Origin of the sequence: Cupriavidus pinatubonensis (genome assembly GCF_019602855.1) — a bacterium.
GTDB classification, from domain to species: Bacteria; Pseudomonadota; Gammaproteobacteria; order Burkholderiales; family Burkholderiaceae; genus Cupriavidus; species Cupriavidus pinatubonensis.
On record NZ_CP080766.1, the window covers coordinates 277,395 to 333,781 of the forward strand.

The following is a 56,387-nucleotide window of genomic DNA, read 5'->3' on the forward strand; positions in this document are numbered from 1 at the left end:
GCGATGCCGCGCTCGCGCGTCTGCTGGTGCCGCCGCCCACCCCGACAGGTCTGCACCATCACCATCTGCCACCGCTGATGGTGGAGCGCGTGCGCGAGCGGCTGCGCCGCGCGCGCACGGAAGTCGATGCGCTGGCCACGCGGCCGCGCGAAGACAGGCAGATGGATGAACTCCAGCACGCGATCGAAGGCATGTTCGAAGCAGTCGACGCGCTGCAACCGCTGATCGGCTGGCAGGTCAGGCAGCTGTCCGCTTGCGATCCGGGCCTGGCAGCCCCCGCGCTCACCGGCAAGATGCTGGGCGACCTGCGTGAATACGGCGGCCGCGTGGCCTCGCAGATCATGGCACCCATTGCCGCGCATCAGCCGATCCCGATACGCAGCCTGGCCGATGCGTCGCGCTCGCGCGGGCGGCTGCTGGAACTATGGGCGCTCGCGGGGCCGGCCTACAACATGTATGGCGACGCGCCGCGGCTCGAACATGCCTATGCCGATGCCAGCCATCAGTTCTTCGGCCACGGCCTGTCGATGGTCGACAGCATGGTGGCGCAAGGCCGCCTGTCCGGGCATTACTCGATGAGTCCGACAGAATTCACTAATCGCTATGTGCCAACGCTGGAGCCGCTGGAACGCCTGCGCAGCGAGTTCCTCAACGAGGTGATCGCGCATTTCGAGGCGGACCGCCAGCATGCGCTGCGCGTGCTGGTGACGGCTGGCAGCGCGACGGCGCTGATCCTGCTGGTGCTTGGCTACGTGCTGGTGTTTGCGCAGCGTTCCGTGTTCCTGCCGTTGCTGGATGCGCGCGATGCGGTCATCGCGCTGGCCGAGGGCCGCAGCCGCCCTAGCTTCACCCTCCCGGCCTCCGGTCGCGAGATGCGGCGCCTGTTCGATGCGCTGGATATCCTGCGCCGCAAGCTCCGCGAGCGTGCATCGCTCACCGAGCAGCTGGAACACCAGGCCCGCACCGACAGCCTGACCGGGCTGCTCAACCGGCGCGCACTGGAACGCATTGCCGCGCAGCCTGCCGATCCCGCCGGACCGTCGACGACGAGCCTGATCCTCATGGATGTGGATCGATTCAAGCAGATCAACGACCGGCACGGGCACCCCGCCGGCGATCAGGTACTGCGCGCAGTGGCTGATCTGATGCGCGATATGGTGGACCCGGACCATGCGCTGGCCCGCTTCGGCGGCGAGGAGTTTGCCGTACTGGTACCAGGCGCAAGCGCTGACGAAGCCGCGTCCCTTGCGCAGGCATTGTGCGCGGCGATCTGTGCCGAGCCGATCCGCCTGGCCGATGGCACCCGGCTACCCGTGACCGCCAGTTTCGGCGTGGCCACCGGACTCAGCGGCGCCCCGCACTGGCCGCGCCTGTTCGCTGCGGCCGATGCGGCGATGTATCGCGCCAAGGCCGAGGGCCGCAACTGCGTACGCCGCGCGGACGCACCCGCCGAAGCCGTGGACCACTGAGCCGGCATGCCGTCCGTGGCGGACGGCACCGCTGACGGACTCACAAACCGGACGCACAAACGGAAAAAGGCCCGCATTGCTGCGGGCCTTTTCTGAATTTGGTGCCCAGAAGAGGACTCGAACCTCCACAGTGTTGCCACCGCTAGGACCTGAACCTAGTGCGTCTACCAATTCCGCCATCTGGGCTTCGTTTCGCTGCATTTCTGCTGCGATGCGAAGAACAAGATTATGCTGGGCGACCAATGTATTGTCAACACCCTTTCAACGAAAAATTGCACGGTTCAGTCGCCGCGCTGCGTACCGTCTCGCGAAACCATGAAATCCACCTGCGTCGGACGGCCCGGCAATTGCAGCGTTGCCGTAGCGGCCGGCGTGCTGGCGATGGTTTTGCCAGCACGCAATACCTTCAGGCGCGTGGCGCGCAAGCGGATCGCCTCGACCGGATCGCGGGCCTGCAGCAGGATCAGGTCCGCCCGGCAGCCCGGCGAGATGCCATAGCCTTCGAGCCCGAGGATCTGCGCAGGCGTGGTGGTCACGGCGGCGAAGCAGTTGCGCATCGCATCCTGCCCCGTCATCTGCCCGACGTGCAGGCCCATGTGCGCCACTTCCAGCATGTCGCCGCTGCCCAAGCTGTACCACGGGTCCATCACGCAGTCATGCCCGAATGCCACTGGCACGCCGGCCGCCAGCAACTCGGGGACACGTGTCATGCCGCGCCGCTTCGGGTAGGTGTCATGGCGGCCCTGCAAGGTGATGTTGATCAGCGGGTTGGCGATCGCGGCCACGCGGGCTTCGCGCATCAGCGGCAGCAGCTTGGACACGTAGTAGTTATCCATCGAATGCATCGACGTCAGATGCGAGCCAGCGACACGTCCGTACAGGCCCAGCCGTACCGTTTCGCTGGCGAGCGTTTCGATATGGCGCGACATCGGGTCGTCGCTCTCGTCGCAATGCATGTCGACGCGCAATCCGCGTTCCGCAGCCAGTTCGCAGAGCAGGCGCACCGACGCCGCGCCATCCGCCATGGTCCGTTCGAAATGAGGGATGCCGCCAACCACCTCCACGCCCATGTCGAGCGCGCGGCGAAGGTTCTCCAGCGCGCCCGGCGCGCGCAGCACGCCGTCCTGCGGAAACGCCACGAGTTGCAGGTCGAGGTAGGGACGCACGCGCTCGCGCACGTGCAGCAGTGCTTCCACAGCAAGCAAGCGGGGATCGCAGACATCGACATGGGAACGGATCGCCAGCAATCCTCTCGCCACGGCCCAGTCGCAGTAGGCAAGCGCGCGTTCGACCAGCGCCTCCTGCGTCAGCAGCGGCTTCAGTTCGCCCCACAGCGCGATGCCTTCGAGCAGCGTGCCCGACTGGTTTACGCGGGGCAGCCCGTATGACAGCGTCGAATCCATATGGAAGTGCGCGTCGACGAATGGCGGCGTCACCAGTTGCCCGGCGGCATCGATCTCGTTCGCAGCCTGCGCGGCAAGCGCTGGCTCCACGGCGACGATGCGGCCGTTTTCGATGCCGATATCGATGCCAGTGCGGCCGTCCGGCAGCGTACAGTGGCGCAAAATCAGTTCCAGCATGGTCGCTCCACAATCTGATGATTCAGGTCAGCGCTCGCCCCGGCGGTACGGTTTCATCAGCGCCTGCGGGTACGTGGCCCGGCGCGCCACCAGAATCAGCGCAAGGATCGATAGCACGTACGGCAGCATCAGGTAAAGCTGGTAAGGCAGCGGCGGCAACCCGGGCAGGCTGGCACCGCCCTGCTGCAGGCGCAGCTGCAGCGCGTCGAATGCCGCAAACAGCACCGCGCCCAGCAGTGCCCGCCCCGGCCGCCACGATGCAAACACCACCAGCGCCACGCAGATCCAGCCGCGCCCGTTGATCATGTTAAAGAAGAACGCATTGAACGCCGACAGCGTCAGGAACGCACCGCCCACCGCCATCAACGCCGAACCGACCATGACCGCACCGATGCGCACCGCGCCAACGCGAATGCCCTGGCCCTCTGCCGCCGCCGGGTTCTCGCCCACCATGCGCACCGCGAGCCCCAGCGGCGTGCGGTACAGCAGCCACGCAATCACCGGCGCCAGCAGCAAGGCCAGCAGCGTCAGCGATGTCTGCGCGCCGAGCACCGGCCCGAGTATCGGCCCCAGGACCGGCACACCATCCAGCCAGCGCATCGGCGCGAACGGCGTGATGGTAGGCGGCGACGACACGGAGGCAAAGCCGATCCGGTAGGCATAGTACGACAAGCTCGTCGCCAGCATCGTGACGCCCAGCCCTGCCACGTGTTGCGACAACGCGAGCGTTACGGTCAGCCAGCCGTGCAGCAGTCCGAACACCAGTCCAACGCCCGCGGCCACGGCAACGCCGCCCCACAGCGGTGCGCCATGGTAGACGGCCAGCCAGCCGGAGAACGCACCCGCCACCATGATGCCTTCGATGCCAAGGTTCAGCACGCCAGCCCGTTCGCACAGCAGCACGCCAAGCGTCCCGAAGATCAGCGGCGTGGCTACGCGCAGCACGGCGACCCAGAACGGCGCGGCGGCGATGATATCGAGCAGTTCCATCAGGCTACCCCGCGCACCCGGTCCAGCCGGATACGGTAGCGCGTCAGCATGGTGGCGACCAGCATGGTCAGCAGCGCCACCGCGACGATCACGTCCGCAATGGCGTTGGGCACGCCGACCGCGCGGCTCATGCCATCGGCACCGACCAGCACACCGGCTACGAAGACCGATGCCGCTACGACGCCAAGCGGATTCAACCCGGCCAGCATGGCGATGACGACGCCCGCATAGCCGTAGCCCGGCGACATGTCGAGCGTGAGGTAGCTCGTCCGCCCCGCCACTTCCACCACGCCGGCAAGCCCCGCGAGCGCACCTGACAGCAACGCGGCCAACAGCGTCACGCGGCCCACTGGCATGCCAGCAAACGCAGCGGCGCGCGCATTGGCACCGACTGCGCGCATCTGCAGGCCGAACACGGTGTAGCGGTTCATCGCCCATACGGCCACCGCCAGCGCACACGCTGCCAGCAGGCCGCTGTGCACGCGCGAACGCTCCATGAGCCGGGACAGCTCCATTTCAGGCTGCAAGGCCACGGACTGCGGCCATCCCATCGCCAATGGGTCCTTCATCGGTCCGTCGAGCATCCACGACACCAGCAGCAGCACGATGAAATTCAGCAGCAGCGTGGTCACGACCTCATCGACACCAAGCCGCAACTTGAGCCATGCAGGCCCCAGCAGCAGCAGCGCCCCCGCGAGCATGCCGGCCGCCACCATCAGCACGAATAGCAAGCCGGCCGGCAACTGCGCGGCCCATGGCGCGGCGCCGCCGTCGACTTGGCCACCCACGGCAACAGCGGCAAGCGCTCCGAGATAGAGCTGCCCCTCGGCACCGATATTGAACAGCCGCGCGCGGAACGCCACCGCCACCGCCAGTCCGGTCAGCATCAGCGGCGTGGCGCGCGTCAGCGTTTCCGACCACGCAAAGCGCGAGCCGAAACCGCCCTGGAGCAGAGACAGGTAAGCCCGCCCGACCGGCGCACCGGCCCACGTGACCAGCAGCGCGCAGATCAGCAAGGTGGCTGCCACGGCCCCTACCGGTGCGGCCACCAGCGCCACGCGCGAAACCGTTGGCCGGGCCTCAAGCCGCATCGCACACCTCCGTGCCGCCAGGTGCGGCTGCGCCCGCTGTCGCCGCATCCGACCCTGCCATCGCAAGACCAAGTGTCGCCAGCGTCCATGCCTGGGCGGGACGCGCCTCGGTCAGGCGCCCGCGATGCATCACCGCGATGCGATCGGCAAGCGTCATCAGCTCGTCCAGGTCTTCAGAGATCAACAGCACCGCGGCGCCAGCCTCTGCAGCGTCCAGCAACTGCCGGTGGACATAGGCGACCGCGCCGATATCGAGTCCCCACGTCGGCTGGCTCGCCACGACGACGCGCGGCACGCGGCCATCGCCAGCCACCGACAGCGCCCGCCCGAGGATCAGCTTCTGCATATTGCCCCCGGACAGCGTGCGTGTCGGTGCGTCGATGCCGCCACCACGCACGTCGAAGCGCGACACCAGTTCGCGTGCGAATCGCCGCGAAGCGCCGCGGCGAATCACACCAGCGCGCGTGAAGCCGGGCTGCCCCAGTTGTTCCGCGATGGCGTTCTCCCACACTGCGAGTTCGCCAACCGCGCCCTGTGCGTGGCGATCTTCGGGAACGCGTGCCACGCCGGCCGCAATCCAGCGCTGCGGATCGGCGGGCATGGCGTGGCCTGCGATTGTCACCGTGCCCGACGCCGGCGCAAGCATGCCGCTCATCACCTCTGCCAGCGTAACCTGACCGTTGCCCGCCACCCCGGCGATACCGACGATTTCACCGCTGCGCAGCGTCAACGATACGTCATGCAGCGCGACGTGCCCCGCCAAAGCCGGCACGCTGACTTGTACCAGTTCGGCAAGCAACTCCGCCGCATCGCGCGCATCGGACCGTGTACGGGCAGGCATCTGCACCGCGCGGCCGACCATCAGCTCGGCCAGTTCGGCGCGCGATGTGGCACTTGCATTCCGCGTCGCCACGAGCCGTCCGCCGCGCAGCACAGCCACGCGGTGCGAGACGCGCAGCACCTCGTCGAGCTTATGGCTGATGAAGATGACCGACATGCCGTCCGCAATCAGCTGGGCCAGCGTGGCAAACAGGCTGTCAGCCTCCTGCGGCGTCAGCACGGCGGTCGGCTCATCGAGAATCAGCACACGCGCGCCGCGATAGAGCGCCTTGATGATTTCCACGCGCTGGCGCTCGCCCACCGACAGCGCGCCCACGCGCGCATTTGGCTGTACGGCAAGCCCGAAACGGCGCGACAGTTCCTCCACTCCCGCACGCGCGGCGCGCCGGCCTTGCCGCCAGCGCCACAGCGGCTCCGTGCCGATCAGGATATTGTCGAGCACCGACAGGTTGTCGGCGAGCGTGAAGTGCTGGTGCACCATGCCGATGCCGGCCGCAAGCGCGGCGCGCGGATTGCCCGGCGGCAAGGCCACGCCGTCGATCTCGACACTGCCCGCATCGGCCACATAGTGGCCGAACAGGATATTCACCAGCGTGCTCTTGCCGGCGCCGTTCTCGCCGAGCAGCGCGAGCACCTCGCCGCGCGCAAGTTCGAGCGTGATGTCGTCGTTGGCAAGCAAGGCGCCAAAGCGCTTGCGGATGCCGGCCATGCGGAGCACCGGCGGCGATGTGGGCAGGGACATGGAAAGGAAAGGAAGAAGGCGATCCGCATGGAATCGCCGCAGCACGCTTACGGTGTGGACTTCGGCTCCGTCTCGACCACTTTCACGGTGTCCTTGCCATCGAGGATGGCCTTTTCCTTCGCGCGCACCTTGACCATCAGGTCGGCAGGCACCTTGCCCTCAAACGTCCCGAGCGGCGCGAGTTCGGCGCCCTTGTACTTCATCAGCGAATACTGGCCGTAGTCCTCGTTCTTGAACTGTCCCGCCTTGACCTTGGACAGCGCCGCGCCGATGGTGGGCTCCATGTTCCACAGCGCCGACGCCACCACCGTGGCCGGATACTGCGGCTGCGTGTTGATGACATTGCCGATCGCGAGCTTCCCGCGCTCCTTCGCGGCATCGGACACGCCGAAGCGCTCCGCGTACAGTACGTCGGCGCCCTTGTCGATCATCGCGAACGCTGCTTCCTTCGCCTTGGGCGGATCGAACCAGGAGCCGATGAAGCTGACCGTGAACTTCACCTTCGGGTTGACCGAGCGGGCGCCTTCCATAAACGCATGCATCAGTCGGTTGACTTCCGGAATCGCGTAGCCGCCCACCATGCCGATATGGTTGGTCTTGGTCATGCCGCCGGCGATCATGCCGGTGAGGTATGACGGCTCCTGGATGTAGTTGTCGAACACCGAAAAGTTGGGTGCCTGCGGCTTGCCCGAAGACCCCATCAGGAACGCCGTCTTCGGATAGTCCTTGGCCACCTTGCGCGCGGCCGATTCCACCGCGAACGATTCGCCGACGATCAGCGCCGCGCCCTGCTCCGCATACTGGCGCAGCACACGTTCATAGTCGGCATTGGAGACGCTTTCGGAGAACACATAATCCACTTCGCCGCGGCCCTTGGCCTCGTTGAGCGCCTTGTGGATGCGCGACACCCACTGCTGCTCGACCGGCACGGTGTAGACCGCTGCCACCTTCAGCTTCGCCTGCGCGTGGGCCATCGGCATCGCGCCGATGGCGGCCACGGCGGCGCCTGCGGCGGCCAGCTTCAGCCAGGTCCTGCGATTGCGTCCAGCATTCATAGTTCTCCCTCCCTGGTTTGAGTACTACTGTGATGAGTACTGCGGTGTTGTTATGTCCTGCGCCAACTGTGCGCTCACGGGCAGCAGTCCGCAGCCTCGCAGCAGCAGCGCCACCAGGTGTTCGGTGGCCAGCTCGAAATCGCGCCGGCCCAGTCGGCTCACACCGAGCACGGCGCAGATCTGCGATTCGAAATCGGCGTAGGTCTGGGTCGCCGCCCAGATCGTGAAGAACAGGTGTTGCGGATCCACGCTCGCCATCTGGCCCGTGGCGATCCAGTGGCGGATCACATCCGACTTGTGCTCGACCAGTTCGCGCAGCGCATGGCGCAGGACTTCGCCGATCTCCGGTGCGCCGTGCAGGAGTTCGTTGGCGAATACGCGCGAGGCATCAGGATGGCTCGCCGACAGGCGCATCTTGGCCCGGATGTACTGTTCGAGCGCGACCTCCGGAGGCAGCTCGGCGCGGATTGCCTCGGTCTCTGACAGCCAGAGCTGCAGCGTATGCGCGAGCACCGCACGGTACAGCGCCTGCTTCGTTCTGAAGTAGTAGTGGAGGTTGGATTTGGGCACCCCGGCGCGCACCGCGATCTCGGCCATGGTGGCACCTGCGAAGCCGGCGCGTGCAAAGACGTGCTCGGCCGCGCGCAGGATCATGGCCTCGTTCTCCTGCCGGATGCGCCCGACGCTGGCGTCGCGCGCCAGCGGCAGGCGGCGCGCCGCGGCAACCGCGGGGCCGTCCATCACCGTGTGCCGTAGAGGCGGTCCCCGGCATCGCCGAGCCCGGGCACGATGTAGCCGTGCTCGTTCAGCTCCTCGTCGATGGCCGCCGTGACGATCGCAACGTCCGGATGCGCGGCCTGCAGCGCCTTCAGGCCCGGGCGCGACGCAATCAGGCAGACGTATTTCAGCATGCTCACACCGCTTTCCTTGAGGCGGTTGAGCGCGGCAATGGCGGAGTTGCCGGTGGCCAGCATGGGGTCCACCACGATCACGATCCGTTCCTGGATGTCCTCGGGCATCTTGAAGTAGTACTCGACCGGTTCCAGCGTTTCCGGATCCCGGTACAGGCCGATATGGCCCACGCGCGCGGCCGGCAAAAGCTCCAGCATCCCGTCGAGGAAGCCGTTGCCCGCCCGCAGGATCGACACCAGGCAGAGCTTCTTGCCCGCCAGCACCGGCGATTGCGTCGGCGCGATCGGCGTCTTGATGGCAATGGTTTCCATCGGCAAATCGCGCGTCGCTTCGTAAGTCAGCAGTTGGCTGATCTCGCGCACGAGCCGGCGAAAATTGTCGGTCGTGGTCTCTTCGCTGCGCGCCAGCGTGACCTTGTGCTGGACCAGCGGGTGATCGACCACCAGCACGGAGGCGGCCGGTGCGTTGGCGGCTTCGGCCGGAGCCACGGGGACGGCAGACATGTCGTTCATGGTGACGCTCCTATGCAATCGGACTGGCGAGGGAATCAGGGATTGCACCGCCGGATGGATCCGGCGGGCAAGCGTTGCTGCGCGGCTGTGGCGCTCAAAACACCGTGCCGTCGCTGTTGATCGCGAACGGTGGCGGGCCGCCGGGCCTGCGCTTGGCGGCAATACGCCGCCCCGCCGCCCAGGTGCCGCCTTCCAGCACACGCGCCAGCGGGAAGTCCGCTTCCGACAGGCCAAGCGCCTGGCGCACGCCGTCCGCCACGAGATCCAGGCCAGTCACGGTCAAGGCACGCCATTCGACAATGACGGGCTCCTGCACCTCGTGCGCGACCTCGGCGAATGCCGGGTCGCGCGGCACCATCAACTCGAAGTCGAACAGCAGGCCGCCGTTGCGATATTCGGGCAGCCCCGTCAACGCCTCCAGGCCGGTGACCACAAGTCCGGCGTCTTCGAGCGGCTCCAGCAGCGAATAGGTCAGCCACTGGGTCAGCTTGTGGAACGGCACCAGACCGCCCGGCGCGGCAGCGTGGCGCCAGGTATCGCCGAGCGACACGCCGTCGAGCACGATCCGTCCCGGCCACACCGGCCCGAGCGCCACCAGCAGCGTCTTCAGGATGAAGCTCGCTTCGATGCGCTCGTTGACTGCGTTCGCCTTCAGGTAATCGAACAGGTTGCCGAGCCGCGCCGGCGTGCCAAACACTGCCGGCGTGGCCTGCATGACTTCACCGAGGCGGCGCAGCAACCCCGCGCGCCCTTCCAGGCCTACCAGCGGATTGTGCTGCGCGACCTGGAACGCAGTGGCGATGCTGGACGCATCGATGCGCATCAGCCGTTCGGCATCGGCACGCAGCGGATCGCCGGGCTCGGCGGAGAAGCCGCCGCGCGCGAACAGATCGAAGCTCGCCACGCCCAGCCCTTCCGAACGCGTCAGGATCAGGTCACTGGCCGGATCGCGGTAGCGCCAGTCAGGACCAGCCCCCGCGTCGAGCAGCACGCTGGGGATGACCAGGTCGATGCCGATCCGTGCGCGGTCCTCGCGATGCTCGGGACCGCTCAGCGCCGCGCGCTCGCACAGGATGTGCCAGCGATCCAGCCGCTCGCCGGAGCCACCGCTTTCAAAATGGCGCCAGCGGCTGTGGTATGGCACCCGCAGGTCCGGATAACGCTGCCGAATGGTGCTGGCCACGTAGTCGGCAATCGCATGCACGCGATCGGGATGCCAGGTGAACAGTTCGGACTGGCCGGCGGCCACGTGCTCCGTGACCGCAGCACAGTGCGTGCGTACCGCTTCGGCGCACAGCAGCGCCGCAGCCGGATGCCCCGCCGGTACCGGACTGTACCAGCCACTGCCGAGACCGTCGGCCGGCCCTTCGGGCCGGTCCGCTTCGGGATACGTGTTCATTCGTTCAACCCCCTGCCCTTTGCCAGGGCGAGTTCGTTGGCGTCAGGCGGCGTGTAGTGCGTGAAATAACCGGCCGCCACCTTGGCGTCGATTTCCACGCGTGCATCCGCCGGGATCAATTCTTCCGGTATGGCAACCTGCTCGACGACCTCGATGCCCTGTGCCACCAGCGCACCGTGTTTCATATTGCTCATCGACGCCCAGCGGTCGATGCGGCGGATGCCCAGCCAGTGGAAGACATCCGGCATCAACTCCTGGAAGCGCATGTCCTGCACGCCGGCGACGCATTCGGTACGAGCGAAGTAGGTTTCGGCGCGGTCCCCGCCGACCTGGCGCTTGCGGGCGTTATAGACCAGAAACTTCGTCACTTCACCGAGCGCGCGCCCTTCCTTCCGGTTATAGACCACCAGGCCTACGCCGCCTTGCTGGGCCATCTCGATGCACACCTCAATGCCGTGTGCAAGGTAGGGCCGGCAGGTGCAGATATCCGAGCCGAACACGTCCGAACCGTTGCATTCGTCATGCACGCGGCATGCCACGTGGGTCTCGGGCTTGCCGAGCTTGGCGATATCGCCGAAGAAGTACAGCGTCATGCCGCCGATCGGCGGAAGGAAAACCTTGAGGTCCGGACGGGTCACCAGTTCCGGGAACATGCCGCTGGTCTGCTCGAACAAGCTGCGGCGCAGCACCGTTTCCTTGATCTCGAAACGGCGCGCCAGCCCCGGCAGGTACCAGACCGGGTCCACGGCGGCCTTGGTCACCCGCACGTCGCCGTTGGCATGGAGGATATCGCCGTCGGGCTTGAGCCGTCCTGCCGCAATCGCCGACGCCAGTTCCGGCATGTTGATGTGCGCGCGCGTCACCGCGATGGTCGGACGGATGTCCACGCCTGCCGCGATGCGATCGGCAAAGGCGCTCGACACCAGGTGGCCCCACGGATCGAGCGAGACGATCTTGTCCGGGTCGCCCCATTGCGCGTGCGGGCCGATTGCTTCGGCGGGCGCGGTATCGGTGAGGTCGGGGCGATGGTCGCGCTGGAGGCGGCCCGACGCCACGGCCAGTGCCCGGTAGATAGCGTATGCACCGGAATGCGTGCCGATCACATTGCGTCGCGCCGGGTCGGTCAGGCTCGCGATCACCGGTCCGCGCTCCGCCGCAGTCGGCGCCCCCCAATTGATAGGCTCGGCCGGCTTGTCGCGGCGTGCGTGCGAGGTCAGGACGATATGATCGGACATGACACCTCTCGATTCCTTGATGGAATCCTGACCAAATGGTCAGGTTTACGATTCCATACTAGGCAATCTCCGTGCCATCACCCAAAGGCCGTTTCAACCCGTCCGTGGGTCGTCGCACGCTGGCAACGCCGGGCTTGTGCACAGGTGGTGTGCGGATGGCGCCGACACTCATGGTGCTCGCGCACCACGAAAAAGCGGCACGCGCCGTAGTCCGCACGTGCCGCTTTTGCTGCACTGACCATCCGCGCCATGCGACACGGACGAGACATCGGGCTGTTACGTCGTCGATTCTCCGGCCGTCCTGCGACGGCCGCCCGCCAGCATCCCGCGCAGCGCCGCGAACGGGCTGGTGCTTTCTACGTAACGGTGGAACAAGGATCCGGCAACATTGCTCGCCACCCAGGCCAGCAACATACCGAGCGCGTTGATCACCGGACGCCCCGGGGCGAGGTGCGAAACCACTGCGTTCACCACCAGGCAGATCGGGAAGTGAACCAGGAACACGGAATACGAGATGCGGCCAAAGAACCCCACGACCGCCGCACGCGGCCAGCCCTCTAGCCACCCTTCGCGCCTCGCCACAGCGAGCAGCACGGCAGTCGCCAGCGCCACGGCGATGCGCAGGCGGAAATCGATGATAAGCGCAGCCAGCCCCATCGCGCCAAGCAGCAGCAGCGGAATCGCCGAGCGCTCCGGATTGGATGCCCAGTACGCAAGCGTGCCCATGCCATAGGCGCCGAAGAAGTACACCGCCCAGATGTCCCACGACGCATCGCGGTTGAACCAGAACAGCGAGGCGATCGCCAGCGCGGACACCAGCACGATACCCGCGCGCGCACCCTGCCCCGACACGCTGCGCGCGAGCCACAGTGCCGTCACCAACAGTGCGAACAGCTGCAAGTCGATCGCGACGTACCAGACGCCCGCCGACAACGCATCGACGTCGAGCACGTTATGCAGCAGCAGCACATGGGCAAGGAACTGCATCAGGTGCGGTGGCGCCGGAATCGACTCGTGGACCATCCACGTACGCGCGATGGCAGCCCCGGCGATGCTGATGAGAATCGCCGCGGCATAGGGTGTAACCAGCTTCTGATAGCGGCGCCAGACAGCGACCAATGGATGCTGGCGAATCGTCAGGCGCCCTTGGGGCGCGAGGCTGCGCGCTGCCAGAAAGCCGCTGACGACCAGGAACACCTGCACCGCGATGCGGGCGTATTGCGACAGCCAGTCCAGCATGTCGGGCGCCAGCGAATAGGCGGCGTCGGACATCGGGCCGTAGAACGCAAGGTGATGAAGCACGATCAGCTGTGAACTGACGGCTTTCAGGGCGTCAATGCACGCTAGGCGCGAAGGACGGGGGCTCATTGTTATAAGAACGTTGCAAATAAGCGGGACGGGCCGGATTTTACCGCCTTCGCCGACACAATATGCGGCTTATTTGTCACAAAATGAGTAATGGTTACACAAATCAGCAGGATGTGCGGCTTGCGTGAGGATGCCCCCCAGCGCGCATCACTTGCTCATGTCTTCTCGACGAAGCATTTGCTTATGAAAAAGTTGTCGTTCCGCATTCAGGCGTGCGGGTATACCCTTGCGACTTTGCTGCAACCGGCGTCATGACGCCTCGCCCGTTTCCTATGCCGTCCTTCCGCCTTACCGCCTCCAACCTGTTCCGCCCGTTGACCGCGCTACTGCTAGCCGTGGCCACGCTGTCTCCGCTTGGCGCCCGCGCGCAAAGCCCGGTGCTGGACAAGATCCGCGACAGCGGCACCATCGTGCTCGGTTATCGTGAATCCGCGCTGCCGTTCTCGTTTGCCGATGACAAGGGCCAGCCGGCCGGCTATGCCGTCGACCTGTGCCTGCGCGTGGCCGAGGCCGCCCGCCAGAAGCTTGGCCTGAAGGACATCAAGGTTCGCTGGCTGCCGCTCACGCCGCAGAACCGCTTCCCGGCCGTGGTCAACGGCCTGGTCGACCTCGACTGCGCGCCGAACACGAACTCGCTGGAACGGCAAAAGCAGGTGGCGTTCAGCGTGTCGCACTATGTTTCCACCGTACGCATGCTGGTGCGCGCAGATTCCGGCATCCAGTCGTTCGAAGACCTGCGCGGCAAGACCGTCGTCACCAGCGCCGGCTCAACAGGCGACCGCCATGTGCGCCGCTTGAAGCAGCAATACGGCTATCGGGACGTCTACGCCAAGGACCACGGCGAATCGTTCCTGCTGCTCGAATCGGGCCGCGCACAGGCCTTCGTCATGGACGACGTGCTGCTCGCCGGCCTGCGCGCCCGCGCCAAGGATCCGTCGCAGTTCGTGATCGTCGGCCCTGCACTTTCGACGGAACAAAACGCACTGATGATGTCGAAGGCGGACCCGGAGTGGAAACGGTTCGTCGACCAGACACTGGCCGGCACATTTGCGGGCACGGGCATCACGACCCTGCAGAAGCACTGGTTCCAGCAGCCTATTGGCAGCCGCAAGATCAATCTCGCGCTGCTGCCGTCGAACCAGGTCCGGGACGCCTGGAAGCATCCGTCCGACGTCGCCTCGGAGTGATTTGAACGCAACAATCGCAATCAGATTGATGCGGCAATCCATGATTTCCATGAGGCCTACTGCCGGGTAGGCCCCCAGTTGACAGCCTGGCGAGTGCTTGGCGACACTGAAACTGGTTGCTCCGCGAACGGGGCGGCCGCGAACAATCAACCGCCCGATGGGGCGGTATAACCAGGCAGGACTCAGGAGAAATCATGAACAAGTTCGTTGCGATCGCAATCGCGCTCGCACTGGGCACGGCTGCTGTGGCCGCCCAGGCGCAGACCGGCGGCAAGAAGTTCGACCCGTACACCCAGGGTGCCAAGTCGGGTCAGAAGTTCGACCCGTACTCCGAAGGTGCCAAGAGCGGCGACAAGTTCGATCCGTACAGCCAGGGCGCAAACAAGAGCACCCGCAGCGACCTGACCGACGCCTCCGCTCCGGAAGCCAAGAAGTCGACCAAGTCGAAGTCCAAGAAGAGCAAGAAAAAGGCAGCTTCGGCGCCGGCCGCCAGCTGATACTGGTAAGCCCAATGACAAAGCCCGCGCCATGGCGCGGGCTTTGTCATTGTTGGTGAGGCGGCATCGCGAATACGCTTACGGCGCCTTCGTGTCCAACTCCATCGCCGTCACATCAATGCGCTGCACCTTGCCGTCCTGCTTGACTTCCGTGCGCAACACGAAAGCCTCCGCGGGACAGTACCAGTCGGTAATCTGCATCACGGAAGGCTCGACCTGCACGACCTCTTCGCCGACCAGCAGCGGTCCCAGCGACGTGCGCTTTTCATAAGTGATCGGCAGGCATTCCCTGCGGCCGAGCACGGTATCGATCATCTGACGGCGGCCCACCTGGCGCGAACTGATGTTGATCGACGCATGCAACGCGCGCATGGTGCCCACCACCTGATCCGAACCCAGCGGATAGATCTTCAGCGACAGGCTGGATTCGAACGTTTCACCATCCAGCGTGCTGCCTTCGCGCAGGTTCAGGCCGGCATAGTTGAAGACGCCTTTGCCCTTGAAGGCGGCCTCGCCGTACATGCGGGCGTAGCGCGCGCGGGCATTGATGATGGCGTGCTGGCTTTCGATGCTGGTTTCTTCGGCGGGGGTGCGCCGGTCAATGTTGACCATGTGCACCTGGTCCATGACCACCGGTGGTCCCATCAATGCCGACATGGCGGACTTTGACATGACCTCGAGTTGCGCGCGGCAACCCGACGGGCTGCGTCCGACGTTGCGCAGCGTCATGGTGATCGACATCGGCAACGCGCCGTCGCCCTCCATCTGCACTTGCGAGCCAGAGCGGAACCACGGCGCGTCGCAGATGACGGCGCCAGCCGGCATGGCCCGGGACGCAGCTGGCGCTGCGGTACCCTGGCGAGACTCGGCTGGCTCCTCACCCCAGGCGACTCCACTCGCGAGCAATGCCAGGGCGGCGACCGGGGCGTTTCGCAGGTAGTGCTGCGCCTTTGTCTTCACATGAATCCCTGTCTAGAATGGTCTTGCGTCCCCCACTGGCACCCGCCCGGGCCGGTCCGCAACCGCTGCGCTCTTTAAATTAGCGTGTTTCCCGCGTGCTGTCTCGTCGGGTTTTTCGGATGCCGCCACCGGCTGGCATTCCGGTACCTTGCAGGAGATCCCATGCTTCAGTACTACGCGAAATTATGGTGGGTGATCGCACTGCGCGGCATGCTCGCGCTGGTTTTCGGCATCTGCGCGTTTTTCGCGCCGATCGCCACGCTGGCGGCGCTGATCCTTATCTTCGGCGCATTCGCCGCCGCCGACGGGCTGATGGCGCTGCTGATGGCGATCTCCGGCAAGGAACGCGAGACCAGCGACCGCTGGGTCCTGGCATTGCAAGGCCTGCTCGGCCTCGGCGTGGGCGCGCTTACCCTGCTGAGCCCGACGATCACTGCGCTGTCACTGCTGATCTATATTGCCGCCTGGTCCCTGGCCACCGGTGTGCTGCAGATCGTCGCGGCGGTGCGGCTACGCAAGGAAATCCCTAATGAATGGTGGCTGATCCTTGCCGGACTGGTAAGCATCGCTTTCGCGTTCCTCGTTTTGTGGAAGCCGCTGGCCGGTGCGCTGGCCGTGCTGTGGATGATCGGCTCCTGGGCGATCGTGTGCGGCATCCTGCTCCTCGGCGTCGCGCTGCGCCTGCGCAGTGCCAAACCAGTGACCGTCACCCAACCTGCCTGACGTCGCGTCTGTCCGGGCGCAAGGGTTCGTTCCGGGCATTCCGGGGGTCCACATACCCCGGAAAGGCAGGATGAGCCCCAGCCCGTGCTACCATTGCCCGCCCGTGAGAGGGACGGGGTCCGCGCAGCGGGAAAAGATACGTTTGAATCACAAATTTTTCCTGCCACAGGCCTTCAGCGGTGGCTTGTCCACCGGGAAGCGTTCGCAAACGTTGTGACGGCTTCCCGCCATGTCCGGCCGCATGCAGTCAGGCCGGAATGCCGGAACGGCCCTCGCCCGGGACATGTTGGATGGAGCCGATTCCAGGCCAGCCCCGCGCATGACCGGCACAGCCCGTGATGCGCCGGGGCGGCGCTGGCCGGCTCCCTGTCGCGCCAAGCGGCGCAAGCCATTCATCCGTCGACATTTCCAGGGAGTTCTATGCGTAGTTCCTCGACCTCGCGCTATGCCGGGCTGTCAGTTGGCGTTATCGCCCTGATCAGTCTGGGCATCCTGCTGGTCTGGTTCGGCACGCTCGACATGCGGCACCTGCTGCGCTCGGACGAAGGCCGCTACGCGGAAATTGCCCGCGAGATGTTTGTCACCGGCGACTGGGTCACGATCCGCTACCAGGCGCTCAAGTACTTCGAGAAGCCGCCTTTCCACCTGTGGGCGACCGCGCTGTCCTATACGCTGTTTGGCATTGGCGACTGGCAGGCGCGGCTCTGCGTGGCGCTGTCCGGGGCAATCGGCCTGCTGGTTTCCGTGCTCGCCGCGCACCGCTGGTTCGGCGCACGCGCTGCCGTGCTCACCGGATTCGTGATGGTCGCTGCACCGATGTGGAACGTGGCCGCGCATTTCAATTCGCTGGATATGACGCTGTCCGGCGCCATGGCCTGCGTGCTTGCCTTCATGCTGCTCGCGCAGCATCCCCACGCCACACCGGCGGCGCGCCGCAACTGGATGCTGGCGTGCTGGGTGGCCATGGGCGTCGCCGTCCTGACCAAAGGCCTGGTCGGTATCGCGCTGCCCGGCCTTGTGCTCGTCGTCTACACGCTCGTCACGCGGGATTTCGGCCTGTGGCTTCGCCTGCATCTGGTGTCCGGCATCGTGCTGATGCTCGTGGTCACGGTGCCATGGTTCTGGCTGGTGTCGGAACGCAATCCCGAATTCCTGAACTTCTTCTTCATCCACGAACACTGGCAGCGTTACACCTCGACGGTGCATTCGCGCAAGGGTCCGCTGTGGTTCTTCGTGCCGTTGCTGGTGGCGGGCTTCCTGCCGTGGCTGGGCGCATTCCCGGGCATGTGGCAAGCGGTGCGCGAACGCGCAGGCGTGGAGCGCGGCAGCGTCGCGCGGCCATTCCAGCCGGCGCTGCTTGCTGCGATCTGGGCCATTGCGATCTTCGTGTTCTTCAGCCTGTCGGGCTCGAAGCTGCCAGGCTATATCGTGCCGATCTTCCCGGCGCTGGGCATCCTGGCCGGCGTGGCACTCGACACCGCGACGGAACGCTCATGGCGGCGCCAGGTGAACTTCATGCTGGTCCTGGGCGTGCTCGGCCTGCTCGCCACGCCTTATGTGGCAACCCTCGACAAGCCCAGCACGCCAAACGTGGTCTATCGCGAGTTCGCGCTGTGGGTAGGCCTGGCCTTCGCCTGCATGCTGGCTGGCGCGTTGCTTGCACGGCACCTGCTGCGCACGCGTGGGGTATTTGCAAGCGTCGTCGCCTATGCTGTGGCCATGTTCCTGTGCGCGACACTTGCCTTCCGCGGGCATGAAGCCATGGGGCGTCCCGCTTCCGGCGCTGACCTGGTTCCTGCGATCAACGCGGTGCTGACGCCCGATATGCCGATTTACAGCGTGCGGCTGCTCGATCACACCCTGCCGTTCTACCTTCGCCGCACCGTCATCCTCGTCGAGCACCCCGACGAACTGGAGTTCGGTGTGGGCCAGGAGCCGCAGAAATGGATTCCCACCGTCGATGCCTTTGCCGAACGCTGGAGACAAGGCCCGCACGCCATTGCCATGATGTCGGCCGAGACGTTCGCCGACCTGACGGCGCGCGGCGTCCCGATGTTCACCATCGGCCAGGACAAGCGTCGCATCGTCGTGGCAAATTTCCCGCTGCCGGCAACCGCCCGGCCTCAATCTTCGAAGGACTGAACCCGGCGCCATGACGCTATCGACTTTCGCTTTCATCTTCACCGGCGTGCTGCTCAATGCCGCCGCGCAACTGCTGCTCAAGGCCGGCGTCAACGCCGTCGGCGCCATCACGATCGAACGGAGCACACTACTGCTCACGGCACTGCGCGTGCTGACGCAGTGGCCCGTGCTCGCCGGGCTGACCTTGTACGTGGTCAGCGTTGGCGTGTGGATCGTCGGCCTCTCGCGCGTCGATGTATCGATCGCCTATCCGATGCTGTCGCTCGGCTATGTCGTCAATGCGCTCGCCGCGTGGTGGCTGTTCGGCGAGATGATCGGGCCGCTGCGCGTGTTCGGCATCCTGCTGATCCTGGCCGGCGTGTTCCTGATCGCGCGCTCGTGATCCGGCGCCCCTTTATGCTGCATACCTACTGGCAAGCTACCCGATGACCGCTACCGCCGCTTCCGAATTCCTTCCCTTCGTCCGGCCCGAGATCGACGCGGACACCATTGCCGAAGTCGGCAAGGTGCTGGCATCCGGCTGGATCACCTCCGGCCCGAAGATGCAGGCGTTCGAGGACGCCCTGTCCCAGCTCTTTGGCGGACGCCCCGTGCGCACCTTCGCCAATGGCTCGGCCACGATGGAAATCGCGCTGCGGATCGCGGACATCGGCCCCGGCGATGAAGTCATCACCACGCCGATCACGTGGGTCGCCACCGCGAACGTGGTGCTCGCCGTGGGCGCGAAGCCCGTGTTCGTCGACATCGACCCGCGCACGCGCAATATCGACCTCGACGCCGTGGAAGCGGCCATCACGCCGCGTACGCGCGCCATCATGCCGGTGTACCTGTCTGGCCTGCCGGTCGACATGGACCGCCTCTATGCGATCGCCACCAAATACAATCTGCGCGTGATCGAAGATGCCGCGCAGGCCATCGATTCGCGCTGGCAAGGCAAGCGCATCGGCGCCTTTGGCGACCTGGTCAGCTTCAGCTTCCAGGCCAACAAGAACATCACCAGCGTCGAGGGCGGCTGCCTGGTGATGAACACGCCGGAAGAAGCCGTGCGCGCCGAACGCCTGCGCCTGCAGGGCGTGATCCGCTCGGGCATGGACGGCATGGACGTCGAAGAGCCCGGTGGCAAGTTCAACCTGACCGACGTGAATGCCGCGATCGGCCTCGCGCAGCTCGCAAAGCTCGACGCCATCACCGCGCGCCGCGCCGCACTGGCCGAGACCTATTTCCGATGCGCCGCCGACGCGGGGCTGGCCGAACTCGGCATTGAACTGCCCCAGCCGCTGGACCCGCAGCAAGCCACGACCAACTGGCACATGTTCCAGGTCGTGCTGCCCACGGAGCGCCTCGAAGGCGGCCCGCAGCAGGCTCGCCAGAACGTGATGCAGGCCATGCGCGAGCGCGGCATCGGCACCGGCGTGCACTATCCCCCGATTCACCTTTTCACCTACTACCGTTCCCTTGGCTGGCGCGCTGGCATGCTGCCGCACGCCGAACGCATCGGTCGCGGCATCGTCACGCTGCCGCTGTTCCCCGCCATGCAAGCCGCCGATGTGGAACGGGTCTGCGCAACTCTCAGCGAAACATGCAAACGTCTCTCCAAATGAGCCCGGTCGAGGTTTCGGTCGTCATTCCGGTCTACAACGAAGAAGACGGGCTGCAAGCCCTGTTCGATCGTCTGTATCCGGCGCTCGATGGCCTTGGTGACTCGTACGAGGTCATTTTCATCAATGACGGCAGCGTCGACCGCTCGGCGGCCATGCTCGCCGCGCAGTTCCACAAGCGCCCGGACGTGACCCGGGTGGTGCTGTTCAACGGCAATTTCGGCCAGCACATGGCCATCCTGGCCGGCTTCGAGCACACGCGCGGCAAGATCGTGATCACGCTGGACGCAGACCTGCAGAACCCACCCGAGGAAATCCCGCGTCTCGTGCAGACCATGCGCGAAGGCCATGACTACGTCGGCACGATCCGCCGCCAGCGCAACGACACGGCGTTTCGCCGCTATGCGTCGCGCGCCATGAATGGCCTGCGCGAGCGGATCACGAAGATCCGCATGACGGACCAGGGCTGCATGCTGCGCGCGTATGACCGCAATGTGGTCGACACGATCAACGCCTGCCGCGAGGTCAACACGTTCATTCCCGCGCTGGCCTACACGTTTGCGTCGAGCCCGGTGGAAATCGAAGTCGGCCACGAGCAGCGTCATGCCGGCGAGTCGAAGTACTCGCTGTACCAGCTCATCCGCCTGAACTTCGACCTGGTGACCGGTTTCTCGATCGTTCCGCTGCAATGGTTCTCGGCCATCGGTACGGTACTGTCGCTGTTGTCCGGCGTGCTGTTCGTGGTGCTGCTGATGCGCCGGTTCCTGTTCGGCTCGGAAGTGCAGGGTGTGTTCACCCTGTTCGCCATGAACTTCTTCCTGATCGGCATCCTGCTGTTCGGCCTGGGCCTGCTCGGCGAATACGTGGGCCGCATCTACCAGGAAGTGCGCGACCGGCCGCGCTACCGTATCAAGGCCGTCCTTGAGGCGGAGCCTTCCCGCCACCGGACGGAGGCATGATGCGCGCAGTCGTCTTTGGCTACCACAACGTCGGCGACCGCTGCCTGCGCGTGCTGCACGCGCGCGGCGTCGATGTGGCGCTGGTCGTCACGCACCGTGACCGCGCTGACGAGAACATCTGGTTCCGCCGCGTGGCGGATACGGCTACGGAACTCGGCATCCCGTTTATCTACGGCGAAGACCCGGCCGATCCGGCGATTGCCCAGGCCGTGCGCGACGCGAGCCCCGACGTGATCTTCTCGTTCTACTACCGCTCGATGATCCCGGCGAGCGTGCTGGCGCTGGCCCCACAAGGCGCCTTCAACATGCACGGCTCGCTGTTGCCTAAGTACCGCGGCCGCGTGCCGGTGAACTGGGCCGTGCTGCATGGCGAAACGGAAACCGGCGCCACGCTGCATGCGATGGAAGCCAAACCGGACGCCGGCTACATCGTGGACCAGACCGCGGTGCCCATTCTGCCGGACGACACGGCCGGCGAAGTCTTCGAGAAAGTCACCGTGGCCGCCGAGCAGACGCTGTGGCGCGCGCTGCCGGCCATGATGGCAGGCAACACGCCGCAACATCCGAACGTGCTGGCACAAGGCAGCTACTTCTCGGGTCGCCGTCCCGAGGATGGCCGCGTCGACTGGAGCCGCCCCGCGGCCGAGGTCTACAACCTGATCCGCGCGGTGGCGCCGCCCTACCCCGGCGCGTTCACCGACATCGCCGGCCAGCGCTTCGTCGTTGCGCAGGCGCGCCGCCCGCTGTCCGCCCCGGCGCTGCCGACCGGCTGGCGCCCCGGCCTGCACGTGAGCCAGGGCCAGATCATCGGCCTGTGCGGCGACGGCGGCCAGGTGCGCATCGACACTCTGCTTAATGCCGCGACATCCGCGCCGGTCACCGCGCAAGCGCTGGCACCCATTCTTACCGAACAGTCCAACGAGGAAAACCGATGAAAAAGGTCCTGATTCTTGGCGTCAACGGCTTCATCGGCCACCACTTGACGCGCCGCATCCTGGAAACGACGTCGTGGGAGGTCTACGGCATGGACATGTCGTCCGACCGCCTCGGTGACCTCGTCGACCATCCGCGCATGCACTTCTTTGAAGGTGACATCACCATCAACAAGGAGTGGATCGAGTACAACATCCGCAAGTGCGACGTGGTGCTGCCGCTGGTGGCCATCGCCACGCCCGCGACCTACGTGCGCCAGCCGCTGCGCGTGTTCGAGCTCGACTTCGAGGCGAACCTGCCGATCGTGCGCGCCGCCGTGAAGTACGGCAAGCACCTGGTGTTCCCGTCGACCTCCGAGGTCTACGGCATGTGCGCCGACGACGAATTCGATCCCGAGTCGTCGCCGCTGATCTACGGTCCGATCAACAAGCCGCGCTGGATCTACGCCTGCTCCAAGCAGCTCATGGATCGCGTGATCCACGCTTACGGCATGGAGCAAGGCCTGAACTACACGCTGTTCCGCCCGTTCAACTGGATCGGTGCGGGACTCGACTCGATCTTCGAATCGAAGGAAGGTTCGTCGCGCGTGGTCACGCAGTTCCTCGGCCACATCGTGCGCGGCGAGCCGATCAAGCTCGTCGACGGCGGCGAGCAGAAGCGTGCGTTTGCCGATATCTCGGACGGCATCTCGGCGCTGATGCGCATCATCGAGAACCCGAACGGCATCGCCACGGGCAAGATCTTCAATATCGGCAACCCGTCGAACATCCACTCGGTGCGCGAGCTCGCCGAGATGATGCTGAAGATGGCCGCCGACTATCCCGAATACGCCGAGGAAGCGCGCAAGACGCAAATCGTCGAGACCTCGTCGGGCGACTTCTACGGCAAGGGCTACCAGGACGTGCAGCACCGCGTGCCGAAGATCGACAACACCATGCAGGAACTCGGCTGGAAGCCCGAGGTGACGATGGAACAGGCGCTGCGCCGGATCTTCGAGGCGTATCGCGAGAAGGTCGTCGAGGCCCGCACGCTGGTCGACGGCGACAACTGAGTACGGACCCATGGCCAGAATCGCCCTCAAGGTCGACGTCGACACGCTGCGCGGTACGCGCGAAGGCGTGCCGACGCTGTTGTCCATGCTGGACGCGGTGCAGGCGCAGGCTACCTTCCTGTACAGCCTGGGACCGGACCACACCGGCTGGGCGCTGCGCCGGGTGTTCCGGCCGGGTTTCCTCAAGAAGGTGTCGCGCACGTCGGTGGTCTCCAACTATGGCCTGCGCACGCTGATGTACGGCGTGCTACTGCCGGGGCCGGACATCGGCCGCAAGGCCGCTGCCGAGATGCGCGCGGCGCGTACGGCCGGACATGAATGCGGCATCCACACGTGGGACCATGTCTACTGGCAGGACAACGTGCGCCAGCGCGACCCGGCGTGGACGCGCCGGCAGATGCAGAACGCATTCGACCGCTACGTCGATATCTTCGGGGAGGCACCGCCCACGCATGGCGCGGCGGGCTGGCAGATGAACGACGAGGCGTTCCGCCAGATCGACGACTGGGGCATGGCCTATGCGTCCGACGGACGCGGCACGGCGCCGTATATCCCGGCCGTCGGTGGCGTGGCGTGCCGTCACGTGCAGATGCCCACGACGCTGCCTACGCTAGATGAAATGATCGGCGTGGACGGCCTCACCGAGGACAACGTCCATGAGGCCGTGCTGCGGCTCACGGAAGCCAACGTTGGCGACCACGTCTTCACGCTGCATACGGAGCTGGAAGGCGGCAAGCTCGCGCCCGTGTTCCGCCGCCTGCTGCAGGGCTGGCGCGCGCAGGGGCATGAGCTGGTGTCGATGGCCACGTACTACCGGCATATCGACCGCGACACGCTGCCGACGTTGCCGGTGACGTGGGGGTCGATCGAGGGACGCAGCGGCGAGCTGATCATCCAGCCCTGAGCATCACCGCCCGGCCGGGCGCGCCTGGCGCCCGGCTTGTTCCCATTGGCCGCTACCGCCGCGCCAGCCGCAGCCCGTTGAACACCACCAGCAGGCTCGCGCCCATATCGGCGAATACCGCCATCCACATCGTCCCCATCCCGGCCAGGGTCAGCGCGAGAAACACGGCCTTGATGCCGAGCGCCAGCGTGATGTTCTGCCACAGGATGCGCGACGTGCTCCGCGACAGCCGCACGAATGCGGGAATCTTGCGCAGGTCGTCGTCCATCAGCGCCACGTCGGCGGTTTCAATCGCGGTATCGGTGCCCGCGGCGCCCATCGCAAAGCCGATGTCCGCACGCGCGAGCGCCGGGGCGTCGTTGATGCCGTCGCCCACCATGCCGACCTTGCCACGCGCGGCATGCGTGTCGGCGGCCAGCGTGCCGATGGCGTCCGCCTTGTCCTGCGGCAACTGGTTGCCCCGCGCCTCGTCAATGCCGACCTGTGCGCCGATTGCCTGCGCCGTATGCGGGTTGTCTCCGGACAGCATGATGGTCTTCACGCCAAGCGCGTGCAGTTCGGCAATGGCCTGCCGGCTGGTGTCGCGCACGGTATCGGCCACGGCGAACATGGCCAGCGCTGCTGCCGCGCCGTCCTTGCCGAGGCGGGCCAGCAGCACCGCGGTCTTGCCCTGACGCTCAAGCGCCTCCAGACGATCTTCCAGCGCGGGCGAGCATGCGCCCATGTCGTGGATCAGGCGGTGGTTGCCCAGGCAGTAGTCGTCGCCATCAATACGGCCGCGCGTGCCGCGACCGGCCAGCGCCTCGAACTCCGTGACGTCAAGCAACGCGATGCCGTCGGCCTGCGCCGCCGTGGCCACGGCCTTCGACACCGGATGATCGGAACGTGCGGCAAGGCTCGCGGCAATCGCGCGTGCGCGGGGCGCATCCTCCACGAGCATCGCGTAATCGGTCTGCGCAGGCTTGCCGTGCGTGATGGTGCCGGTCTTATCGAGTGCGACCCATGACAGGTCCTTGCCCTGCTCCAGGTACACCCCGCCCTTGATCAGGATGCCTCGCCGCGCGGCCGCCGCAAGGCCGCTGACGATGGTCACCGGCGTGGAAATCACGAGCGCGCACGGGCACGCGATCACCAGCAGCACCAGCGCCTTGTAGATCCAGTCGACCCACGATGCGCCCGTCACCAGCGGCGGCACCACCGCCACTGCCAGCGCGATGGCGAACACCGTTGGTGTATAGATGCGCGCGAACTGGTCGACAAAGCGCTGCGTCGGCGCGCGGCTGGCCTGCGCGGCCTCGACCGCGTGGATGATGCGGGCCAGCGTGGAATCGTTGGCCGGCGCCGTGACCTCGTATTCAATCTCGCCCGACTGGTTGATCGAGCCTGCGAACAGCGCGTCGCCAACGCCCTTGTCGACCGGCACGCTTTCGCCGGTGATGGGCGCCTGGTCCAGCGCCGACTGCCCGCGCACCACGCGCCCGTCCAGGGCCACGCGCTCGCCGGGGCGCAATCGGACCACTGCGCCCACCGCCACGCCGGCGGCGGGCACGCCAGCCCAGGTGCCATCCAACTGACGGACGGTCGCCTGCTCAGGCGCCATTGCCATCAGGCCACGGATCGCGTTGCGCGCGCGATCCAGCGACGCGGCCTCGATGCGTTCGGCCAGCGCGAACAGCACCATGACCATGGCCGCCTCCGGCCATTCGCGCAAAACCAGTGCGCCGGTCACGGCAATGCTCATCAGCGCGTTGATGTTCAGGTTGGCGTTGCGCAGCGCGATCCAGCCCTTGCGGTAGGTCGTCAGCCCGCCGAGCGCCACCGCAGCAATGGCGAGCAAGGCCGGCAACCACGTATTGCCGAGTCCCGCCCATTCGGTGACTTCGGCGCCGATCGCCGCCACGCCCGCGAGCGCCAGCGGCCACCACGGCTTGTGTTCTGCGGCGGGCAGCGGCGCTGCCTGTTCCGGGACGAGGGGCTCGGCCTTCATACCGAGGCTCGCAATGGCATTCACCACGGACTCGGTCGACGCCAGCGTGTGATGCACGGTCAGCACGCGCTGCATCAAGTTGAAATCGAGCGCCGCCACGCCGGCCATGCCGCCGAGCTTGTTGCGGATCAGCGTCTCCTCGGTGGGGCAGTCCATCGCGTCGATGCGATAGCTGGCCGAACCCGCGCCGGCCGGGATGGCTACGTAAGCTGCAGGCGCGACGCTGATCGTCGTACTGCATGCGCTGCCACAGCAGGCTGGCGCTTGCGGCGCATGGTCGTGATGATCGTGGCCGTGATCATGATCGTGGCCATGGTGGTGGCCATGGTCGTCGCGGGTACGCGCGTGATCGTGGCCGCAGCCTTCGCTGCGAACGTGTTCGTGTGGCAATGCGTGTTCAGGTGTCGTGCGAGCCATTTCTTCTTTCCCGCTGGTTTGACTTGATGCCATTGAAGACCCTGTAGCCGCTACAGAGTCAAGCCTCACGCCGGGAAGACCGTGCCTGCGTCAGGGTGACGCACGGTACGCTTGCCAGCCAGCCGAGGCGCGCCGCTATAATCCCCGCCATGCGCCGCCTGCTGATCCTTCTCTTCGCCGTCATGCTGCCGCTCCAGTTCACCTGGGCGAGTGCGGCTGCGTACTGCGAGCATGGGCGCGAGCAACAGCGCCAGCAGGAAACCGGCGCCGCGCCAGTCTGGCACTTCGGCCACCACACGCATGAGCATGAGGCCGGCGCCGCCCACGGCAAGTCCGGCACCAAGCTGCCCGATGTCGATTGCGCCGTCTGCCACTTCGCTGGCTCGCAGGTCATGCTGCCGGCCGAGACGCAACCCGCGTCCTATCACTTCATCACCGTGCGCTACCGCGTGCTGCCCGTGCACTACGCGTCAGTGACCGCGCGCACACCGGATCGCCCCCAGTGGCTGCCCCTGGCGTAATCCGCCGGTTCGGGGCCATGGCCTACTCCCTTCCTTTGCCACGCCTGTCCTGAGCGGACAGGTTACGGCGTCCCGGATCGACGGATCTCGCGGCGTGATTGCCGTCGGGGCGCGCACGCGCTTCTGACGCGGTCTCGCCAGTGTTCCTGGTCTTCGATCCGGTGATACCCGATGAAACATGTAGTGATACCGCTGGGGCTGGCTGTCGTCTTGCTCGGCCCCGTTGCGCATGCCGCCACCGATGCGGCCATGCCGCCCGTCTTGCAGGACCAGCGCCCTGCACAACCACACGACGCCTCGGAGACGCAGGGCGTGCTGACTCTCGATACCGCGCTGGCGCTTGCCGTCGCCCGCAGCCCCACCCTTTCGGCTGCCCGACGGGAGCTCGATGCCACCGAAGGCGGCATCACGCAAGCGCGCACGATCCCCAATCCGTCCGTCGGCTATGAGATGGAAGACACGCGGCGCGCATCGCGTACGACCACCGCGCAAGTGAGCGTGCCGATCGAACTCGGCGGCAAACGCTCCGCTCGCATCGACGCCGCGCAGAAGGCGCGCGAGCTCGCCAGTGCACAGCTCGGCAATGCCGAGTCGGACCTGCGCGCCGCCGTGATTGGCGCGTTTTTCCAGGTGCTGGTGGCGCAAGAACGTGTCAGCCTGGCCGAGAGTTCGGTCGGCATCGCCACGCGCGGCACGCAGGCCGCGGCAAGGCGCGTGGCGGCCGGCAAGGTCTCGCCCGTGGAGCAGACCCGCGCCGAGGTCGAACAGGCCAATGCCGAACTCGAACTGGCCGAGGCGCGCGCCACGCTCGACGCGGCCCGCCAGCAGCTGGCCGCCCAGTGGGGCAGCCAGCTGCCGGTGTTTGCGTCGGCAAGCGGCGACCTGGAGGCACTGCCGTCGCGGCCCCTGCCCAATGTCCTCGATGAAGCGCTCGATACCGCCCCGGAGATGCGCGCGAGCCAGAGCGAAATGGCACGGCGCCAGGCGATAGTCAACGTAGAACGCAGCCGCCAGTACCCCGACGTGACCGTGAGTGTCGGCGCCAAGCGCGAATATTCGTCGGACCGCGGGTACTACCCGGTGCTCGGCGTCTCGCTTCCATTGCCGCTGTTCGACCGCAACCAGGGCAACCTGTACACGGCGATCCGGCAGGCCGACAAGGCCGCCGACGAATCGCGCGCCACGCGCGTACGGCTGGCCAGTGACCTGCGCCAGGCCTCGAACCAGCTCGCGCTGTCTCGCAATAGCGCGCTGACCTTACGCCAGACCGTGCTGCCTGCCGCGCAGCGTGCGTACCAGGCCGCGTCGCAAGGATTCGAAGCTGGCAAGTTCGCCTATCTCGAAGTGCTGGACGCCCAGCGCACGCTGCTGCAGGCACGCGTGCGCTATCTCGGGGCCGTGGCCGCGACCTACCAGGCCGCCACGACCATCGACCGCATGCTCGGCCGCTGAGCGGCTACCAAGGATTCCCATGGCAATCACCAAGACCCAACGCAACGCGATCGTTGCCATCATCGGCGGTGGCGTGCTGGCTGGCGCCGCACTACTCTTCAGCGGCCGTGGTCCCGGCGACGACCACGATCACGGCGAACACGCCGCGGAGCCGCGCAGCAACGAAAGTGGAAAGGAAGACAAGGCCACCGCATCGGCCAAAGACGCGCATGCCGCCGACCGCATCGCCATGACGCCCGAGCAGATCCGCAACGCCGGACTGGAATTGCACACAGCCGGCCCCGGCCGCGTGCAGGCCGCCGTGCAGTTTCCCGGCGAAATCCGCTTCAATGAAGACCGCACCGCCCACGTCGTGCCGCGCGTGGCCGGCGTAGCGGAGTCCGTGCCGGCCGTGCTGGGCCAGCGCGTGAAGAAGGGAGAACTGCTTGCGGTACTGGCCAGTACACAGCTTTCGGATCAGCGCAGCGAACTGCTGGCTGCGCAGAAGCGGCTGGAACTCGCCCGCACGACCTATACGCGCGAGAAGCGCCTGTGGGAGGACAAGATCTCGGCCGAACAGGATTTTCTGGCCGCGCGCACCGCGCTGCAGGAAGCCGAAATCGCCGTGCAGAACGCGACCCAGAAGCTCACCGCAATCGGCGCCCGGCCGGCGTCGGCCGGACTCAACAAGTTCGAGTTGCGCGCGCCGTTCGACGGCATCGTCGTCGAAAAGCACCTCGCACTCGGCGAAGCGGTAGCGGCGGACACGACCGTCTTTACGATTTCCGATCTCGCCACCGTGTGGGCTGAGTTCGTGATCGCGCCGAAGGACCTGAGCCAGGTACGGCTCGGCGAGAAAGTCAGCATCGCTTCCACCGCGTTCGACGGCACTGCCACGGGCACCGTGTCCTACGTGGGCTCGCTGCTCGGCCAGCAGACACGCACCGCGACCGCGCGCGTAACGCTGTCGAACCCGGACATGGCATGGCGCCCCGGCCTCTTCGTTACGGTCAGCGTGGCCGGACAGGGAACCGAAGTCCCCGTCGTCGTCGAAAGCGAAGCCGTGCAGACTGAACGCAGCCAGCCAATGGTCTATGTCGAGGTCCCCGGCGGCTTTGAGGCGCGCCCGGTCGCCACGGGACGCAGCGACGGCAAACGGATCGAGATCGTCAAGGGGCTGGAGCCAGGCGCACGCTACGTCGCGCGCAACAGTTTCGTGCTGAAGGCCGAGCAAGGCAAGGCCGACGCCGAGCACGCCCACTGATCCGCAGGAGCTGACCATGTTCGAACGCATCATCCGCTTTGCCATCGAGCAGCGCTGGCTGGTCCTGCTGGCAGTGCTTGGCATAGCGCTGCTGGGCCTCTACAGCTACAGCCGCCTGCCGATCGACGCCGTGCCCGACATCACCAATGTGCAGGTGCAGATCAATACCGAGGCGCCCGGCTATTCGCCGCTGGAAACCGAGCAGCGCGTCACCTACCCGATCGAGACCGCCATGGCGGGCCTGCCCGGTCTGGAGCAGACACGCTCGCTGTCGCGCTATGGGCTGTCGCAGGTCACCGTGATCTTCAAGGACGGCACCGACATCTACTTCGCGCGCCAGCTTGTCAACCAGCGCGTGCAGGAAGCACGCGAAAAGCTGCCCGAAGGCATGACACCGCAGCTCGGCCCGATCTCGACCGGTCTCGGCGAAATCTACCTGTGGACCGTCGAAGCCGAAGACAGCGCGCGCAAGCCTGACGGCACGCGCTACACGCCAACCGACCTGCGCGAGATCCAGGACTGGATCATCAAGCCGCAACTGCGCACCGTCGCGGGTGTGACGGAGATCAACACCATCGGCGGCTTTGCGCGCGAGTACCTGGTCGCACCAAGTCCCGAACGCATGGCCTCCTATGGCTTGAGCCTGCAGGATGTGGTGCTGGCATTGGAGAAAAACAACAGCAACGTAGGCGCGGGCTATATCGAACGGCGCGGGGAGCAGTATCTGGTGCGCGCACCGGGACAGGTCACCTCCATGGACGATATCCGCGACGTGATCGTCGGCACCGCGCAGGGCCAACCCATCCGCATCCGCGATCTGGCCGAAGTGGGCGTCGGCCGTGAGCTGCGCACCGGCGCGGCCACTGACAATGGCCGCGAAGTGGTGCTCGGCACGGTCTTCATGCTGATCGGCGAGAACAGCCGCGCGGTGTCGCGGGCGGTAGACGTCCGCATGGCCGAGATCAACCGCACGCTCCCCGAGGGCGTACGCGCGGTGACCGTGTACGACCGAACCATACTGGTCGACAAGGCCATCGCCACGGTGAAGAAAAACCTGCTCGAAGGCGCGGCCCTGGTCGTGGCAGTGCTGTTCCTGTTCCTCGGCAACATCCGCGCGGCGGTCATCACCGCACTGGTGATCCCGCTGTCGATGCTGTTCACGTTCACCGGCATGGCCACGTACCGCATCAGCGCGAACCTGATGAGCCTGGGTGCGCTGGACTTCGGCATCATCGTCGACGGTGCGGTGGTCATCGTCGAAAACTGCGTGCGGCGCCTTGCCCATGCGCAGCAGCACCACGGCCGGCCGCTCACGCGCAGCGAACGCCTGCACGAGGTGTTTGCGGCCGCCCGCGAAGCCCGCCGTCCGCTGGTGTTCGGGCAGCTGATCATCATGATCGTCTACGTGCCGATCCTTGCGCTGTCCGGCGTCGAAGGCAAGATGTTCCATCCGATGGCGATCACAGTAGTACTGGCACTTGCCGGCGCGATGTTGCTGTCGGTGACCTTCGTTCCCGCAGCCGTGGCCCTGTTCATCGGCGACCGTGTCGCGGAGAAGGAAAACCGCCTGATGGAGTGGGCCCGCAAGCTGTATGCGCCGGCACTGGCCCGTTCCGTAGCGAATACGCCGGTGGTGCTGACCTTTGCCGCGGTCGCGGTGGTGCTGAGCGGACTGGTCTCAACGCGGCTCGGCAGCGAGTTCATCCCGAACCTCAATGAAGGCGACATCGCCGTGCAGGCGCTGCGCATACCGGGCACGAGCCTGAGCCAGTCGGTGGCCATGCAACAGCAGATCGAAACGCGACTCAAAGAGAAATTCCCTGAGATCGAACGCGTGTTCTCGCGCACGGGCACTGCAGAGATCGCCGCCGATCCGATGCCGCCCAATGCATCGGATGCCTACATCATGCTGCGGCCGCGCGGCGAATGGCCGGACCCGCGCAAGACACGCGACGAACTGCTTGTCCAGATGCAAGCGGAACTCGAGAAGATCCCCGGCAACCGCTATGAGTTCTCGCAGCCCATCCAGCTTCGCTTCAACGAGCTGATCTCGGGCGTACGAAGCGATGTCGCGGTCAAGCTGTTCGGCGACGACAACGCGATGCTCGAAGCCACGGCGCAGAAGATTGCGTCCGCGCTGCAGTCGGTGCCGGGCGCCGCGGAGGTCAAGGTGGAGCAGACGACGGGCCTGCCTGTGCTGACCGTCGCCATCGATCGCGCACGCGCGGCACGGTACGGTCTGAACATGACGGACGTACAGGACACCGTCGCCATTGCCATCGGCGGTCGCGATGCCGGCACGCTGTTCGAAGGCGACCGCCGCTTCCGCATCGCCGTGCGCCTGCCCGAAGATGTCCGTGCGGACGTGGATGCATTGCGCCGCCTGCCGATCCCCTTGCCGCCCGATGCCCGCCGCCCCGCCGCAGCCAATGGCGTGCGTACGACATCGAGCGACACCGCGCCACGCACCAGTTACATCCCGCTGGGCGAGATCGCCACGCTCGACATTGCGCCGGGACCCAACCAGGTCTCTCGCGAGAACGGCAAGCGCCGCATCGTGATCAGCGCCAACGTGCGCGGGCGCGATGTCGGCAGCTTCGTGCCCGAGGCACAGTCAGCCATCGCCGAACGCGTGACGATTCCCACTGGCTACTGGATCGCGTGGGGCGGCACATTCGAGCAGTTGCAGTCGGCCACCGACCGTCTGCAGATCGTGGTGCCGCTCGCGCTGCTGATGGTATTCGTGCTGCTGTTCGCGATGTTCGGCAACCTGAAGGACGGCTTGCTCGTGTTCACCGGCATTCCGTTCGCGCTCACGGGCGGCATTCTGGCGCTGTGGCTACGCGGCATTCCGCTGTCGATCTCGGCAGCGGTCGGCTTCATTGCGCTGTCAGGTGTGGCGGTGCTCAACGGACTGGTGATGCTGTCATTCATCCGCAGCCTGCGCGAAGAAGGACTCGCACTCGACGACGCCGTGCAGACCGGTGCGCTGAGCCGGCTGCGGCCGGTGCTGATGACGGCGCTGGTGGCGTCCCTTGGCTTTATCCCGATGGCAATCGCCACAGGCACGGGCGCGGAGGTGCAGCGGCCGCTGGCGACGGTGGTGATTGGTGGGATCGTGTCGTCGACAGCGCTCACGCTGCTGGTGTTGCCGGTGTTGTACCGGCTCGCGCACCGGCGCGATGAGCCGATGGCTCCCGGTGAGGACGTGCGCGAGGCGCTTGCGCAGGAGCCCCTGCGCTAGGCGCGAACCGCCGGTAATGCCAGATTGGCCAGGACGCGCAGCGTAGCGATTTCGCGCGCGTCCCAGGCAGCCCGATCGGACAGGTAGTTGAACGTGCCGAAGACGCGCCCGGCCCTGCACATGGGCACGTTGACGACGGCCGTGCAGCCGAGCGAGCGGATCAGTGCGACGTCGTCGAAGACAGCCGCCAGCGCAGCATCGCCCTCGCCTACGAACACTTCTCCGGCTTCGAGCAATTGCCGCCGCCACGGGCTGTCGGGCTTGGACTTCTTACCACCCGGCGGATAGGCGGCGGGATTCGACGACCAGATCCGCTCGATTTCCGCCGTGCCCGCATGCCATGCATTGATCGTCAGCAGGCCTGGCCCCAGCAGCCGTAGCGTGGCCTGGCCTACCGCATCGAGCGTTTCCAGCGGGCTGGCCGCACGCTCCAGGTCATCGCACAGTCCATTGGTGGCGACGAGCACCTCTGCAATGTGGTCAATGGCAGCGCTCATCATTCCGCCTGGATGCCGAGTTCGCGGATGAGCTTGCCGTAACGGTCCGCATCCTTGCGCAGGATGGTGCCGAACTGCTGCGGCGTGGATGTAGCGGTCTCTACGCCGATCGCATTCATCTTGCTCTTGACCTCGGGCAGCGACATCACTGCGTTGATTTCGCGGTTCAGGCGCGCGACCAGCTCGGCGGGCATGCCCTTCGGGCCGAACGCGCCATACCAGACAGCCAGTTCATAGCCCGGCACAGTTTCGGCGACCGTCGGGGTGTCGGGCAGCAGCGGCGAGCGCTTCGCCTCCGTAACCGCCAGCAACCGCAGCTTGCCGGCCTTTACGTGCGGCAGCGTCTGGGTGCCGGCCGAGAACAGCAATTGCGTCTGGCCCGCAACGGTGTCGACGACGGCCGGAGCGCCGCCCTTGTACGGCACGTGGAGCATCTGCACGCCGGCCATGCGCTCGAACAGCACCGCGCTCAGGTGATTGGTCGAGCCCGGGCCCGCGCTCGCATAGGCCAGCTTGCCGGGGTTGGCCTTAGCGTAAGCAATCAGTTCCTTCACGTTTTTCGCGGGCACCGACGGATGCACCACCATCGTGTTGGTCACATAGGCGAGCAGGCCGAGCGGCGTGAAATCCTCGACGCCGCGGAACGGCATATTGGCCATCAGCGCAGGGTTCATGGCATGCGTGCTCATCGAGCCGACCAGCAGCGTGTAGCCATCCGGCTTGGCGCGCGCCACCATCGCGGAGCCGATATTGCCCGACGCGCCCGGCTTGTTGTCGACGATGACCGGCTGGCCGAGGGAGCGCGTCAGGTGCTCGGACAGCACCCGAGCCAGGATGTCGGTCGAGCCGCCCGCGGCCCACGGGACGATCAGCGTCACGGGCTTCTGCGGATAGGGATCTGCGGCATGCGCGGTGGCGCATAGCGCCAGCGCGGCAACACCGCACAGCAGTCGTTTCACAATGGATTTCATGGTCTTGCTCTCCTCAATCCTCAATCGCGCGCGAGCCAACGTGCAGCTGCCCGCGCCCTTTTCTGTTGATGAATGACCGGATTCAGCGCCCGACGGCATAGCCCTGCATGCCGCGTGCATTGGCACCGGCCCGCAGCACCAGCCGCCCGTGCGCGTCGCGCTCGCGCGTGCACGCAGACATGCGCCCTTCGGACCATGGATCGCCCACGCGGACGTCATGGCCGCGATCGCGCAATGCGGCAAGGGTGGCCTCGGGGAAGCGGGATTCCATCGTGATCCGGTTGAGCACGGTCTGGCGCGGCCAGAACGAGCCCGGGAAATGGTCGATATGCCAGGCGGGCGCATCGATGGCCTCCTGCAGGTTCATGCCATGCACCGCATGGCGCAGGAAAAACGCGAGCGACCACTGGTCCTGCTGGTCGCCGCCGGGCGTGCCGAACACCATGTACGGTTCGCCATCGCGCAGCGCGAGCGAAGGCGACAGCGTCGTGCACGGGCGCTTGCCCGGTTCGAGCGAATTCGGCAGGCCCGGCTCGAGCCACGTCATCTGCAGGCGCGTGTTGAGCGCGAAGCCCAGCGCCGGGATGGTCGGGCTCGACGACAGCCAGCCGCCGGACGGCGTGGCGGCCACCATATTGCCGTGCCGGTCGATCACGTCCACATGGCAGGTATCGCCGACGAACAGTTCGCGCTCCGCCCATTCGGACACCGGCGGCAGTTCGGCAAACGTCGGCTCGCCGACGCCGAAGCGCACATCGGCGCGCTGCAGCGTGCGCACCGCCGCTTCCAGGTCGGGCAGCCGCGGCGTCGCGCCGCCCGGCATGCCGGCGTCGATCGCGCGCGAGGCGCGTTCGCCGATGCGCTGCGCACGGCCGGCCAGATAATCGCCATCGAGCAGCGCGGCAAGCGGGCTGGCGTCGAAGCGGGGGTCGCCGTACCACGCGAGCCGGTCCGCCATGGCCAGCTTGCAAGCCTCGGCAATGCGGTGCACGAATTCCGCCGAGTCCGGCGCGTGCTGTTCGAGTTGCGCTTGCCGCAGCATGCCGAGCTGCTGCAGGAACACCGGGCCCTGGCTCCAGATATCGCACTTGGCAACGGTGTAGCGGCCGAAGTCAAGCGTCACGGGCGCTTCCACGTCGGGCTGCCATGCGGCCATGTCCTCGTAGCGAAGCAGGCCCGCATGCTTGTCGCCGGTGGTGTCCCGCACTGGCGTGTTGCGGCAATAGTTGTCGATCTCGCGGGCCACGAAGCCTCGGTACCAGCAGTCCATGGCAGCGTCGATCTGTCCTTCGCGCGTCTGGCTGCGCTGTTGCGCTTCCTCGACGATGCGCGTGTAGGTGGCCGCCAGCACCGGCAGCGTGTGCAGGCTGCCCGGGCGCGGCACCTTGCCGCCCGGCAGCCAGGTCTCTGCAGAGCTATGCCATTCATCGCGGAACAGCGCCTGCACGGCCAGAATCGCGCGAGAGATGCGGGGCACCAGCGGAAATCCGTCACGCGCATACCCGATGGCCGGCGCCAGCACGTCAGCGAGCGACCACGTGCCGTGCTCGCGCAGCATGGTCAGCCAGGCCCCAAAGGCGCCCGGCACCGTGGCCGGCATCAGGCCGATGCCGGGCATCATCTCAAGCCCCATGGCGCGCAACTGCGCCGGATCCGCCAGCGCCGGCGCGGCGCCCTGCCCGCAGACCGAACGTACGCGGCGCTCGCGTTCGCTCCAGTACAGGATCGGCACTTCGCCACCGGGACCGTTCAGGTGCGGCTCCACCACTTGCAGCACAAAGCCGGCCGCAGCAGCGGCGTCGAAGGCATTGCCGCCCCGCTCCAGCACGCCCATCGCTGTCTGCGTGGCCAGCCAGTGGGTCGAGGCCGCCACGCCAAAAGTGCCGACGATTTCCGGGCGGGTAGTGAACATGAATAGGGCTCCAAAGGTTCAAGCCAGTATAGGAGCATGAAATAACCGCAATGACGTCTTTGGTTATCATTGCATTACCGATTGGTTATACGACTTCGCTGCGCCCCTGCCCCCTATGTCCATTGCTTCCGACAAACTGGTCCATCGCGTCATATCGCGGCTGCGCCTGCGGCACATGCCGCTGCTGCTGGCGCTGGAACAGCAGCGGTCGGTATCGCGCGTCGCCGCGGAAATGAACCTGTCGCAGCCCGCTGTCACCAAGATGCTGCGCGAAATCGAAGACATCTTCACGGTGCCGCTGTTCACGCGTACGCGGCAAGGGCTTGAGCCGACCCCAACCGGCCTGAGCGTGCTCGCGCACGCGCGCCTGGCGCTGGCCGACGCGGACGCGCTTAGCCGCGAACTGGCCGTAATCGAGGCCGGGTTGTCCGGACGCCTGCGCCTTGGCGTGATCCCGTACATCGCGCGGCCAGTGCTCGATGCCGCCTGCACGTTCGGGCTGGGGCGCTCGCCTCGCATCTCGGTGCTGGTGCGCGAAGGCACCACGGATGAACTGGTGGCCGCGCTGCGTGCCCACGAACTCGACTGCGTAATCGCGCGTACGTTTTACGTGCCCGGCGAAGACATCGCGCAACGGCCGCTCTACCGCGAAGAGCCGGTGCTGGTCGTGCCAAGCAAGGTGGCGACGCGGCTGTCAGGCAGCGCCCTGGACTGGGGCCGGCTGGCCGAGCGCGACTGGATCCTGCCGCCGCCCAATACGCCGATCCGGCGCACCATCAACACCATGTTCGCGGTGGCCGGCGTGGCCCAGCCCACGCCAATCGTCGAAACGTACTCGATCAAGACCATGGCTACCGTGATGCGTAGCCATCTGGGCGCCATCACCATCGTGCCCAGAGGCGTTGCCGCCGAACTGGTCGAAGCCGAGGGCGCGACGATGCTGCCGCATCCGCTGAGCTGGGACTTGCCGCCGGTGGGCGTGATGTGGCGAAGGGAATCCGGCGAGGATGAGAAGATCGCGGCGCTCGTGGCCAGCGTGGCCGCGGTGGGGGGACGCGTCTAGTCCGCTCGCTTCTCCACTCTCCCTGAAGCGAGAGAGCGGAGCCGGCCATCAATGATCCGGCATCGGCAACGACTCAATGCTCGCAATTCACCATCCAGCTCATGCCGAATCGATCCACTAGCATGCCGAAACCGGCAGCCCAGAAGGTCTTCTGGTAAGGCAGCACCACCTGTCCGCCTTCCGACAGCGCCTGGAAAATCTGCGCGCCTTCGGCCTCGCTAACCGCACCGACCGACAGGCTGAATCCTGAAAATGCGGGCGCCGGAATGCCCGGCCTGCCGTCGGACGCCATGATCTGGGTCTCGCCGATCTGGATGTTGGCGTGCATGACCTTTTCCCGCCATGCCGGATCCACCGGCTGGTCGGGGGGAGCGTCCTTGTACCGCATAACGAAGGTCACCGTGGCGCCGACCGCCTTGCCGTAGAACGCCACCGCTTCGTCGAAGCGACCGCCAAAGTCCAGATAAGGTTGCACCTGCATGTCCTGCTCCTTGCAAGAGATGGAACGACCAAGTTGGCCCCGGCCGCAACGGACCGGGATGCCCGCAAGATAGGCCTCGTACGGCGACTTGGCAAGCCGCCATGGATTCAGGCGACTGCGTGGGGACGCGGGTCGCCACCAGCGGGGAACAGCAGCGAAAACACGGTCTCGCCGTCGCTGCTGCTGACGAGCGCCCGCCCGCCGTGCAGGCGCATGATGGAATCGACGATGGCCAGTCCCAGCCCCGTGGATGCCGCGGAATTGCGCCGCGACGGATCGGCACGGTAGAAGCGGCCGAAGATGTGCGGCAAGACCTCGGGGGCGATGGCCGGGCCCGCATTGACCACGCGGATGCACGTGCCATCGCCCGCTTCGCCAACTTCGCCGGCGCGCCGCGCGATGTCCACGCGTACCGTGCTGCCAGCAGGGGCATGGCGCAGGGCATTGTCGAGCAGGTTCGTGACGGCACGACGCAGTAGCGTCTGGTCCGCGTGGATGCTTGCATCGCCCGCCACCGACAGGCGCACGTTGCGGTCGGCGGCCACGGCCTCGAAATACTCGGCTACCTTGTCGAGCTCCGCGCGCGCATCCAGCCCACGCACGCCCATGGCGACCTGGGCGTGGTCGGCACGCGCGAGGAACAGCATGTTTTCGATCATGCGCGACAGGCGCTCGTATTCCTCGAGATTGGATTCGAGCAATGCCTCGTACTCCGCCACGCTGCGGCTCTGCGCGAGCGTGACTTCGGTCTGGCCGACAAGATTGCTGATGGGCGTGCGGAAGTCGTGCGCAAGGTCCGCCGAGAACGCGGACAGCCGCGAGAAGCTGTCCTGCAGGCGCGCCAGCATGCCGTTGAGTTCGCGCGCCAGTTCGCGCAGTTCGGCCGGCGCGCTGCCGGCATCGAGACGCGTGGCAAGGCGGCTCGTGGTCACCGCCGCCGCATCGGCCGCCATGCGGCGCAGCGGTCGCAGCCCGCGCCGTGCGAGCACAAAGCCGAGCGCCGCCGCGACTGCCGCACCACACAGCGTGGCCGCAAGCAACCGATGACGGTACTCGCGCATCAGCGCCACGCGGTAACCGGCGTCGCGCAGCACCACGATCTCGACCGAGCGGCCGGTGTCGCCAAGCTGGCCAAGCGCCGCAATGGCCGGCGACTGCGCCCCGCTCTTCGGCCGCCAGGCTTCCAGCATCGACTTGTGCGGCTGCGTGGTGACCGGCAGCACGTGCAGCGGCGGAATGGCTTCGTTGCGCGGATTGAGCGTGACCAACGGATCGCCCTGCGGCGTGCGCACGACCAGGATCAGGCCTTCATGGCCCATGGCGATGTCCGCAAAGCGATGCGTGTCGGCGCGGACCTCGTCTTCGTTGCGCACCTCGCGCAGCAGATGGCGCACGAGCAGCACCTCGCTGACCAGCTCACTTTCGTCACGGCCCTGCAACTGCGCCGACAGTGCGCTCGACAGGTATGCGGCAACGCCCGCCAGGATCGCGGCAGTCGCCAGTCCATATGCGAGCGTCAGGCGCGCGGTAAGCGACGATGGCAACCGCATCACGCGTCGCCCAGTCCGGGCTCGCCATCATCGAGCACGTAGCCCATGCCGCGCCGCGTGTGGATCAGCTTGTGGTCGAACGGATCGTCGACCTTCGCGCGTAGCCTCCGGATGGAGACATCGACCACATTGGTGTTGCTGTCGAAGTTCACGTCCCACACCTGCGAGGCGATCAGCGAGCGCGACAGCACCTCGCCGCGGCGCCGTGCGAGCAGGTAGAGCAGCGCGAATTCCTTCGATGTGAGGTCGATCTTCTGGCCCGAGCGCGACACGCGCCGGCGGATTGCGTCGATCTGCAAATCGGCGACTTCGATGAACTCGCTCTCGCGCAGCGGCCCGCGGCGCAGGATGGTGCGGATGCGCATGACCAGCTCGGCAAACGCGAATGGCTTGACCATGTAGTCGTCGGCGCCAAGCTCCAGTCCCTTCAACCGGTCCTGCAGTTCATCGCGCGCGGTCAGGAACAGCACCGGCGTATCACGTTCGCGGCGCAGTTCACGCAGCACGCTCCAGCCGTCCATGCCGGGCAGCATCACGTCGAGCACGATGAGGTCATAAGGCTGCTCGCGCGCATGGGCCAGACCGTCGACACCGTCGCGCGCAAGGTCGACCACAAAGCCGGATTCGGTCAGCCCCTTGAGCAGGTAATCGCCCGCTTTCGGCTCGTCTTCGACAATCAGGATGCGCATTCAGGACCTCTCAGGCGGGCCCCATTGCGCCGCCAGGGCATAACGCTAGCGGAGTCTGGCGACGTGTGGCGAAAGATGTCAAAAATGTCATCTACAGGTGACGCATCCGCGTCGCACAGGCCGGTAAAATGCGCGGTGACACCGAACGCGCCTATTGGTTCCGAGCCATCCGATGAAACGCCTGCCGATCCGATTTTTCCTGCTGTGCCTTCCGTTGCTGGCGCTGTCCGGCCCGGCTGGGGCCGCATCCCACGCGCCGGCCTGCGGCGCGGTGCAGGCAGCGGGCCTGTCACTAGCCGAACGCCATGCGGCGGCCAAGGCGAGCGCCGAGGCAGCGCTTGATCCGGCACACCAATGCGCAGAGGGCGCCGTGCGGGTCATGGCTGGCCCGGATAGCGAGGGCCGGCCGCTGAAGTTGCACGAGCGCCGTGAGGACGCCGATGACGAGCCCGTGCAAAGCGGCGCCCTGCCGGAGCTGCCCGTGTCAGCGCTGGCGCACTATGCGCATGCTGCGGCGATGGTTTCGCCGGCTACCACGTTTGCTGGGCCGTTTAGTGGGTTTCCGTTTTTGCCGTGATTAGTGGGGTGAGGGGTTGTTGTCGCTCTTGGCTGGCGCTGCTGTTTCGCCGGCGTAGCCGGCGAAACAGCAGCGCCAGCCAAGAACGCTACCCCCCATTTCACCGAACCCCTAATCAACCCGATAAAAATCAATCGACTGCCCCGCATTCACCGCCCGCTGCAGCCAATCCGGATATTCCCCAGTCCCATCCCAACTCTGCCCCAACGCATTCCGGTAAATCGGCCCCTTCTTAGGCGGCTGGGGTGCTGCAGTGGCGGCCATAACGGCCGGTACGTCGGGGGCGCCGGGCATTTCCCCAGCTTCCAGATCCCCGTGGGATGGTTCCCCGTCAAAACATCCAGCGGCAATCAAATCGTCAAGCGTCAGGGCGTAGTTGTCCATTTGCTCGCGAATCCAGGCGATCGCGGCCAGTTTGGCTGAATCAGACTCAGGCATGAGTATCGTGAGAAGCCCGCCGCGATGTCTCCGATCCCGGCGGTGCAATAGAAGACCGGCGCCAGGCGGCGCCGGTGTGATTTCCACGATTTTACCGTGTTTGGCAGACCCGTCGGCGAAATACGCCCGTCATGGCCCATGCAGCGGTCCATGACGGCGGTCCATGACGGCATTGTCATGGCGCAGTCATGCTGCTGTGCGGCCCCGCTCCCTAGACTGGCTGCATGGTTGGTCAAGCCCTGACCGGCCCACTACCGGAGAAGAACCATGCAACTGCTCAGACATACCCTGATGGCCACGGCGATGGCCGCCACGCTCGCCGGCATGGCGACCGCAGCGAGCGCAGCCGGGACACGTGACCCTTACCTGGACGGCAGTCGCAGCATCCACAGCCCGCGCGATGTCTTCACCGATGGCGCCCGCAGTGGCCCGCGTACGCCTGATCCATACACTGACGGCTCACGCAGCGGTCCACGCACGCCCGACGCCTACACGGACGGCGCCTGAACGCACTGGGCTCAGCGCACCTCGCCGTAAATACGGCGCGCGTCCGCCGCCGTGGCGAGCGGGCGGCCCAGCGTCAGCGCGCCGTGCGCGGCCTGTTCCACCAGCGATGCATTGCCCGGTGCCAGGCTGCCATCGCGCAGGTACAGATTGTTCTCGAAGCCCACGCGGACATGGCCGCCAAACGCTGCCGCGGCGGTCACGCAGGCATTCTCTTCGCGGCCAAACGCGCAGATGGACCACGGCAAGGTGTTGTCGGCCACCTGCAGGAACGGCAGCAGGTCGCGCGGTGACGATACCTGCCCCGCCGAGTAACGCCCCAGCACATACAGTACGGACCACGCTCCGGGCGGGACCATGCCGCGCTCACGCATGGCCTGCCAGCGCTGCACATCGGCCGCGTCATACAGGATCACCTGCGTCATGATGCGCTCGCGCGCGAGCCAGCCGAGGAAGTCCGCCAGTTCGGTCTCGCTGACTTCCGGCACTGCAATTTCGCGCAGGCCCACGGATACGGCTTCCGGCCGCAGTTCGCGCACCATGGCCATCTGCTGCGGGGCCTTGTACACGCCGGCTGCCTCGCTGGTGACCTGCACCAGCAGTGCATCGCCAACCGCCTGCTTCACCGTGGCCAGTGCGTCGCGGTAGGTTTCCACGTCGAGCGAGTGGCGCCCTTCGGCGTCGCGCACATGCATGTGCATCATGGCCGCGCCTGCGTCCAGGCAGGCCCTGGCGTCCGCCGCCAGCGCGGCGGCGGTCAGCGGCACCGCGGCGTGGTCGCTCGCGCGCTTGTAGGCGCCGTTAGGCGCCACCGTGATGATCAGCGGTGAACTGGCCAGCGGTTGCTGGCTGGGAATTTGGGTCGCTTGCGTCATGGCTGGATCTCGGGCAGTTCGGGGGCAATCAGGTCAAGGCCGGCGCGTAGCAGCCTGTCGTAACGCGCGCGTTCGGCGGCAATGGTTTCGGGCGTCCACGCGTAGAAGCCCTCGCCGCGCTTCATGCCGTGTCGGCCATCTGCGGCGCGCTCCGCGAGGCAGCGCGCGGGATGGTCGTCATTGCAGAACGTCGGGTACATGGTAGCGCCGGCGGCCGCATGCACGTCGATGCCGGCATGGTCGCGCTGCAGCACAGGGCCCGCAGCCAGAAAGCGGAAGCCAAAACCGAAGCGCACGGCGGCATCCACGTCTTCAGCAGAAGCAATGCCGCGGTCGATCAGGCTGAATGCCTCGCGCGACAGTGCGTGCTGCAGGCGGTTGGCCAGGAAACCGGGCAGGTCCTGCTTTACCTTGACCGGCACCATGCCGCAGCGGCGCATAAACGCGATCAGCGCGTCGGCACACGCTTCATCGCTGCCGATGCCCATGACCACCTCCACCAGCGGCACCAGATGCGCCGGCATGAAGAAGTGCAGGCCTAGCATGCGGCCGTGCCCCGACAGGCCATCGCCGATGGCGCTGATCGGAAAGCTGGAACTATTGCTGGCGAGCACGGCATCGGGCCGGGCGCGCGCAGCCAGATCCGCGAACAGCGCCTGCTTCAGATCCAGGCGCTCGGGAATGCATTCGATCACGAGATCCACCGTCGACCAGTCGAGAGCATCAAGATCCGGCACCACGGCCAGCCGGTCGGCGCCTTCAGAGCGACCGATAGCCTCCAGATTCGCGGCCACGCGTCCCGGCATCGCGGCGGCCCGCCCGGCATCAGGTTCGATCACGGTGGTGCGGCACAGTGCCCGCGTCAGGACCACAGCGACATCGGCGCCCATGGTGCCGCCGCCGACCACGACGGCATGGGCGCTGCCGGGACGGTCGAGGGGCACAGGCGTAGCGGAATTCTGCATGGCGTCTCTTCAGATGGCTAAGGCGGCCGGCACGCTTCGGCCCCCGCCCGAATGGGTGAATCGGGAATGGCAGCAGTGTAGAGAAGGCGCTTTGATTGATGAAGTCGATTCTATGGATAAAATGATCTGAATTCGAGATCAATCAGACGACCCCGGAGCCCACCCGGGTGCGAGCGCCCATGAAGATCAACCTGTCGATGCGTGACATTGAGACCACGCTGGTACTCGGCCGCACGCTGAACTTCCGTCAGGCGGCCAGCCAGCTGCACCTGTCGCAATCCGCCTTGTCCACCCAGATCCTGCGCATCGAGGAATCGCTCGGCGTGCGGCTGTTCGACCGCACCACGCGCACGGTACGGCTCACCGCGGCGGGCGGGGTGTTCATGCAGCAGGCCGCGCTGCTGCAGGCGGCGTTCCGTGGTGCGATCGACGCCGTCACCGGCATAGCAAGCGCCGAGCGCGGGCAGGTGGCCGTGGCGGCGCTGCCGTCGCTGGCGGCGCGCATGCTGCCGCGCGTGCTGATGGCCTACCACCGCGCGCGTCCCGAAGTGGCGCTGAAGGTGTTCGATACGCTATCCGGCCCCGCGTTCGACATGGTCCGCGCTGGCGAGGTCGATTTTGCGCTGACCGCGGCCGATCCGCAGCAGGCCGACCTGCACTACGAACCGCTGCTGTCCGACCGCTTCGTGCTGCTGATCCCGGCCGCGCACGCGATGGCGCGCGGCTCGGGCCCGCTACGCTGGGCCGACACCGCGAACGCGCCGCATGTATCGATGACGAATCCGAGCAGCGTGCGCCAATACACCGAATGGGCCTTCCTGCAGAACCGCATTCGCTTCCAGCCCGTGTTCGAGGCCGAGCACCTGGCGACCATCGCGGCAATGGTCGAATGCGGCTTCGGCGTCGCCGCGCTGCCGGAGATCGCCGCCGGCACGGTACGCCAGCCGGGCATCGTCGAGCGGCTGCTCACGGCACCCGTAACAGAGCGGTCGATCGGACTAGTCACCCCGCGCAACCGCAGCCTGTCGCCGGCGGCGGCTGAATTGGCCGATGCCGTGCGCGTGCACCTGGCCCAGTTCCGTGAACAGCCGGAGGCGGCCGGCGCCGAGGTGGGCCCATGAGCATCATCGTCGACGTTCTCGTGCTGGCCGGCGTGCTGCTGGCCATCGTGGCCGTGGTGCAGGTCGCCGCCGCGCGGCTGGTGTTGCCGGAATCGACGCTGCTGTCGGCGATCGGCATCGCGATCGGCGCGGGCTATGTGGCCATCGATGCCGCGCACCCCGCCTTCGCGCAGCACTTCCTGCATCCGCTGATCGATCCCGAACTGCCGCCGGAAGCCTACCTGTGGATCTTCCTGCCGCCGCTGCTGTTCCACGCCGCGCTGACCGCCGATGTGCGCAGCATGGTGCCTGACGCGGCGCCGATTTTGCTGTTAGCCGTCGTCGCGGTGATCGTGGCCACGGGCGTGATCGGGGTGGCCACCTCCGCCGCCAGCGGCATGCCGCTGGCGGCCTGCCTGCTGCTCGGCGCCGTGGTCGCCACTACCGATCCCGCAGCCGTCATCGCCATCTTCCGCGACGTGGGCGCGCCCGCGCGCCTGATCCGGCTCGTCGAAGGCGAAAGCCTGCTCAACGATGCCGCGGCCATTGCCATCGTCGGCGTGCTGGTGGCGATGCTGACGGGCCACGGCGCGCAGGCCACGCTGGGCGCCGGCGTGCGCGAACTGGCCTGGTCGTTCATCGGTGGCGTGCTGTGCGGTGCGCTGGCGGGCCGGCTCGTGGCCGAGGTGCTGCCGCGCCTGTCGGGCCTGGCCATGGCCGAAAGCGCGCTCACGCTGGCACTGCCCTACCCGCTTTACCTGCTGGCCGACCAGCTGCTCGATGTGTCCGGCGTCGTAGCCGTGGTGTGCGCGGGCCTGATGGTCAGCGCACTGGGCCCCACGCGGCTGACGCCCGCCAACTAGCGGCACCTGCGCATGATCTGGGAACAGTTCGCGGGCATCGCGGGGGCCGTGGTCTTCCTGCTGGCCGCGGTGCGCGTGCCATCGCTGCTGGCCGGCGTCACGCCCCATCATGGCTGGCTGTTGCTGGTGCTGGTGGCCGCCGCCCTCGGCGCGCGGCTGCTGACACTGTTCGGCCTGCTGCCCGTGCTGTCATGGCTGCGGCTGAGCGCGCCGATCAGCGGCCCGTTCAAGCTGGCCATCGCATGGGGCGGGCTGCGCGGCGCGGTCACGCTGGTGCTCGCGCTCGGCATTGCGGAGAACATCGCGCTGCCTCTGCAGGTGCGCCACTTCGTCGCGATCCTGGCGACAGGCTTCGTGCTGGTCAGCCTGCTGCTCAACGGCACCACGCTGCGCGCGCTGATCCACCGGCTCGGCCTCAACCAGCTGTCGCCGCAGGAACGCGCGCTGCAGCAGCAGGCCATCCGGCTCTCCACCGAAGAAGTCGAGGCGATGCTGGGCCGCGTCGCCGAAACGTTCGACCTGCCTCCGGCGGCCGCTCGCGAAGTTGCGCAGCACTACCGGCGCGGCATCGAGCTGGGTTCCGTGGAGTTCGATTTCGACAGCGCACTGTCCGAACGCGACCGGTTGACCATCGGGCTGGTCACGCTGGCCACACGAGAGCGCGAACTGATTCCTGAGTACGGCGACGGCGTGATCTCGGTGGCGAACCTCGACGCGATGATGCGCAACACGTCGCACATGATCGATGCCGCGCGCGAGCAGGGCCGCATCGGCTACAAGCGCGCGGCACGTGCGATCCTGCAGTACCACCTGGGCTACCGCATCGCGTTCTTTCTGCACAAGTGGCTGGGCCTCGATCGTCCTTTGGCACGCGCGCTGGCGGACCGTTTCGAACTGCTGATCTGCCGCCAGACCGTGCTGGACCGCCTGCGCCGCTACAACCGGTCGTTGCTGACGCCGGTGTTCGGTGCGCGCATGACTACGGTACTGGACGGCGTGCTCGAAGAACGCTTCCACTCTGCCGGCGAAGGCCTGGCGCAGATGCGCGAACAGTTCGGCGACTACACCGTAGCGCTGGAACGGCGCCTGCTGATGCTGTTCGCGCTGCGCAAGGGCCAGCGATCGCTGGCCACCATGCGCGAGGAAGCGGTGATCTCGAAGGAGGCCTTCAACCAGATCGACCAGATCATGCAGCATGCGTGGCAAGCCAATCTGGTACGGCCGCCGCTGCGCGCGGCCCCGGACCGCTGGGCGCGCTGGCACAAGCCGCCGCAGACGGAAACGCGTGCCCCGGAGGAGACAATGCCGGAGCCGCCTCGGGAGCAGCGGTAGCCGCAGCGCTCACCCGCCGCACCCGGCGCGCAACAGTACGCCATCGACCCGTGCCTGCACATAGGCCGACACATCTACCAGACTCAGCAGCACGGCCAGCAGCGCGATGGCTGACCATGCTGCCGCCTGCTTCGCGCGCCCACCGGACTTCAACGCGGCTAGCACAGGCGGCAGCAGGCATGCGGCGATGAACAGGCATCGGACGAGATACGGAAGTGCCGACATCGACATGGGCTCCCTCAGCCCTGCGCACCTGCGCCGGCAGGCACAGTCGGCGGCGCGGTGACGCCACGACGCAGGCCGAGCCACGAGCAGATCGCCGCGAAGCCCGTCGCCACACCGAGGGCGACGATAGTCTGCACATAGCTGCCGGTCGATTCGAACGAACGCGCGCCAAGTTGCACACTCAGGAACGCGCCGGCCTGGTGGACCAGGAACAGCAGCCCGAATACCCTGCCCTTGACCTGGCCGCCATAGCGCTCGAAGCAGAACATCGACGTCAGAATGACGGTGCCGAGATAGCTGCTGCCGAACACCAGTGCGAACGGCAGCACACCGGCCTGCGGTACCAGCAGCAACAGCATCGCGATACAGCGCATGGCGTAGAACGCGGCCAGCAGCCGGTGCTTGTCGAAGCGCAGCGCCAGCGCGCCCGAGGCAATGCCGCTGACGAGTTCCAGCACGCCAAGCGCGCTGAGCGCATAGCCCATTTCCATGCGGGCCACGCCGCGGTCCTGCCAGTGTGCGAGCAGATGCACGTCGATAAAGGCCATGGTCGCGCCGCAGCCGAAGAACCCTGCGGCCAGCACGTAGAACACGGGATCGCGCCGCACGATCGACCATGCCGAGGCGCTTGCCTGCGTGGTAGCTGCCGCCGGAGCTGGCGGCTCCCAGCGCGACAGCAGCCAGAGCACTGCGGCCACCGGCACCGCGAAGACCATGCCGACCGCACCGAACACCGTCGTCCACGCGGCCTTCGGCTGCAGCCAGATCCAGAATGGCGACAGCACGATAAAGCCGATCGCCGTGCCGTTCGTGACGACGGCATAGGCGAGCCCTTTTCGTCGCGCCTCGAACAGGCGGTCCACAAGCACGCCCATCGGCACGAAGGTCATGGCCGCCAGCCCGAACGCGCCGGCCATGCCAAAAGCGAGACTGAACCAGACCAGCGACTGGTTCCACAAGGCTGCGCTGGCATAGGCCAGGCCCGCCGCCAGCGCGCCGATGGCCGACGTGCGCAACGGCCCCACCCGGTCGCTGAGCGCGCCGACGACCGGCGACATGAGGCCCGTCGCCAGCATGAACAGCGCGCCGGACCATGCGAACTGCGCGCGGCCTTGCCCGAAGTGCGACGCAAGCTGCACGAAATACACCTGGTAGACGCCTTTGACGGCGGTCGACGCAAACATCACCGCAAAGCCGGTGGCGACCAGCAACAGCGTGACGGAACGGGAGATCGGTGGGCTTTGCATGCTGGTGGCTCCTGGAGCGAAGTGGAGGGGGTTACTGCCATGCTATGGGCCGCCGCGGCCGCTCACCAGCAAAGGATCTGACACCTATGGCAAATTTTCAGCCATGACTATTTTCCAATCGATCCGTAGAAATTCGCCACCAAATCACGATAGTGGCAAAATTCCGGTTCGTCACTGATCCGCGATGCATCAGGTTATCCGACCATGCCAACCGCCTACTTCCTCATGCTGCCCGGCATCCACATGCTCGACCTGGCCGGGCCGCTGCAGATCCTGTCGACCGTCGCCGAACTCGACATCGGGCCGCTCGCGGTGCGCTGCGTGGGCCCGCATTCGAGCGTGCAGGCGTTCCAGGGCATTGAACTTGGCCGTGTCGGACCGTTGCCGGCACGGCTGCTTCCGGGCGATCTCGTGCTCGCCATCGGCAGCAAGATGACGGACACGCTGTTCCGCTCGCCCGCCTGGCGGGATACGGCGGACTGGTTGCGCGGCGTAGCGGCAGACGCCAAGGAAAGGCCCACCATCGCCGCCGTGTGCACAGGGGCTTACCTGCTCGGCGAGGCCGGCTTGCTGGATGGCCGGTTATGCACCACGCACTACGCCCATGTTGGCAGGCTGCGCGCGAAGCATCCCAACGCGACCGTGGTCGACAACCGCATCTTCGTCAGCGACGGCAATATTTGGACTTCCGCGGGTGTTGCCTCGGGCATCGATATGGCGTTGCAGCTCGTGGCCGATACCTTTGGCGATGACGCCGCCATTCGCGTGGCGCGCGAGAACGTGGTGCCGTTCCGGCGCTTCAGCAGCGACCCGGAACTCGCGTCGAAATTCCGCTCGCGCTCGCATGGCAATGCGCTGGTGCATGCGGTGCAGGACGCGATCTCGGCCGACCTCTCGGTGAGCGTGTCCGATCCTTCATTCGCGCAAACCTTTGCCACCAGCGTCAGGCACCTGTCGCGCGTGTTTGCGCGGGAAACCGGGCTCACGCCCAAGCAGTACCAGCTAGCGCTGCGCATGGACAAGGCATGCCGGCTGCTGGAGGCGTCTTCACTGCCGATCGAGGAAATCGCCGAGCAATGCGGCTTTGCGAGCGTGCAGGCGTTCCGCGCCTGCTGGAACAAGGCGCAGCCGATGACGCCGGGTGAATTCCGGCAGGCGCATCCGGGCGAACGCATCGTCCATTGATCGCTGCCAGGGAGGCTACTGGCCGCGCGCTTTTTCGGCAGCCAGGTAAGCGTCGCGCGATGGCAGCAGGTGCCGGCGGCACAGTGCCACCAGGTCGTCGCGCCGCCCTTCGCGCAGCGCTTCGATCATGGCCCAGTGCTCCTGCCGGGCGCGTTCGCGGTACGCGGCCGCGGCAAGCGTGCCGAAGCGGATTGGATGGGTGCGCCGCGCGTATTCGCCGATGGCCTGTTGCAGCACGGCGTTATCGGTCAGTGCGAACAGTTCGCGGTGGAACGCCTGGTTGATGCGGAAGACCGCGCGCGCATCCTCGGCGGCGACAGCGGCATCGTGGCGTTGCTGGATGTCGATCAGCGCCTGCAGGCGCGCTGGCGGCACCGGCAACGCGATCAGCGCTGCAGCGTGGCACTCCAGCACCTCGCGCAAGCCGTAGAGCTCCACCACTTCATGCGCATCAAAGGCGCGCACGACGGCACCGACATTGCGCCGGCGCTCCACCACGCCCATCTGCTCCAGCTCTGCCAGCACCTGCCGGACCACGTGGCGCTTGAGGCCGAAACGCGCCATCAGCGCGTCTTCGGTCAGCCGCTCGCGCGGGTGCAGGCGGCCGAAGACGATGTCTTCTTCGAGCGTGTCGAGTGCCTGCTCCATCGCGTCGCCGCCGTCGATGGCGGTGACCGTTGCCGTGGTCGCAGTCATGGCTCAGCCCTGCTTCGGCACGGTATCGACCGTCTGCGCGGCGCGCAAGAAGTCGAAATCGACGCCCTGGTCAGCCTGCGTCACGGTCTCGAGGAACAGCTTGCGATAACCACGTTCCGCGCGCGGGCGTTCGACTGGCTGCGCGGCAGCGCGGCGGGCCAGCTCGGCGTCGTCGACGAGCAGCGCGATCTCACGGTTCGCGACCGACAGCCGGATGCGGTCGCCGCTCTGCACAAGCGCCAGCGGCCCGCCGATGGCCGCTTCGGGCGTCACATGCAGCACGATGGTGCCGGCCGCGGTACCGCTCATGCGCCCGTCCGACACACGCACCATGTCCTTCACGCCTGCGCGTGCGAGCTTCTTGGGGATCGGCATATAGCCGGCTTCGGGCATGCCCGGCGCGCCGGTCGGCCCGATGCGCTTGAGCACGAGGATGTCGTCGGCCTTGACGTCGAGCGACTCGTCGTCAATGCGCTGTGCCATGTCCTCGGCATTCTCGAACACCACCGCACGCCCTTCGTGCTCCATCAGCGCGGGGTTGGCGGCCGACTGCTTGATGATGGCGCCGCCCGGTGCCAGGTTGCCGCGCAGTACCGCCAGGCCGCCGGCCGGGTAGATCGGGTTGCCGGCACTGCGAATCACGTCCTGCGGGAACAGCGGCGGCGCAGCGTCGAGCTCCTCGCCGAGCGTGCGGCCTGACACGGTCAGCGTGTCGAGATGCAGCAGCGGACGCAGTTCGCGCAGCAGTGTCAGCATGCCGCCTGCCTTGTGGAAGTCTTCCATGTAGTGCTGGCCCGAAGGCTTCAGGTCGACCAGCACCGGCGTTTCCCGGCTCATGCGATCGAGCCCTGCCAGGTCGATGTCGATGCCCAGGCGCCCGGCGATCGCCGTCAGGTGGACGATGCCGTTGGTCGATCCGCCGATGGCCAGCAGCACGCGCAGCGCGTTCTCGAAGGCCTTGCCGGTCAGGATGCGGTCGGGCGTCAGCCGGGCGGCGGCCATGGCGACCGCCGTGGTACCGGTGCGCTCCGCCACACGCACGCGGTCGGCGGTCACCGCGGGTGCTGACGCGCCGCCGCTCACCATCATGCCCAGCGCTTCGGCAACACACGCCATGGTGCTGGCCGTGCCCATTACCGAACACGTGCCCACGCTTGCCACGAGCTGGTTGTTGACGTCGGCAATCTCCGCGCTGTCGATCTCCTCGGCGCGGTAGCGGCCCCAGTAGCGGCGGCAGTCCGTGCACGCCCCAACCCGTTCGCTGCGATGCGACCCGGTCAGCATCGATCCGGTCACAAGCTGGATCGCGGGCACGCCGGCCGACGCCGCCCCCATCAGCTGCGCCGGCACCGTCTTGTCGCAGCCGCCGATCAGCACCACGGCGTCCATGGGCTGCGCGCGGATCATCTCCTCGGTGTCCATCGACATCAGGTTGCGCAGGTACATGCTGGTCGGCGCGGAGAAGCTCTCGTGCACCGAGATCGTCGGGAAATCCACCGGCAGACCGCCCGCGAGCATCACGCCGCGCTTGACCGCCTCTACGAGCTGCGGCGCATTGCCGTGGCAGGGGTTGTAGCTGCTGCCCGTGTTGACGATGCCGATCACCGGACGCGACAGCGCGTCGTCAGTAAAGCCCGCCCCTTTGATGAAGGCCTTGCGCAGGAACAGCGAGAAGCCTGTGTCGCCATAGTTCGTGAGGCCCTTGGCAAGTCCTTCGGTGGGGGCGGCGCCGTCCTGCGGCAGCTTGGGGTCGTCGGCGGAAGGCATTCTGCGTCTCCGATAAGATTATTGATAATCGAGACGCGAAGCTTAGCGGGGCTTGCCCACAGGCCGCAAGGGCTGCGGTGCTTGCGGCAAATTAATCTGCATTCGTGATCAGTCGATAGAAAAATTCTGATACATCAATCAAGAGGCTCACCCTACACTTGGCCTCGATGACGAGCCGGGCGTTATCGGCAAGCGGCATGGAATCGCCGCGCTCTCCCCCCGATTCCACAAGATCCCGGCACAGGAGACTTTTCATGTCCGGCATTTCCCGCATGCCCGGCCGGGGCATTCGTGCGCCGCGCCGCGCGCTGCTGCTGTCGTCGCTGGCCTGCACCACCCTGCTGCTGGCCCCGTCGCTGGCGGCTGCCAGCGACTATCCCAACAAGCCGATCCGTCTTGTCGTGCCGTACCCGCCGGGGGGCGCCACCGACGTTATCGGCCGCACGCTGGCCCAGCATCTGTCGGCCACGCTCGGCCAGCAGGTCGTGGTCGACAACCGTGCCGGCGCCGCCGGCAATATCGGCGCGGACCTGGTCGCCAAGGCTGCGCCGGACGGCTACACGCTGCTGATGGGCGCGCTGACTAGCCATGCGATCAACGCCGCGCTGTACAAGAGCCGCGTGCCGTACGACATCGAGAAGAGCTTCGCGCCGGTGGCCATCGTGGGCACCGTGCCGCTGGTCTTCGTGGTCAATCCGTCCGTCAATGCCAGCACGCTGCCGCAACTGGTGTCGCTGGCGAGGTCGAAGCCGGGCACGATCACCTACGGCTCCGCCGGCAACGGCTCGCCGCAGCACCTGGCGGGCGAGTTGTTCAAGCGCATGGCCGGCGTGGACATGCTGCACGTGCCATACAAGGGCAGCGGCCCGGCCATGACCGATCTGATCGGCGGCCAGGTGCTGAGTATGGTGGAGACCGTGCCGGCCGCGCAGGCCTACGTGAAAGGCGGAAAGATCCGCGCGCTGGCGGTGACTTCGTCCCAGCGCGTCAGCGCCCTGCCCGACGTGCCGACGGCGGCCGAAGCGGGCCTGAAGGACTTCGAGGTCAGCTCCATGTTCGGCATCGTCGCGCCGGCGGGCACGCCGGCACCGGTAATCGACCGGCTGAGCGCCGACCTGAAGAAGATCCTGGCCGAACCGGACGTCAAGGAAGCGCTGCTCAAGCAAGGCGCCATTGCCACGTGGACCACGCCGGCGCAGACCAGCGCACGGATCAAGTCCGAGCTCGCGCGATGGAATACGGTGATCCGCGATGCAGGCGTGAAGCCTGAATAAGCGGCAGGCAAGCCGCCCGGGAAGGCAGCCGGCGGCTGCCTTCCCGCTCAGGGTGCCGCCTTCTCCAGCACCATCTCGCGCCTCGGGAAGGCCGCGGCCGGAATCGGCTCGCCGAGCAGGTAACCCTGAAGCGCGTCGCAGCCGGCCTCGGTCAGGAACTTGCGCTACGCAGGCGCTTCGACACCCTCCGCGACGACGTTGAGGTTCAGCGTCCGGCCGAGCGCGACGATAGCGGAAACAATGGCGGCGTCTTCGGTGTCATGCGCCAGGTCGCGCACAAAGCCGCGGTCGATCTTCAGTTCGCTCGCGGGGATGCGCTTCAGGTGAAGCAGGCTCAAGTAGCCCGTGCCGAAGTCGTCGATGGCGATGGGCACGCCCAGCGCGTCGAGGCTGCCGAGTATCCGCAGACTCTCGTCAACCTGATTATCCTTCATGCGGCGTTCGATACGAGCACCCCGCCGTCGGGCAGCGAAACTATGGCTGCATGCTGGCCAGCCTTTCGACCGACGTGCGCAAGCCGTTCAGGATCGCGTCTGCCACGCGCTGCGGGAATCCTGGTGGAAGCATCGCTCCCACGGTATCGATCACCGCAGGCGTGCGGGCAATCAACCGCTCGATCACCGGCTCAGCATTGGTGCCCAGGAAACATTGCGACGCCATGGCGTTGAAGTGCCGGCGCTGGATGTCGCGCAGCGCATAGTGCCGGCTCTTGCCCGCGACGGCCATGGCCAGCTTGGTGCGATGCCACGAAAACTGGTTCGGACCGTCTCCAATGACCGGCCAGACCGACATGACGTCATAGAGCGGCGTCATCCGGTAGCGCCCGCCGGCCAGCAGGCGGATGCTGAAGTTCTTCGCATGTCCGTCGGGCGCGGCAAGCAGCCAGAACAGCAGTTGGGCACTGAACAGCGTTTCCAGGTCCTGCGTGGGGGTTTCGGAATTGCGCAGCACCGTCGCGATCCGCTCCATGCCCGGACCGCCATCGGCTTCGTACTTCTGCAGCGAACTGAGCCCGAAAACCTGGCAGAAATCCTCCTGCGGGAGGCGCAGCAACCAGTTTCCCGAAGCATGCATCTGGCGGTCGAAGCGGCTCACGCTCAGCACCTTCTGCTCGCCGAACGTCAGCATTTCGCTATGCGCGACCGGCAGCCCGTAGGCGCCAAGGATATTCAGGCATAGCCATTCGTTCTCGACCGATGCGCTCAGGTCGGCGCGCCGGTTGCCGACCAGCCCCAGGGGCAGCTTCAGGATATGCGTGGTCGGCGTGGCACCGTGCGGGCGCAGCCACTGCCCCGCATGCCGCAGCAACGCCGTCTTTTCCTGCGCGCCGGCAATCGAGATGCGGAAGTCGTCGTCCTGGTCATGTCCTGGTGCCGGCGTCGACACGGTGTCGCGCAGCCATTGCTCGATCTGCTGGTCGGACAGCGGCTCTCCCTCGATGCGGTCATGGCCTGCGGGGATCTCGTCTTCACCGAGCAGCTGCACCGCGCCGACGCAATCGCGGCCGATCGCCGACAGCAGCGCGAAGGCATCGGTCGAGCCGGTCCCGAATCGCATAGCCAGCCGGCGCCGGATCGGTTCGCTGTCGGGCAACAGGTTATCGAAATAGTGATGCACCGGTTCGCCACGGATGACCTTGCGGGTACCCAATGCATAGTCGAGCGACAGCGACAGCGGCCGGCCCGTGTCCGAGTGCATCCACGCCGTGTCGTACTCGAACTCTGTCGCGGCACTTCCCGGATTGCGCCATGTTCCCACGCGCTGGCCATTGGCCCAGACCGACAGCGCTGGTGTCCGCGTCTTGCGTATGGCCATGGTCACCACCCCGCCTCGGCATCCACGCCGCCACGCTTTTCCTGCACCACCAGTTCGAGTCCGAGCACCCCGATCAAGGCCAGCAACTGGTCTACGCTGATGCTGCCGGGATTCAGCTCCATGTGGGACATACGGCTCTGGCTGATATTGAGCCTGGCCGCCGTTTCGCTCTGATTGAGGCCTGCGGCCTTGCGGGCGCCCTGAAGCACCTGCCGGACCTGCAAGGGAGTGGAAAGGACTTGTTTCATGTGGTTCGCCTTGCGCCCGCTTTTACCCATGTAGTTGGTATATCTACTTTACCTATGTCATCGGTATTTCGCAAATACCCATGACATCGTTATTCCTTAAATAATCGTGTCATGGGTATCTTGATGTCACTCAAAATGCATATTTCGCCGATCAGGTCGGCTACCAGGTGTCTTCTCATCCCCCGTTCGGGGCATTGGCATGGGCCAGATTTCGCCCACCATGACAGGAATAGCCAGGCACGCCCTGGAGCGGCCAAAGGAATTCCCCGAGTCGGCCCCGCGGCGGCTTTCGTCCTCACACTGCGCGACGCGATCGCGCGCAGGCAGCATGCCGTGTACAGCCACCTTGCCAACCTAGAAGAAGCCTTTTCCTCGTTCGACGAGGCCATTTGCCTGGTCGGCCCGACCGGGGCCGTGATGCGCGTCTCGCCGCTGGCTCGCGAAATCTTCGCCGGGCCGATGTTCGCCGAGCGCCATGGCACTATCTGGCATGCCGACCCGCGCATGCGCGCCATGCTGCTGCAGTCCGTGGCCATGACATGCCAGACTGGAGTGCGGCAAAGCATGACGATTCCCGCCGAAACCGGCGTTACGGTCACCGTCGACATGGTGGTAGGCGGGCCGTCGCTGCGCGTGGCCGGCGAACGCTGCGTGCTGATGCGCATGCAACGCCGCAACAGCGGCGACACGCAACCGGACCCGGACCACCTTGCCGCGGTGTTCCGCATCACGCCGGCGGAGGCCCGCGTGCTGGGCGCGCTGGTGACGGGCCAGACGGCTGCGGCCTATGCCGCCTCGGCGGGCGTATCGGTCAACACCGTACGCAAGCAGATTGCCATGCTGATGGCGAAGATGCAGTGCAACCGCCAGTCGGAACTGGTCAGGAAGGCGATCCTGGGACAGGGATAGCCAGTCTTCAAGGGCTCGCGCGGCGTATACTCGGCGCCTGAGGCCACGCCTCCCCGCGCTGCGCGCTTCTGTTGCGACCGCAGGATGCGCTACATGAGCCGCCGCGCGCCACCGACATCAAACAACATCAAATCAGTTACGGAGTCGCAGCATGCGTGTCGCATTCCTCGGGCTTGGCGTCATGGGTTTCCAC

51 protein-coding genes, 1 tRNA gene and 2 pseudogenes (2 of these 54 cut by a window edge) are annotated in these 56,387 nt (G+C 66.4%); 24 read left to right on the forward strand and 30 right to left on the reverse strand.

Features of this window, described 5'->3' with window-relative positions:
* On the forward strand, positions 1-1,469 hold the 3' portion of the coding sequence (locus K2O51_RS01375) for a GGDEF domain-containing protein (protein ID WP_140950156.1). It extends 319 nt beyond the left edge of the window; only the last 1,469 of its 1,788 coding nucleotides appear in the window; its start codon lies beyond the left edge, outside the window; its stop codon occupies positions 1,467-1,469.
* A gap of 99 nt (positions 1,470-1,568) precedes the next feature.
* On the opposite strand, the gene K2O51_RS01380 is transcribed toward K2O51_RS01375, so the two are convergent.
* The 11 genes from K2O51_RS01380 to K2O51_RS01430 form a co-directional block, all read right to left on the reverse strand.
* Positions 1,569-1,655: transfer RNA gene (locus tag K2O51_RS01380), tRNA-Leu, on the reverse strand.
* A gap of 95 nt (positions 1,656-1,750) precedes the next feature.
* Entirely contained in the window at positions 1,751-3,049 is a 1,299-nt protein-coding gene (locus tag K2O51_RS01385; protein ID WP_011300116.1) for an amidohydrolase family protein, read from the reverse strand.
* A gap of 27 nt (positions 3,050-3,076) precedes the next feature.
* Complete coding sequence (locus tag K2O51_RS01390) at positions 3,077-4,042, reverse strand: ABC transporter permease (protein ID WP_041680433.1); 966 nt, start codon at positions 4,040-4,042, stop codon at positions 3,077-3,079.
* Entirely contained in the window at positions 4,039-5,130 is a 1,092-nt protein-coding gene (locus tag K2O51_RS01395; protein WP_140950154.1) for an ABC transporter permease, read from the reverse strand. Before K2O51_RS01395 ends, K2O51_RS01390 begins: the two co-directional genes overlap by 4 nt.
* Positions 5,120-6,712 carry an ABC transporter ATP-binding protein gene (locus K2O51_RS01400; protein WP_220630388.1) on the reverse strand — a complete coding sequence of 531 codons (1,593 nt, stop codon included), beginning with the start codon at positions 6,710-6,712 and terminating at the stop codon, positions 5,120-5,122. Before K2O51_RS01400 ends, K2O51_RS01395 begins: the two co-directional genes overlap by 11 nt.
* Positions 6,713-6,759: 47 nt before the next feature.
* Positions 6,760-7,767, reverse strand: coding sequence for a BMP family protein (locus tag K2O51_RS01405; protein ID WP_011300112.1), 1,008 nt, complete (start codon positions 7,765-7,767; stop codon positions 6,760-6,762).
* A 24-nt stretch (positions 7,768-7,791) separates the two neighbouring features.
* Positions 7,792-8,508: a TetR/AcrR family transcriptional regulator gene (locus K2O51_RS01410; protein ID WP_140950152.1), complete on the reverse strand. Its 717-nt coding sequence runs from the start codon at positions 8,506-8,508 to the stop codon at positions 7,792-7,794.
* Entirely contained in the window at positions 8,508-9,191 is a 684-nt protein-coding gene (gene upp / locus K2O51_RS01415; RefSeq protein WP_011300110.1) for a uracil phosphoribosyltransferase, read from the reverse strand. The genes K2O51_RS01410 and upp overlap by 1 nt, the downstream gene beginning before the upstream one ends.
* 94 nt (positions 9,192-9,285) lie before the next feature.
* Positions 9,286-10,590 carry a URC4/urg3 family protein gene (locus K2O51_RS01420; protein WP_011300109.1) on the reverse strand — a complete coding sequence of 435 codons (1,305 nt, stop codon included), beginning with the start codon at positions 10,588-10,590 and terminating at the stop codon, positions 9,286-9,288.
* A complete protein-coding gene (locus K2O51_RS01425; protein WP_011300108.1) occupies positions 10,587-11,825 on the reverse strand; it encodes a GTP cyclohydrolase II in 1,239 nt (412 codons plus the stop codon). The genes K2O51_RS01420 and K2O51_RS01425 overlap by 4 nt, the downstream gene beginning before the upstream one ends.
* A 276-nt stretch (positions 11,826-12,101) precedes the next feature.
* Positions 12,102-13,193: an acyltransferase family protein gene (locus K2O51_RS01430; protein WP_011300107.1), complete on the reverse strand. Its 1,092-nt coding sequence runs from the start codon at positions 13,191-13,193 to the stop codon at positions 12,102-12,104.
* A gap of 272 nt (positions 13,194-13,465) precedes the next feature.
* Between K2O51_RS01430 and K2O51_RS01435 the strand changes: the two genes are divergently transcribed.
* Entirely contained in the window at positions 13,466-14,380 is a 915-nt protein-coding gene (locus tag K2O51_RS01435; protein WP_041680159.1) for an amino acid ABC transporter substrate-binding protein, read from the forward strand.
* Between the two features lie 194 nt (positions 14,381-14,574).
* A complete protein-coding gene (locus tag K2O51_RS01440) occupies positions 14,575-14,877 on the forward strand; it encodes a hypothetical protein (protein ID WP_011300105.1) in 303 nt (100 codons plus the stop codon).
* 78 nt (positions 14,878-14,955) lie between these two features.
* Here K2O51_RS01440 and K2O51_RS01445 read toward each other — a convergent pair whose 3' ends face one another.
* Entirely contained in the window at positions 14,956-15,837 is an 882-nt protein-coding gene (locus K2O51_RS01445) for a hypothetical protein (protein ID WP_140950151.1), read from the reverse strand.
* A gap of 162 nt (positions 15,838-15,999) precedes the next feature.
* Between K2O51_RS01445 and K2O51_RS01450 the strand changes: the two genes are divergently transcribed.
* The 8 genes from K2O51_RS01450 (at position 16,000) to K2O51_RS01485 (ending at position 24,147) form a co-directional block, all read left to right on the forward strand.
* A complete protein-coding gene (locus tag K2O51_RS01450) occupies positions 16,000-16,560 on the forward strand; it encodes an HdeD family acid-resistance protein (protein WP_011300103.1) in 561 nt (186 codons plus the stop codon).
* A 420-nt stretch (positions 16,561-16,980) separates the two neighbouring features.
* Positions 16,981-18,702, forward strand: a complete 1,722-nt coding sequence (locus K2O51_RS01455; protein WP_140950150.1) for a glycosyltransferase family 39 protein — start codon at positions 16,981-16,983, stop codon at positions 18,700-18,702.
* A gap of 10 nt (positions 18,703-18,712) precedes the next feature.
* Positions 18,713-19,084, forward strand: coding sequence for a DMT family transporter (locus tag K2O51_RS01460; protein WP_011300101.1), 372 nt, complete (start codon positions 18,713-18,715; stop codon positions 19,082-19,084).
* Positions 19,085-19,127: 43 nt separating this feature from the next.
* Positions 19,128-20,303 carry a DegT/DnrJ/EryC1/StrS family aminotransferase gene (locus K2O51_RS01465; RefSeq protein ID WP_011300100.1) on the forward strand — a complete coding sequence of 392 codons (1,176 nt, stop codon included), beginning with the start codon at positions 19,128-19,130 and terminating at the stop codon, positions 20,301-20,303.
* Entirely contained in the window at positions 20,282-21,259 is a 978-nt protein-coding gene (locus K2O51_RS01470; RefSeq protein WP_011300099.1) for a glycosyltransferase, read from the forward strand. Before K2O51_RS01465 ends, K2O51_RS01470 begins: the two co-directional genes overlap by 22 nt.
* A complete protein-coding gene (locus tag K2O51_RS01475) occupies positions 21,259-22,194 on the forward strand; it encodes a formyltransferase (RefSeq protein WP_140950163.1) in 936 nt (311 codons plus the stop codon). Before K2O51_RS01470 ends, K2O51_RS01475 begins: the two co-directional genes overlap by 1 nt.
* The gene (locus K2O51_RS01480; protein ID WP_011300097.1) at positions 22,191-23,243 is read left to right on the forward strand and encodes a bifunctional UDP-4-keto-pentose/UDP-xylose synthase; all 1,053 of its coding nucleotides are present in this window, start codon (positions 22,191-22,193) and stop codon (positions 23,241-23,243) included. Before K2O51_RS01475 ends, K2O51_RS01480 begins: the two co-directional genes overlap by 4 nt.
* A 10-nt stretch (positions 23,244-23,253) precedes the next feature.
* Positions 23,254-24,147: a polysaccharide deacetylase family protein gene (locus K2O51_RS01485; protein WP_140950221.1), complete on the forward strand. Its 894-nt coding sequence runs from the start codon at positions 23,254-23,256 to the stop codon at positions 24,145-24,147.
* 52 nt (positions 24,148-24,199) lie between these two features.
* Here K2O51_RS01485 and K2O51_RS01490 read toward each other — a convergent pair whose 3' ends face one another.
* Entirely contained in the window at positions 24,200-26,551 is a 2,352-nt protein-coding gene (locus tag K2O51_RS01490) for a heavy metal translocating P-type ATPase (RefSeq protein WP_220630389.1), read from the reverse strand.
* 149 nt (positions 26,552-26,700) lie between these two features.
* On the opposite strand from K2O51_RS01490, the gene czcI reads away from it, so the two are divergent.
* The 4 genes from czcI (at position 26,701) to K2O51_RS01510 (ending at position 33,011) form a co-directional block, all read left to right on the forward strand.
* Positions 26,701-27,072, forward strand: a complete 372-nt coding sequence (gene czcI / locus K2O51_RS01495; protein WP_220630390.1) for a cation efflux protein, CzcI family — start codon at positions 26,701-26,703, stop codon at positions 27,070-27,072.
* Between the two features lie 171 nt (positions 27,073-27,243).
* Entirely contained in the window at positions 27,244-28,524 is a 1,281-nt protein-coding gene (locus K2O51_RS01500; protein WP_220630391.1) for a TolC family protein, read from the forward strand.
* A 19-nt stretch (positions 28,525-28,543) separates the two neighbouring features.
* Positions 28,544-29,767 (forward strand): efflux RND transporter periplasmic adaptor subunit, encoded by a 1,224-nt coding sequence (locus K2O51_RS01505; protein WP_220630392.1) that lies wholly within the window; start codon positions 28,544-28,546, stop codon positions 29,765-29,767.
* A 16-nt stretch (positions 29,768-29,783) separates the two neighbouring features.
* Positions 29,784-33,011: a CusA/CzcA family heavy metal efflux RND transporter gene (locus tag K2O51_RS01510; RefSeq protein ID WP_220630393.1), complete on the forward strand. Its 3,228-nt coding sequence runs from the start codon at positions 29,784-29,786 to the stop codon at positions 33,009-33,011.
* On the opposite strand, the gene K2O51_RS01515 is transcribed toward K2O51_RS01510, so the two are convergent.
* From K2O51_RS01515 to K2O51_RS01525, 3 genes are all read right to left on the reverse strand, one after another.
* Complete coding sequence (locus tag K2O51_RS01515) at positions 33,008-33,511, reverse strand: GAF domain-containing protein (protein ID WP_140953339.1); 504 nt, start codon at positions 33,509-33,511, stop codon at positions 33,008-33,010. The two genes, K2O51_RS01510 and K2O51_RS01515, sit on opposite strands and share 4 nt — an antisense overlap.
* A complete protein-coding gene (locus K2O51_RS01520; RefSeq protein ID WP_041680158.1) occupies positions 33,508-34,479 on the reverse strand; it encodes a Bug family tripartite tricarboxylate transporter substrate binding protein in 972 nt (323 codons plus the stop codon). The genes K2O51_RS01515 and K2O51_RS01520 overlap by 4 nt, the downstream gene beginning before the upstream one ends.
* 82 nt (positions 34,480-34,561) lie before the next feature.
* Positions 34,562-36,391 (reverse strand): gamma-glutamyltransferase family protein, encoded by a 1,830-nt coding sequence (locus K2O51_RS01525; protein WP_220630394.1) that lies wholly within the window; start codon positions 36,389-36,391, stop codon positions 34,562-34,564.
* A 115-nt stretch (positions 36,392-36,506) separates the two neighbouring features.
* Here K2O51_RS01525 and K2O51_RS01530 point away from each other — a divergent pair, with 115 nt between their 5' ends.
* Positions 36,507-37,454 carry a LysR family transcriptional regulator gene (locus tag K2O51_RS01530; protein ID WP_011300087.1) on the forward strand — a complete coding sequence of 316 codons (948 nt, stop codon included), beginning with the start codon at positions 36,507-36,509 and terminating at the stop codon, positions 37,452-37,454.
* 73 nt (positions 37,455-37,527) lie between these two features.
* On the opposite strand, the gene K2O51_RS01535 is transcribed toward K2O51_RS01530, so the two are convergent.
* The 3 genes from K2O51_RS01535 to K2O51_RS01545 all read right to left on the reverse strand — a co-directional run bounded on the left by K2O51_RS01535 (position 37,528) and on the right by K2O51_RS01545 (position 40,174).
* Positions 37,528-37,935 carry a VOC family protein gene (locus K2O51_RS01535; RefSeq protein ID WP_011300086.1) on the reverse strand — a complete coding sequence of 136 codons (408 nt, stop codon included), beginning with the start codon at positions 37,933-37,935 and terminating at the stop codon, positions 37,528-37,530.
* A 107-nt stretch (positions 37,936-38,042) separates the two neighbouring features.
* Positions 38,043-39,485, reverse strand: a complete 1,443-nt coding sequence (locus tag K2O51_RS01540) for a heavy metal sensor histidine kinase (protein ID WP_011300085.1) — start codon at positions 39,483-39,485, stop codon at positions 38,043-38,045.
* Complete coding sequence (locus K2O51_RS01545; protein ID WP_011300084.1) at positions 39,485-40,174, reverse strand: heavy metal response regulator transcription factor; 690 nt, start codon at positions 40,172-40,174, stop codon at positions 39,485-39,487. Before K2O51_RS01545 ends, K2O51_RS01540 begins: the two co-directional genes overlap by 1 nt.
* Positions 40,175-40,346: 172 nt before the next feature.
* Between K2O51_RS01545 and K2O51_RS01550 the strand changes: the two genes are divergently transcribed.
* The gene (locus K2O51_RS01550) at positions 40,347-40,751 is read left to right on the forward strand and encodes a hypothetical protein (protein WP_011300083.1); all 405 of its coding nucleotides are present in this window, start codon (positions 40,347-40,349) and stop codon (positions 40,749-40,751) included.
* Positions 40,752-40,862: 111 nt separating this feature from the next.
* Here K2O51_RS01550 and K2O51_RS01555 read toward each other — a convergent pair whose 3' ends face one another.
* On the reverse strand, positions 40,863-41,189 hold the full coding sequence (locus K2O51_RS01555) for an H-NS family nucleoid-associated regulatory protein (protein WP_220630395.1): 327 nt from the start codon (positions 41,187-41,189) through the stop codon (positions 40,863-40,865).
* A 267-nt stretch (positions 41,190-41,456) separates the two neighbouring features.
* On the opposite strand from K2O51_RS01555, the gene K2O51_RS01560 reads away from it, so the two are divergent.
* On the forward strand, positions 41,457-41,696 hold the full coding sequence (locus K2O51_RS01560; RefSeq protein WP_011300081.1) for a hypothetical protein: 240 nt from the start codon (positions 41,457-41,459) through the stop codon (positions 41,694-41,696).
* Between the two features lie 11 nt (positions 41,697-41,707).
* On the opposite strand, the gene K2O51_RS01565 is transcribed toward K2O51_RS01560, so the two are convergent.
* Positions 41,708-42,568 (reverse strand): beta-keto acid cleavage family enzyme, encoded by an 861-nt coding sequence (locus tag K2O51_RS01565; protein ID WP_011300080.1) that lies wholly within the window; start codon positions 42,566-42,568, stop codon positions 41,708-41,710.
* Complete coding sequence (locus tag K2O51_RS01570; RefSeq protein ID WP_140951309.1) at positions 42,565-43,533, reverse strand: 3-hydroxyacyl-CoA dehydrogenase family protein; 969 nt, start codon at positions 43,531-43,533, stop codon at positions 42,565-42,567. Before K2O51_RS01570 ends, K2O51_RS01565 begins: the two co-directional genes overlap by 4 nt.
* Positions 43,534-43,712: 179 nt before the next feature.
* Between K2O51_RS01570 and K2O51_RS01575 the strand changes: the two genes are divergently transcribed.
* Together K2O51_RS01575 and K2O51_RS01580 are read left to right on the forward strand one after the other, a co-directional pair.
* Positions 43,713-44,654 carry a LysR family transcriptional regulator gene (locus K2O51_RS01575; RefSeq protein ID WP_220630396.1) on the forward strand — a complete coding sequence of 314 codons (942 nt, stop codon included), beginning with the start codon at positions 43,713-43,715 and terminating at the stop codon, positions 44,652-44,654.
* Positions 44,651-46,828, forward strand: a pseudogene (locus tag K2O51_RS01580) (cation:proton antiporter). The gene K2O51_RS01575 and the pseudogene K2O51_RS01580 overlap by 4 nt, the downstream one beginning before the upstream one ends.
* A gap of 9 nt (positions 46,829-46,837) precedes the next feature.
* Here the strand turns inward: K2O51_RS01580 and K2O51_RS01585 are convergent.
* Together K2O51_RS01585 and K2O51_RS01590 are read right to left on the reverse strand one after the other, a co-directional pair.
* Complete coding sequence (locus K2O51_RS01585; RefSeq protein ID WP_220630397.1) at positions 46,838-47,053, reverse strand: hypothetical protein; 216 nt, start codon at positions 47,051-47,053, stop codon at positions 46,838-46,840.
* Between the two features lie 14 nt (positions 47,054-47,067).
* Entirely contained in the window at positions 47,068-48,300 is a 1,233-nt protein-coding gene (locus K2O51_RS01590) for an MFS transporter (protein WP_220630398.1), read from the reverse strand.
* Between the two features lie 204 nt (positions 48,301-48,504).
* Between K2O51_RS01590 and K2O51_RS01595 the strand changes: the two genes are divergently transcribed.
* The gene (locus K2O51_RS01595; protein WP_140949292.1) at positions 48,505-49,485 is read left to right on the forward strand and encodes a GlxA family transcriptional regulator; all 981 of its coding nucleotides are present in this window, start codon (positions 48,505-48,507) and stop codon (positions 49,483-49,485) included.
* A gap of 15 nt (positions 49,486-49,500) precedes the next feature.
* Here K2O51_RS01595 and K2O51_RS01600 read toward each other — a convergent pair whose 3' ends face one another.
* The 3 genes from K2O51_RS01600 to K2O51_RS01610 all read right to left on the reverse strand — a co-directional run bounded on the left by K2O51_RS01600 (position 49,501) and on the right by K2O51_RS01610 (position 52,204).
* On the reverse strand, positions 49,501-50,133 hold the full coding sequence (locus K2O51_RS01600) for a GntR family transcriptional regulator (protein WP_425332980.1): 633 nt from the start codon (positions 50,131-50,133) through the stop codon (positions 49,501-49,503).
* A gap of 51 nt (positions 50,134-50,184) precedes the next feature.
* Positions 50,185-51,948 (reverse strand): IlvD/Edd family dehydratase, encoded by a 1,764-nt coding sequence (locus K2O51_RS01605; RefSeq protein ID WP_140949291.1) that lies wholly within the window; start codon positions 51,946-51,948, stop codon positions 50,185-50,187.
* Between the two features lie 91 nt (positions 51,949-52,039).
* Entirely contained in the window at positions 52,040-52,204 is a 165-nt protein-coding gene (locus tag K2O51_RS01610; RefSeq protein ID WP_181184376.1) for a hypothetical protein, read from the reverse strand.
* On the opposite strand from K2O51_RS01610, the gene K2O51_RS01615 reads away from it, so the two are divergent.
* Positions 52,203-53,222, forward strand: a complete 1,020-nt coding sequence (locus K2O51_RS01615; protein ID WP_011300072.1) for a Bug family tripartite tricarboxylate transporter substrate binding protein — start codon at positions 52,203-52,205, stop codon at positions 53,220-53,222. The two genes, K2O51_RS01610 and K2O51_RS01615, sit on opposite strands and share 2 nt — an antisense overlap.
* 47 nt (positions 53,223-53,269) lie before the next feature.
* On the opposite strand, the pseudogene K2O51_RS01620 reads toward K2O51_RS01615, so the two are convergent.
* The 3 genes and pseudogenes from K2O51_RS01620 to K2O51_RS01630 all read right to left on the reverse strand — a co-directional run.
* Positions 53,270-53,638: pseudogene (locus tag K2O51_RS01620) on the reverse strand (EAL domain-containing protein); the annotation flags it as partial.
* A gap of 58 nt (positions 53,639-53,696) precedes the next feature.
* Positions 53,697-55,037: a type II toxin-antitoxin system HipA family toxin gene (locus tag K2O51_RS01625; RefSeq protein WP_140949290.1), complete on the reverse strand. Its 1,341-nt coding sequence runs from the start codon at positions 55,035-55,037 to the stop codon at positions 53,697-53,699.
* Between the two features lie 2 nt (positions 55,038-55,039).
* Positions 55,040-55,285, reverse strand: a complete 246-nt coding sequence (locus tag K2O51_RS01630; RefSeq protein ID WP_041680153.1) for a helix-turn-helix domain-containing protein — start codon at positions 55,283-55,285, stop codon at positions 55,040-55,042.
* Positions 55,286-55,618: 333 nt separating this feature from the next.
* On the opposite strand from K2O51_RS01630, the gene K2O51_RS01635 reads away from it, so the two are divergent.
* Entirely contained in the window at positions 55,619-56,194 is a 576-nt protein-coding gene (locus tag K2O51_RS01635) for a helix-turn-helix transcriptional regulator (protein ID WP_181184375.1), read from the forward strand.
* Between the two features lie 151 nt (positions 56,195-56,345).
* Positions 56,346-56,387: the 5' portion of an NAD(P)-dependent oxidoreductase gene (locus tag K2O51_RS01640; protein ID WP_011300068.1), read on the forward strand. The gene runs 834 nt beyond the window's last position; only the first 42 of its 876 coding nucleotides appear in the window; its start codon is at positions 56,346-56,348; its stop codon lies beyond the right edge, outside the window.

Coding starts and splice junctions, on each gene's coding strand:
- K2O51_RS01615 (WP_011300072.1), top strand. CDS start 52,203: ATGTCCGGCATTTCCCGCATGCCCGGCCGGGGCATTCGTGCGCCGCGC.
- K2O51_RS01440 (WP_011300105.1), top strand. CDS start 14,575: ATGAACAAGTTCGTTGCGATCGCAATCGCGCTCGCACTGGGCACGGCT.
- K2O51_RS01555 (WP_220630395.1), bottom strand. CDS start 41,189: ATGCCTGAGTCTGATTCAGCCAAACTGGCCGCGATCGCCTGGATTCGC.
- K2O51_RS01470 (WP_011300099.1), top strand. CDS start 20,282: ATGCAAACGTCTCTCCAAATGAGCCCGGTCGAGGTTTCGGTCGTCATT.
- K2O51_RS01630 (WP_041680153.1), bottom strand. CDS start 55,285: ATGAAACAAGTCCTTTCCACTCCCTTGCAGGTCCGGCAGGTGCTTCAG.
- K2O51_RS01420 (WP_011300109.1), bottom strand. CDS start 10,590: ATGAACACGTATCCCGAAGCGGACCGGCCCGAAGGGCCGGCCGACGGT.
- K2O51_RS01460 (WP_011300101.1), top strand. CDS start 18,713: ATGACGCTATCGACTTTCGCTTTCATCTTCACCGGCGTGCTGCTCAAT.
- K2O51_RS01600 (WP_425332980.1), bottom strand. CDS start 50,133: ATGGAGCAGGCACTCGACACGCTCGAAGAAGACATCGTCTTCGGCCGC.
- K2O51_RS01515 (WP_140953339.1), bottom strand. CDS start 33,511: ATGATGAGCGCTGCCATTGACCACATTGCAGAGGTGCTCGTCGCCACC.
- K2O51_RS01535 (WP_011300086.1), bottom strand. CDS start 37,935: ATGCAGGTGCAACCTTATCTGGACTTTGGCGGTCGCTTCGACGAAGCG.
- czcI (WP_220630390.1), top strand. CDS start 26,701: ATGCGCCGCCTGCTGATCCTTCTCTTCGCCGTCATGCTGCCGCTCCAG.
- K2O51_RS01500 (WP_220630391.1), top strand. CDS start 27,244: ATGAAACATGTAGTGATACCGCTGGGGCTGGCTGTCGTCTTGCTCGGC.
- K2O51_RS01475 (WP_140950163.1), top strand. CDS start 21,259: ATGCGCGCAGTCGTCTTTGGCTACCACAACGTCGGCGACCGCTGCCTG.
- K2O51_RS01450 (WP_011300103.1), top strand. CDS start 16,000: ATGCTTCAGTACTACGCGAAATTATGGTGGGTGATCGCACTGCGCGGC.
- K2O51_RS01520 (WP_041680158.1), bottom strand. CDS start 34,479: ATGAAATCCATTGTGAAACGACTGCTGTGCGGTGTTGCCGCGCTGGCG.
- K2O51_RS01485 (WP_140950221.1), top strand. CDS start 23,254: ATGGCCAGAATCGCCCTCAAGGTCGACGTCGACACGCTGCGCGGTACG.
- K2O51_RS01625 (WP_140949290.1), bottom strand. CDS start 55,037: ATGGCCATACGCAAGACGCGGACACCAGCGCTGTCGGTCTGGGCCAAT.
- K2O51_RS01505 (WP_220630392.1), top strand. CDS start 28,544: ATGGCAATCACCAAGACCCAACGCAACGCGATCGTTGCCATCATCGGC.
- K2O51_RS01385 (WP_011300116.1), bottom strand. CDS start 3,049: ATGCTGGAACTGATTTTGCGCCACTGTACGCTGCCGGACGGCCGCACT.
- K2O51_RS01585 (WP_220630397.1), bottom strand. CDS start 47,053: ATGTCGGCACTTCCGTATCTCGTCCGATGCCTGTTCATCGCCGCATGC.
- K2O51_RS01490 (WP_220630389.1), bottom strand. CDS start 26,551: ATGGCTCGCACGACACCTGAACACGCATTGCCACACGAACACGTTCGC.
- K2O51_RS01455 (WP_140950150.1), top strand. CDS start 16,981: ATGCGTAGTTCCTCGACCTCGCGCTATGCCGGGCTGTCAGTTGGCGTT.
- K2O51_RS01400 (WP_220630388.1), bottom strand. CDS start 6,712: ATGTCCCTGCCCACATCGCCGCCGGTGCTCCGCATGGCCGGCATCCGC.
- K2O51_RS01595 (WP_140949292.1), top strand. CDS start 48,505: ATGCCAACCGCCTACTTCCTCATGCTGCCCGGCATCCACATGCTCGAC.
- K2O51_RS01410 (WP_140950152.1), bottom strand. CDS start 8,508: ATGGACGGCCCCGCGGTTGCCGCGGCGCGCCGCCTGCCGCTGGCGCGC.
- K2O51_RS01540 (WP_011300085.1), bottom strand. CDS start 39,485: ATGCGGTTGCCATCGTCGCTTACCGCGCGCCTGACGCTCGCATATGGA.
- K2O51_RS01465 (WP_011300100.1), top strand. CDS start 19,128: ATGACCGCTACCGCCGCTTCCGAATTCCTTCCCTTCGTCCGGCCCGAG.
- K2O51_RS01545 (WP_011300084.1), bottom strand. CDS start 40,174: ATGCGCATCCTGATTGTCGAAGACGAGCCGAAAGCGGGCGATTACCTG.
- K2O51_RS01530 (WP_011300087.1), top strand. CDS start 36,507: ATGTCCATTGCTTCCGACAAACTGGTCCATCGCGTCATATCGCGGCTG.
- upp (WP_011300110.1), bottom strand. CDS start 9,191: ATGAACGACATGTCTGCCGTCCCCGTGGCTCCGGCCGAAGCCGCCAAC.
- K2O51_RS01575 (WP_220630396.1), top strand. CDS start 43,713: ATGAAGATCAACCTGTCGATGCGTGACATTGAGACCACGCTGGTACTC.
- K2O51_RS01525 (WP_220630394.1), bottom strand. CDS start 36,391: ATGTTCACTACCCGCCCGGAAATCGTCGGCACTTTTGGCGTGGCGGCC.
- K2O51_RS01550 (WP_011300083.1), top strand. CDS start 40,347: ATGAAACGCCTGCCGATCCGATTTTTCCTGCTGTGCCTTCCGTTGCTG.
- K2O51_RS01565 (WP_011300080.1), bottom strand. CDS start 42,568: ATGACGCAAGCGACCCAAATTCCCAGCCAGCAACCGCTGGCCAGTTCA.
- K2O51_RS01480 (WP_011300097.1), top strand. CDS start 22,191: ATGAAAAAGGTCCTGATTCTTGGCGTCAACGGCTTCATCGGCCACCAC.
- K2O51_RS01605 (WP_140949291.1), bottom strand. CDS start 51,948: ATGCCTTCCGCCGACGACCCCAAGCTGCCGCAGGACGGCGCCGCCCCC.
- K2O51_RS01430 (WP_011300107.1), bottom strand. CDS start 13,193: ATGAGCCCCCGTCCTTCGCGCCTAGCGTGCATTGACGCCCTGAAAGCC.
- K2O51_RS01590 (WP_220630398.1), bottom strand. CDS start 48,300: ATGCAAAGCCCACCGATCTCCCGTTCCGTCACGCTGTTGCTGGTCGCC.
- K2O51_RS01405 (WP_011300112.1), bottom strand. CDS start 7,767: ATGAATGCTGGACGCAATCGCAGGACCTGGCTGAAGCTGGCCGCCGCA.
- K2O51_RS01610 (WP_181184376.1), bottom strand. CDS start 52,204: ATGAAAAGTCTCCTGTGCCGGGATCTTGTGGAATCGGGGGGAGAGCGC.
- K2O51_RS01425 (WP_011300108.1), bottom strand. CDS start 11,825: ATGTCCGATCATATCGTCCTGACCTCGCACGCACGCCGCGACAAGCCG.
- K2O51_RS01395 (WP_140950154.1), bottom strand. CDS start 5,130: ATGCGGCTTGAGGCCCGGCCAACGGTTTCGCGCGTGGCGCTGGTGGCC.
- K2O51_RS01510 (WP_220630393.1), top strand. CDS start 29,784: ATGTTCGAACGCATCATCCGCTTTGCCATCGAGCAGCGCTGGCTGGTC.
- K2O51_RS01435 (WP_041680159.1), top strand. CDS start 13,466: ATGCCGTCCTTCCGCCTTACCGCCTCCAACCTGTTCCGCCCGTTGACC.
- K2O51_RS01570 (WP_140951309.1), bottom strand. CDS start 43,533: ATGCAGAATTCCGCTACGCCTGTGCCCCTCGACCGTCCCGGCAGCGCC.
- K2O51_RS01560 (WP_011300081.1), top strand. CDS start 41,457: ATGCAACTGCTCAGACATACCCTGATGGCCACGGCGATGGCCGCCACG.